The organism is Nostoc sp. CHAB 5836 (assembly GCF_020829445.1).
Lineage (GTDB): Bacteria > Cyanobacteriota > Cyanobacteriia > Cyanobacteriales > Nostocaceae > Nostoc.
In genome coordinates this window covers 1-50,557 of the sequence record NZ_JAIVFV010000034.1, presented here as the reverse complement: position 1 = coordinate 50,557, position 50,557 = coordinate 1, and the positions used below count along the sequence as shown (strand labels likewise).

General features: G+C 40.0%; 22 protein-coding genes and 2 pseudogenes. 16 read left to right on the top strand and 8 right to left on the bottom strand.

The genetic code is table 11. From position 1 onward, the window contains the following. The first annotated feature begins 5 nt into the window (after window positions 1-5). The 9 genes from LC605_RS09775 (at window position 6) to LC605_RS09735 (ending at window position 40,011) form a co-directional block, all read left to right on the top strand. On the top strand, window positions 6-5,648 hold the full coding sequence (locus LC605_RS09775) for a type I polyketide synthase (protein ID WP_229547361.1): 5,643 nt from the start codon (window positions 6-8) through the stop codon (window positions 5,646-5,648). 80 nt (window positions 5,649-5,728) lie between these two features. Next, window positions 5,729-6,658 carry a class I SAM-dependent methyltransferase gene (locus LC605_RS09770; RefSeq protein ID WP_229547360.1) on the top strand — a complete coding sequence of 310 codons (930 nt, stop codon included), beginning with the start codon at window positions 5,729-5,731 and terminating at the stop codon, window positions 6,656-6,658. 35 nt (window positions 6,659-6,693) lie between these two features. After that, window positions 6,694-17,133, top strand: coding sequence for a non-ribosomal peptide synthetase/type I polyketide synthase (locus LC605_RS09765; protein WP_229547359.1), 10,440 nt, complete (start codon window positions 6,694-6,696; stop codon window positions 17,131-17,133). A 30-nt stretch (window positions 17,134-17,163) separates the two neighbouring features. After that, window positions 17,164-17,874 carry an aspartate/glutamate racemase family protein gene (locus LC605_RS09760; protein WP_229547358.1) on the top strand — a complete coding sequence of 237 codons (711 nt, stop codon included), beginning with the start codon at window positions 17,164-17,166 and terminating at the stop codon, window positions 17,872-17,874. A 334-nt stretch (window positions 17,875-18,208) separates the two neighbouring features. Beyond that, on the top strand, window positions 18,209-19,234 hold the full coding sequence (locus tag LC605_RS09755) for a hydroxyacid dehydrogenase (RefSeq protein WP_229547357.1): 1,026 nt from the start codon (window positions 18,209-18,211) through the stop codon (window positions 19,232-19,234). A gap of 24 nt (window positions 19,235-19,258) precedes the next feature. After that, a complete protein-coding gene (locus LC605_RS09750; RefSeq protein WP_229547356.1) occupies window positions 19,259-21,043 on the top strand; it encodes an ABC transporter ATP-binding protein/permease in 1,785 nt (594 codons plus the stop codon). 218 nt (window positions 21,044-21,261) lie between these two features. Continuing rightward, entirely contained in the window at window positions 21,262-29,706 is an 8,445-nt protein-coding gene (locus LC605_RS09745; RefSeq protein WP_229547355.1) for a non-ribosomal peptide synthetase, read from the top strand. 16 nt (window positions 29,707-29,722) lie between these two features. Beyond that, window positions 29,723-36,136 carry a non-ribosomal peptide synthetase gene (locus LC605_RS09740; RefSeq protein WP_229547354.1) on the top strand — a complete coding sequence of 2,138 codons (6,414 nt, stop codon included), beginning with the start codon at window positions 29,723-29,725 and terminating at the stop codon, window positions 36,134-36,136. Continuing rightward, window positions 36,133-40,011, top strand: coding sequence for a non-ribosomal peptide synthetase (locus LC605_RS09735; RefSeq protein ID WP_229547353.1), 3,879 nt, complete (start codon window positions 36,133-36,135; stop codon window positions 40,009-40,011). Before LC605_RS09740 ends, LC605_RS09735 begins: the two co-directional genes overlap by 4 nt. Window positions 40,012-40,145: 134 nt before the next feature. Here the strand turns inward: LC605_RS09735 and LC605_RS09730 are convergent. Then, window positions 40,146-40,253: pseudogene (locus tag LC605_RS09730) on the bottom strand (IS5/IS1182 family transposase); the annotation flags it as partial. Window positions 40,254-40,849: 596 nt separating this feature from the next. Here LC605_RS09730 and LC605_RS09725 point away from each other — a divergent pair. Both LC605_RS09725 and LC605_RS09720 read left to right on the top strand, forming a co-directional pair. Next, window positions 40,850-41,092, top strand: coding sequence for a type II toxin-antitoxin system Phd/YefM family antitoxin (locus LC605_RS09725; protein WP_267868486.1), 243 nt, complete (start codon window positions 40,850-40,852; stop codon window positions 41,090-41,092). After that, window positions 41,089-41,274: a hypothetical protein gene (locus LC605_RS09720; protein ID WP_229547351.1), complete on the top strand. Its 186-nt coding sequence runs from the start codon at window positions 41,089-41,091 to the stop codon at window positions 41,272-41,274. Before LC605_RS09725 ends, LC605_RS09720 begins: the two co-directional genes overlap by 4 nt. Here the strand turns inward: LC605_RS09720 and tnpA are convergent. Continuing rightward, complete coding sequence (gene tnpA, locus LC605_RS09715) at window positions 41,271-41,669, bottom strand: IS200/IS605 family transposase (protein WP_229547350.1); 399 nt, start codon at window positions 41,667-41,669, stop codon at window positions 41,271-41,273. The two genes, LC605_RS09720 and tnpA, sit on opposite strands and share 4 nt — an antisense overlap. Before the next feature lie 51 nt (window positions 41,670-41,720). Here tnpA and LC605_RS09710 point away from each other — a divergent pair, with 51 nt between their 5' ends. Next, the gene (locus LC605_RS09710) at window positions 41,721-42,170 is read left to right on the top strand and encodes a helix-turn-helix domain-containing protein (RefSeq protein ID WP_229547349.1); all 450 of its coding nucleotides are present in this window, start codon (window positions 41,721-41,723) and stop codon (window positions 42,168-42,170) included. Here the strand turns inward: LC605_RS09710 and LC605_RS09705 are convergent. Beyond that, window positions 42,126-42,482: a hypothetical protein gene (locus LC605_RS09705; protein WP_229547348.1), complete on the bottom strand. Its 357-nt coding sequence runs from the start codon at window positions 42,480-42,482 to the stop codon at window positions 42,126-42,128. The two genes, LC605_RS09710 and LC605_RS09705, sit on opposite strands and share 45 nt — an antisense overlap. A gap of 275 nt (window positions 42,483-42,757) precedes the next feature. Between LC605_RS09705 and LC605_RS09700 the strand changes: the two are divergent. From LC605_RS09700 to LC605_RS09690, 3 genes and pseudogenes are all read left to right on the top strand, one after another. After that, window positions 42,758-43,039 (top strand): annotated as a pseudogene (locus LC605_RS09700) (transposase); the annotation flags it as partial. 302 nt (window positions 43,040-43,341) lie between these two features. Next, window positions 43,342-44,940, top strand: coding sequence for an Hsp70 family protein (locus tag LC605_RS09695; RefSeq protein ID WP_229547347.1), 1,599 nt, complete (start codon window positions 43,342-43,344; stop codon window positions 44,938-44,940). 51 nt (window positions 44,941-44,991) lie between these two features. Further along, on the top strand, window positions 44,992-45,348 hold the full coding sequence (locus LC605_RS09690) for a type II toxin-antitoxin system HigA family antitoxin (protein ID WP_229547346.1): 357 nt from the start codon (window positions 44,992-44,994) through the stop codon (window positions 45,346-45,348). A 55-nt stretch (window positions 45,349-45,403) separates the two neighbouring features. Here the strand turns inward: LC605_RS09690 and LC605_RS09685 are convergent, their stop codons facing one another. From LC605_RS09685 to LC605_RS09670, 4 genes are all read right to left on the bottom strand, one after another. Next, window positions 45,404-45,967, bottom strand: coding sequence for a Uma2 family endonuclease (locus tag LC605_RS09685; protein ID WP_229547345.1), 564 nt, complete (start codon window positions 45,965-45,967; stop codon window positions 45,404-45,406). Window positions 45,968-46,175: 208 nt separating this feature from the next. Further along, entirely contained in the window at window positions 46,176-46,709 is a 534-nt protein-coding gene (locus tag LC605_RS09680; protein ID WP_229547344.1) for a L,D-transpeptidase, read from the bottom strand. Between the two features lie 586 nt (window positions 46,710-47,295). Continuing rightward, window positions 47,296-47,811, bottom strand: coding sequence for a L,D-transpeptidase (locus tag LC605_RS09675; RefSeq protein ID WP_229547343.1), 516 nt, complete (start codon window positions 47,809-47,811; stop codon window positions 47,296-47,298). Window positions 47,812-47,924: 113 nt separating this feature from the next. Continuing rightward, on the bottom strand, window positions 47,925-48,557 hold the full coding sequence (locus tag LC605_RS09670; RefSeq protein WP_229547342.1) for a bifunctional 4-hydroxy-2-oxoglutarate aldolase/2-dehydro-3-deoxy-phosphogluconate aldolase: 633 nt from the start codon (window positions 48,555-48,557) through the stop codon (window positions 47,925-47,927). 289 nt (window positions 48,558-48,846) lie between these two features. Here LC605_RS09670 and LC605_RS09665 point away from each other — a divergent pair, with 289 nt between their 5' ends. Continuing rightward, window positions 48,847-49,119, top strand: a complete 273-nt coding sequence (locus LC605_RS09665) for a GlsB/YeaQ/YmgE family stress response membrane protein (RefSeq protein ID WP_229547341.1) — start codon at window positions 48,847-48,849, stop codon at window positions 49,117-49,119. Between the two features lie 368 nt (window positions 49,120-49,487). On the opposite strand, the gene nadC is transcribed toward LC605_RS09665, so the two are convergent. After that, window positions 49,488-50,354 (bottom strand): carboxylating nicotinate-nucleotide diphosphorylase, encoded by an 867-nt coding sequence (nadC, locus tag LC605_RS09660; RefSeq protein ID WP_229547340.1) that lies wholly within the window; start codon window positions 50,352-50,354, stop codon window positions 49,488-49,490. Window positions 50,355-50,557 lie beyond the last annotated feature (203 nt).

Genomic DNA, 50,557 nt, shown 5'->3' with positions numbered 1-50,557 from the left:
TAAGTTTGCGCGTCTCCACTGTATTAGGACTATCAAAAAATGAAGTAGTATCTCCCCAACAAGGCTTTTTTGATATGGGGATGGACTCTCTCACCTCTACAGAACTTCGTAATCTTATCCAAACAGATTTTAATTGTTCTTTACCCACAACAATTACCTTTCGTTTCCCCAATGTCGAAACGTTAGCAGATTATCTCCTGGGAGAAGTTTTAAATATCTCTGACGTGCATCAACTTAACACCCAATTTAAAGCCTCTCTCCCTGTGGGGGAGAGGTTTGGAGAGGGGTTATTCGGGAAACTATCAGAAAAACCACAACCAGAAGAAGATCCAATTGTCATTGTCGGGATGGCTTGCAGATTTCCTGGTGGTGCAGATGATCTCAAATCATTCTGGCAACTTTTAGAGCAGGGTAAAGATGCGGTGAGAGAAATTCCCGGCGATCGCTGGGATATAAAAGCGTGGTATCATCCCGATCCAGATGCACCAGGAAAAATATATTCTCCTTACGGCGCATTTTTAGAAAAAATAGATCAATTTGATGCCGAATTTTTCAGCATTCTCCCCCGCGAAGCTGTCGCTATAGATCCGCAACAGCGCCTACTATTAGAAACAACTTGGCAAGCTTTAGAATCTGCCGGTCAAAATCCCCAACAGTTACGCAACAGTCAAACTGGCGTTTTTGTGGGGGCAATGACTCAAGACTATGCACAATTGAGTTATGCTCCAGAAGCAATCAACGCCTATACTGGTTCTGGAACTTCTGTTAGTGTAGCCGCCGGTCGTCTTTCTTATGTACTAGGCTTGCAAGGGCCATCAATGACAGTTGATACTGCTTGTTCTTCTTCATTAGTCGCAGTACATTTGGCTTGTAATGCCTTGCGTAATGGTGAGTGTGACGTTGCCTTAGCGGGTGGTGTCAACGTAATTTTAACCCCGATAATTTCCTTAATTGAAAGTCGCGCCCAGATGCTTGCACCTGATGGACGTTGCAAGACTTTTGATGCAAGTGCCAATGGCATGGTGCGGGGCGAAGGTTGTGGGATGATTGTTCTCAAGCGGTTGAGTCAAGCAGTTAAAAATGGCGATCGCATTTTAGCTAAAGTTTACAGTACAGCCGTGAATCACGATGGCCCCAGTAGTGGGTTGACCGTACCTAATGGTGATGCTCAAGAAAAATTATTACATCAAGCACTGAATACAGCGAAACTAAAACCAGAGCAGATAGATTTTATTGAAGCTCATGGTACCGGTACTGCGATCGGCGATCCGATTGAATTAGAAAGTATGGCTGCGGTGTTTGGAAACCGCCCCCAAAATCGCCCTTTAATTATTGGTTCTGTCAAAACTAATTTAGGGCATTTAGAAGGAGCAGCCGGAATTGCTGGGTTAATCAAAACTGTTTTAGCCTTGCAACATCATAAAATTCCACCGCATCTTCACTTTGAAAAACCCAATCCCCGTTTTGATTGGAGTTCTCATATTTTTGAAGTTCCAGTACATGGTAAAAACTGGCATCCTAGTGAACGAGAACGAATTGCGGGTGTGAGTTCCTTTGGATTTAGTGGTACCAATGCCCATATTATTGTGGGAGAAATTGCATCTAATTCCTCACAAAAATCTGAGCATCAGCTTTACCTTTTACCTCTTTCAGCTCGTTCTGAAAAATCTCTCCAAGAGTTAGCAAAAAATTATCAATCAGTTTTAAATGAATCTGTAAATTTAGCCGATGCTTGTTTTACCGCTAGTACAGGACGGGCTAATTTCCGCCATCGATTGTGTATTCTAGCCGACTCAATCACCACAGCCGAAAAAGCGCTTACTGATTTCCAGAAAGGTGAGGATTCTGATCAGATAATTACGCCAATTGCATCAGAAACTCAATCAAACGTAGCTTTTCTATTTTCCGGACAAGGTTCTCAATATTCAGGGATGGGACAAACTCTTTATCAAAAAGAACCTGTCTTTAAAAATACTCTAGATATTTGTGACAAAATTCTGCAACCTATTTTAGGAACATCGCTGTTAGATTTAATATTTGAATTGCCAAATAGCGATTTGCTCGAACAGACTCAAATCACACAGCCAGCGTTGTTTTCCCTGGAATACGCACTTGCTAAATTATGGCAATCTTGGGGAATACAACCCTCGGCACTTTTAGGACATAGCATTGGTGAATATGTCGCAGCTTGTTTAGCTGGAGTCTTTTCTTTAGAAGATGCTCTGCAATTAGTTAGCCAACGCGGCCGCTTAATGGGAGAACTACCGCATAATGGAGCTATGACAGCAATTTACGCTGATTATGAAACAGTAACAGCTTATATTGCTCCATATCGCAATCAAGTTAATATTGCCGCAGCTAATGGGGCAATTACTGTAATTTCTGGCTTGAATGAAATTGTTGAGCAACTAGAAAAACTTTTTATAGAACAAAGTTATAAAACTAGACGTTTAGCTGTATCTCACGCTTTTCACTCTGCTTTAATGGAGCCAATTATTGATGAGTTTGCTGAGGTTTTGCATAGAGTTTCTTTCTATGAACCAAGCTTGACTATTATTAGCAATGTCACGGGTAAACCAATTGGTAAAGAAATTGCTACTCCCGATTATTGGCTACAACATATTCGCAGCACTGTGCATTTTGGTCAAGGATTTCAATTCTTAATTGACAGTGGTTATCGCTGTTTTCTGGAGTTGGGAGCGAAGCCTGTCTTACTGGGTATGGCGAGACTTAGTTCTCAACTCAAAGAAGTATTATATCTACCTAGTATCGTCCCTGGAAAAGATGAGCAAGCGCAGATGTACAGAAGTTTGGCGACACTTTTTGTTAATGGTTATTCTCTAGAATGGGCGGAGGTATTTAAGCAAGGAAAGCGGATTGATTTACCTACTTATCCGTTTCAACGAGAACGCTATTGGTTGTCAAGTTCACAATTTTCTGTAGCTGATATTAAAACTAAGCTGCATCCTTTTATTAGTGATTTCAAAAAGTTAGCTACAGGAGAAATTATTTTTGAGGGAGATATAAGTTCTGATCATCCAGGTTATCTTGAGGGACATCAGGTATTTGGAAAAATCTTATTTCCGGCGACGGGTTTTATTGAAGCGATTTTAGCAGCTAGTCAGAAAATATTTACTGATGGGTTGACTATACAAAATGTTTCGATTCATCAGGGGTTGTTATTATCTCAATCTCAAACTACATTGCAAATAATTTTTAAACCGAAAAAATCATCTGGCTATGCTTTTGAGATATTTAGTAGTGATTCATCACAAGATAAGTGGGTTCTTCATGTTAGTGGTGAGATTAAAGCTAAAAATGAATATGAAAATCTCACGCACAGACGCAGAGACGCAGAGGAAAGCGGAGGGGAATCTGTTGCTATCTCTCGATTTTATGAGCTTTATGAGCAGATGGGGATTAGCTATGGAAAGGGATTTCGAGCTATTGAAGAATTACGTTATTTAGGGAATGGTTCTCAGGCTAAGATTAGTATCGATCGCAGTTTAGTAGATGAGCGTTATTGTCTTCATCCTGTGCTTTTAGATGCTTGTTTCCAAAGTATTGGCGCGGCTTTCCCAGAAATTCACGGTAAGGAGTTGCATTTACCTTATGGTTTCTCTTCGTTGGAATTTTTTGGAAATCCTGGTTCTCAAGCTGGGACACGCGTTTATATTAAGTCTGATACTAATGGCGAAATGACTGTAGATGTCGATGTTTATGATGAACAAGAACGGCTTTGCGCTCGGTTTACAGATTTAGTTGCACGGCGGACTAATCCGATGGCTTTGCAGCGTTTATGGCAAGAAAATACAAAAAATTGGTTTTACCAAGTTGAATGGCAAAAGCTGAATTCAATTTCAAAAGTTACAGCCAATGCTAACAATTCTTGGTTAGTATTTGGACATCATGTTCCAATTTTTAATCAGTTGATAGCGTTATTGAAACAATCTGGAGAGCAAGTCATTACCGTGGAAATGGGTGATGATTATCAACGCCGTTCTCAAAACAATTTTGTCATCAATCCATCTCAAAAATCTGATTTTGAGCGTTTGTATCAAGAAGCATATCCATCGGGAGAATTTCCGACAGGGGTGATTTTTACTGTGGAAGCAGATACAGTTTACAAAAGTTGTAATACAGCATTGCACTTAATTCAAACCATCACCGCTAAGTGGCAGAAGTTACCTAATTTATGGTTACTAACTCGCGCTGCAAATCAAGTGTTAGCTGATAATTATGTACAACCTGAACAGTCTGGACTATGGGGATTAGGAGCAGTCATTAATAACGAATATCCCCAAATGCGTTGTGTATGTTTGGATTTATCACCCACAGTAGAACCTGATGAAGCTGAATTTTTGTTCAACGAATTACACACTTCAAGCAGTGAGTCGCGCCTAGCTTTACGTCAAGGAAACCGCTATGGTGCAAGGTTAGTATCTGCGACAATTCCCACAGCACAAAAACAGCAGTTAGTGAGCAAAGAAGGAGCTTATTTAATTACTGGTGGTTTGGGTAAACTTGGCTTGTTAATGGCTGAGTGGTTATCAAAAATGGGTGCTAGTCATATAGTTTTGTGTAGCCGGAATGTTAAATCTCAACCAGAAGCGATCGCCTCATTAACCAAAAATGGTATACAACAGGTTACAATTATCGGCGCTGATATTACCTCCCCAGCAGATATAGAACAAATATTCTCTCGTTTTGGCACAGATTTACCTTCTTTACGCGGGGTAATTCACGCGGCTGGTGTCTTAGATGATGGTCTTTTAGTCAATCAAAATTGGGAAAGATATCAAAATGTTATGCGTCCCAAAGTAGAAGGCACTTTATTATTAGACCGCTACACCCGCAATCTATCTTTAGACTTTTTTATAGTCTTTTCTTCTGCTGCTGTAATCCTCGGTTCACCCGGTCAAAGTAGTTACGCTGCTGCTAATGCTTTTATGGATGCTTTAATGCAGCAACGCCGAAATTTAGGCTTACCAGGTATCAGCATTAATTGGGGAGCATGGGATACAGGTAATGAAATGCACAAACAACGTTTTGCTAGTTGGGGTATTCAAAGTATGTCTTCTGATACTGCTCTAGAATATCTCAGTCAATTGATTTTAGGCAACGTTTCTCAAGGAGCAATTATCGATATTGATTGGTCTACTTTTAATCAAGCTTTTAAGATTAATCAACCATTCTTTAAAGAAGTAATCACACCAACAAAAAATAGTCAAAATGCCAAATTATTAGAAAAATTAAAATCTGTATCTATAGATGAGAGAGCAACAACTTTATCTCAAGGGATTGAGCAAGTATTACGGCAGGTAACTGGATTAAGTGCAACTAGCGTGATTCCTCAACAAACTTCTTTCTTAGAGTTAGGTTTAAACTCGTTAATGGTACTAGAATTTAAAAATAGGTTAGAAAGTAATTTAGCTTGCACTTTATCTTCATCTGTGATATTTGACTATCCTAATATCACAAGTCTGAGTAATTATTTAAGAGAAGAAGTATTAGCTGATAGGATTGAATTTGAGGTAAAAATTAACTCCCAAACAGATGTTCTAAATCCTTATGACAGTCTTGATGAAGCTGAACTGGCAATACTACTTAATCAAAAATTAGCAGAGCTTGACCAATATGGTGAATGAATATTCAGGCTAACTATTTATCAGATAGCAAAACTTCAGCAGAGCGAAATTTTTTATTTAAAAAATAGGAGAATATAACTGTGGAAAATGTTGGCAAAATTCCTTTCAACTATGAATGGCGAAATCGTTGGATAATCATCAAAGAATTTATCCAGAATCCAGTTAAAGAAATATGGTTTTTACGAGACAAATTTAAGGTGTCTGAACTTTACACAGGTTTAGCCAAACGAGATCGGGATCTTAACAATCCCAATATTCCCCAATGGCTCAATTTTGGCTATTGGCAAGAAGAAACAACTTACAATGGAGCTTGTGCCGCCTTAGCCCGTAAATTAGGAGAAATTGCCGAACTTAGCCCTGGAGACCAAGTTTTGGATGTTGGCTTCGGTTTTGCTGAACAAGATATGCTGTGGATACGTGAAAACAACGTGGGCGCAATTGCTGGTATAAATACTACAGAGATCCAAGTAGAAATTGCTAAAGAACGAGTAGCTAGGGCAGGACTAGCGGAACGAATAAATCTTCAGGTAGGTTCGGCAACGGAAATGCCTTTTACAGAGAATTCTTTTGATAAAGTGACAGCTTTAGAATGTGCTTTTCATTTCAATACCCGTGAGGATTTTTTTGCGGAAGCATTTCGAGTTTTGCGTCCTGGTGGGAAACTAGCATTAGCAGATTGTTTGCCTAGAGTCGGACGAGACATTAACTTTTGGCTGCGCGTCAATAGCAATAAAATGTGTATTCCTTTTGCCAACCAATATGACCAACATATTTATGTCGAAAAACTCAAAAAACATGGATTTGTAAATATTCAAGCCATCCCAATTAGCGAATATGTTTTTCCGGCAGCTGTTCATTACTTTACCCAGGTAGGTCAACAGATTAGTAAACACGATATAGTGATCAATCTCCAGAAAGATAATCCAGGAATTGAAGCTTGGTCGAGAGATAGGGGTTGGTTTATGGCATTTGATGATTATGTTTTATTTTCCGGCGAAAAACCCAATTAGATATTTCCAGAGAATAAAAAATCGCAAACAGAAGAATGACTCAAAATATAGATCATAAAAAACTAATAGCCGCAACCTTGAAAAAAATGGAGGCAATGCAAGCTCGCATTACCGAATTAGAAACGATACAAAGTGAGCCAATTGCTGTTGTTGGAATGGGATGTCGTTTCCCCGGAGGCATAAATTCTCCTGAAGCTTATTGGAATTATTGTCAAGCCGGACTTGATGCAATTGTAGAAGTTCCTCAAAGCCGTTGGGATATCTCCAAATTTTATGCTCAAGAACCCACTCCCGGTAAAATGAATACTCGTTATGGAGGATTTCTCCAAGAGGAGATTAACGAATTTGATGCCCGTTTCTTTTCTATATCTTCCCGCGAAGCCACCTCAATGGACCCTCAACAAAGGTTACTACTTAAAGTGACGTGGGAAGCTTTAGAAAATGCCAATATACCACCGACTAATTTAGTCGGCGATCGCGTGGGTGTGTTTATTGGAATTACCAGTGTTGACCACGCCATGACGGTCTACAAAAGCAATTATGACGAAATCGATTCTTTTTTTGGCACAGGAAATGCCCTGAGTGCCGCCGCAGGTAGGTTATCTTATTTTCTCAACCTCCGCGGCCCTTGTATGTCTATTGATGCGGCTTGTGCTTCTTCACTAGTTGCTATTCACCAAGGTATTCGCAGCTTAAGAAATAATGAATGCGAATTAGCTTTGGTTGGTGGGGTAAATCTCATCTTAAATCCCGCAATTACAATTAACCTTTCCCAGTCGGGGATGATGTCTCCAGATGGTCGCTGTAAGACCTTTGATGCGGCTGCAAATGGTTATGTGCGGGGAGAAGGCTGTGGGGTTTTAGTGTTGAAACGCTTGTCTGTAGCTGAGAAAAAGAGCGATCGCATCCTCGCTATCTTACGAGGCTCTGCGGTCAATCATAACGGTGCAGCCGCCGGTTTAACAGTTCCCAGTGGCCCCGCGCAACAAGATTTACTCCGTCAAGCCTTAGCTGATGCCAGAGTATCTCCCCAAGAAATTGGGTATATAGAAGCACATGGGACTGGAACACCTTTAGGAGATCCCATAGAAATGAATGCGATCGCGGCTGTTTATGGAGAGCGATCGCAACCTCTTTACGTCGGTTCAGTTAAAACCAATATCGGACATCTTGAAGCAGCCGCAGGTATAGCGGGAACCATCAAAACGATTCTCGCCCTCCAACATGGCGAAATTCCGCCTCATCTCCACTTCCAAGACCCTAATCCCCTAATTAATTGGCAAGGATATCCGATCAAAATTCCTAGTCAAACAACACCCTGGTCTAACAATAACGAAGTCCGCATCGCTGGAGTGAGTTCCTTCGGTTTTTCTGGAACCAATGCTCATGTAATTGTCGAACAAGCACCCGTTACAAAAACAATAGAAATCAAGCTACAACGTCCGAGCCATTTGTTAACAATTTCTGCCCATAATGAAACTGCTCTGAAAGAATTAGCGCAACGTTTTTACACTCATCTAGAATCTCATCCAGAAATTGGAGATATCTGCCACAGTGCAGCCATAGGTAGATCGCCCTTACCCGAACGATTGGCGATCGTTGCAGATACATTACCAGAATTGCAACAAAAATTATCAGCTTTTATTGACGAAAAAACTCTTGAGAATTTGACTTATTATCAACGTTTTCCAGGAGAAAAACAGACAAAAATAGTCTTTCTTTTCACTGGTCAAGGAGCTTGCTATGCAGGTATGGGTCATCAACTCTACCAAAGCCAACCGACATTTCGCAAATATATTGATAAATGTGCCGAAATTTTAGCGAATCATTTAGAGCATTCATTACAAGATATATTATTTGGTAATCAAACAGATTTACTCAATCAAACTGCATACGCTCAACCAGCTATATTTGCTCTAGAATATTCTCTTGCCATGCTGTGGCAATCTTGGGGAATCGAACCCAGCTTATTAATTGGGCATAGCGTTGGCGAATATGTAGCAGCTTGTATTGCCGGAGTATTTAGCTTAGAATCAGGCCTACAATTAGTTGTTAAACGTGGGCAATTAATGCAAACTGTGCCTACAGGAAAAATGGCTTCAGTTTTTGCAGATGAAGCAACGGTACTGTCTCTTATGAAAAATTACAGTGATACAGTTTCCATTGCAGCCATTAATCATCCTCAACAAATTGTAATTTCTGGAGAAAGTAATAGCATTAATGAGATTGTAGCCAACTGCAAAAACCAAAAAATTTCTGTTCAATTACTATCAGTGAGCGGTGCTTTTCATTCTCCATTAATCGAGCCAATTTTAGATGAATTTGAAACTGCTGCTCAGACGATTTTTTATCATCATCCCAAAAATCTGCTAATTTCAGGAATTGACGGACAACCTATAGAAAATGTACCCGATGCAAGTTACTGGAGACAACAATGCCGTCAACCTGTGCAATTTTTGCAAAGTCTAGTTACTGCTTTAAATAAAGGATATAACCTGTTTTTAGAAGTTGGCCCAAGACCAATCCTAGCCGAACAAGGTCGTCGTTATAACGATGAAGCTATCTGGTTGAGTTCTCTAAATAGAGATTTGGATAACTGGCATACAATGCTGGCAACACTAGCCAAACTCTACATTAATGGAGTTAGTTTTCATGCTGAAAAATTTAATGAAGATTACGGCTACAGAAATGTACAATTACCGACCTATCCCTTTCAAAGAAAACGCTTCCAATTTCAGTCGGCTATTTTAGTTGAACCTAACCAAATTAACGAAGTTTATATAGAAAGAGGACAAACTGAAATGACCATAGCAAAAGTTTCAAACAACCAAAAATATCAGCAAGAGATTCGCAATAAGTTAAAGTCTATTTTAGCTATCCTGCTCAAAGAAAATGAAAATGATATTAGAGATGATGAAACTTTATTAAATCTCGGAGCAGATTCTATTATTTTGACTGACTTTGCTCGCAAAATTGAAGAAAAATTTAGCGTCAAGGTCAAAATAGACCAATTATTCACCGATTTACAAACAATTGTTGATATAGCTAATTATCTGTCTGATTCTATTGAACAGGAACCATTAGAGATATCTGATGAAATATCAGTAGCCAATACATTAAATCCTACCTCAGAATTAAATAATTACCTGTGGGTAATTTCCCAATTACAACCAATTGCTGTTGCCTATATTCTCAAAGCTTTGGGAGCATTAGGTAAGAAACTAAATAAGGCAGAAACTTGGACAACAGAAGACTTATTTCAAACTTTGCCCATAGCCTCAAAATATCATATTTTAGTTACTCGTTATTTAAAAACTCTAGAGCAAGCGGGAATTATTCAAAATCAAGGTAATCTCTGGACGGCAAAAAACCTACCTACACCTTTTTCTTTACCAGAAGCTATAGAAAATCTGCAAAAAACTTGTTCAGCAGCCAAACCTGAGTTAGAAATGCTGCAACGCTGTGGAGAAAATCTAGCAGAAGTTCTCAAAGGTAATATAGATCCTTTAGAGTTAATTTTTCCAGCAGGTTCAGTAATTCATGCAGAAAGTATATATGGCAATTCTCCTGTATCTCGTTTAATGAATCAACGAGTAGCCCAAGAAATTAATCGAATTTTAAACAGTTTTGCTAGTAGCGATCGCCCCTACCAAATTATCGAAGTCGGAGGTGGTACAGGTGCGACTTCTGAAGCAATTCTTAATGGGCTAAATCTCAATGACGTAAATTATTCTTTTACCGAACTATCTCCTGTTTTATTAAATAAAGCACGTCAAAAGTTTCAGAATACAGATAATCTCAACTTCCACCAATTAGATATTGAAAAATCACCCGTTTCTCAAGGGCTACCAGCACATTCTTATCATATAGTTGTTGCCGCTAATGTGCTTCACAGTACCCGAAATATTACAGAAACCCTAAATCATATCCGGGAATTACTACTTCCCGGTGGTTTCTTAATAGTACTAGAAACAGTAGAAAATAATTCTTGGCTAGATTTAACCTTTGGACTTACACCAGGATGGTGGCGCTTTCAAGATAAAGAGTTACGTTTAGATACTCCATTGTTGAGTGCAGAAACTTGGTGTTCTGTTTTAAAACGCTGTGGTTTTGCCACTGCGAATAGTTTTTCTCAACAAAACAATCTCAGCATCTACAATGGGCAAGAGTTAATTATTGCTTCCACCTCTGCTGAAAGTGCTATTCTCAGCCAACCGAAAACACTACCTATATCAATACAAACTTCTGGGAAAGAAGCTTTGATGATGGCTCAATTACAATCTTTGAAAGACCTCAAAGATATACATGAAAAAACCATTATCAAGCAATTAGAAATACTCCAATCTGCATCCGTTGCATCAAGCCCTACGTCAGAAGTTTTAATTAGACAGACAGAAACGTCGCCTCCTCAACAAGCCAAAATAGAAATTGCACCTCACCCCCACAAAGTTAAAACTGATTTACCTAAAACAACTAGTTCTCCAAGCTTAAACCCATTAGCCTTAAAGCTGAATGAAAACAAATCTTTAACGGAAAAGCAACAAGCTTTTATCAACAATTTAGAGATTACTTATAATCAAAGAACAGCAAAATCTAAGGCATATTCACAAAATAGCCGTAAAACAATGGTTGATGTCAAACCTACCATTGACTTCCGTATGACTTTAAAAGAATTTCAATATCCCATTGTCTCAGAATCAGCCCAAGGTGCATATTTTCGGGATATTGACGGCAATGATTACATCGACTTAGCAATGGGATTTGGTGTAAACTTTTTTGGTCACAGTCCTGATTTCGTGATTGAAGCAGTTCAGCAGCAAATGCAACACGGAATCGGATTAGGAATGCAATCTAATATTGCAGCAGAAACGGCTGCTTTAATTAGTGAAATAACTGGTGTAGAACGGGTTGCTTTTAGTAATACGGGAACAGAAGCAATTATGGCAGCAGTTCGCATTGCTCGTTCTCGAACAAAACGCCAAAAAGTTGTGCTATTTTCTGGTTCGTATCATGGTACTTTTGATGGTATTTTAGCACGAGTTGGAGAGGAGCCAGAAACATCTCAACCATTGAGTCTTGGTACACCAGTAGGAATGGTTGAAGACATCATAATTCTTACTTATGGAGCCGAAGAAAGTCTAGAAATAATTGCTGCTCAAGCTGAGAATTTAGCAGCAGTCTTGGTTGAACCTGTGCAAAGTCGTAAACCCGATTTACAGCCTAAAGAATTTCTCCAAAAATTACGTAAATTGACTCATGAAAAAGAGATTGCATTAATTTTTGATGAAATTATTACTGGATTTCGCATGGCTCTAGGAGGAGCGCAGGAATTGTTTGAAGTTGAGGCAGATATAGTAGTTTATGGTAAGGCAATCGGTGGTGGTTTACCTATTAGTATGATCTGTGGCAAAGCAGATTTATTAGATACAATTGATGGCGGTTTTTGGAGTTATGGAGATAATTCTCATCCGCAAACAGAATTAACTGCTTATGGTGGGACTTTCTGTCGCCATCCTTTAGCTCTGGCTGCTTGTCGTGCAGTGTTGCTACATTTACGCGAACAAGGTGGAACACTTCAGAAACGAGTAAATCAATTAACTAATCGATTAGCAACAGAAGTTAATGAATTCTTTCAAGAAATCGGAATTCCTATTCGCATCGTTAATTTTGGTTCTCTGTTTCGCTTTGAACCCTTTGGAGCTTATAGTCTTTTTCTGCAACCAATCGAATTGCCGCTCTTTTATTACTTGCTAAATCTCAAAGGCGTTTATACATGGGAAAAACGAGTTTGTTTTCTCTCCACATATCATACTAATGAAGATATAGATAAAGTAGTAATTGCTGTCAAAGAAGCTATTAGAGAACTGCGACAAGCGGGTTTTTTTGAAAATGCCAAACCACCCCAACCAAAGAAAAGAGAAGAAAGCGATCGCTCTGACGATGAAGATGGTAGGGATAATGTAAAGCAGACATTTCCGACTAGTGAAGCCCAACGTCAGCTTTGGCTATTGGCAGAATTAGACGCAACAGCTTCTGCATCATATAACGTTACTACTTCCTTAGAATTGCGTGGTTACATAGATATTTCATCTTTACAGCAAGCTATTAATGAAGTAGTAAATCGTCATGAAGCTTTGCGAACTAAAATCTTAGAGCAAGGCGAACTCCAAGAAGTTATCAAGAGTGTCAAAATTGACCTCCCGTTAATTAATTTAATAGATGCAGAAAATCCCGAAGCAGCTGCTTTAACATTAAGAACTCATCTATCTCAAAAGCCTTTTGACTTGGGTATAGCTCCATTATTTGCGGCTCTGTTGATGCGTTTAGCACCTGAACATTATTTGCTATCTTTAAAAACCCATCATATCGTTGCTGATGGTTGGTCACTAGGGCTAATTTTAAATGAAATCGGTAAACTTTATTCAGCCAAAATTGGTGCTGCTACAGACAATTTAGCGCCACCAATGCAGTTTTCCCAATATTTAGCTTTGCGACAGCAAGAAGCGCAAAGTCCACAGATGCAAGAGCATCGTGATTTTTGGTTGAAAATCTATGAGGGAGAAATTCCCGTATTTGAGCTTCCGACTGACTTTTCCCGTCCGGCTGTCAAAACTTACACAGGAGGTAGAGAAAGTAAAATTATTGCTCCTCAACTGTGGCGAAATTTGCAAACTGTAGGCCGCAAAAACCAAGCAACATTATTTATGACGATGTTCGCCGCTTACACAGCTTTTCTGTGTCGAATTTCTGGTCATGATGATTTAGTAATTGGTATTCCCATTTCTGGACGACAATTTGAGGGAAGTGATGAGTTAGTTGGCTTTTGTTCGCAATTTTTACCAGTTCGTATTCAGACAAATATCACTGCTTCATTTGTTGAACATCTTCGTCATACTAAAGAAACCCTCATAGCCGCTTTTAAGCATCAAAGTCACGCTTTAGAAGAATTATTGGCAGCTTTACAATTACAACGGGATTTTTCCCGTTCTCCCTTGATATCCGTATCTTTCAATATGGACCCTAGTTTAACTCTACCTCAGTTTGAGGGATTAAAAGTATCGCTGCCACCAGAGCCAATTGGATATACTCCTTTTGATTTGGGCTTTAATTTCATCGAAATAAATGACGCGCTCATTGTCTACTGCAACTACAATACAGAACTGTTTAAATCAGAAACTATTAAACAGTTTTTAGCAAGTTTTGAAATTTTGATGGAAGGCGTAATTAATAATGGCAATAGTTCACTTTCTCAGTTGCCTTTATTAACACAGTTGCAAGAAGAAAAATTACTGTCGGAGTTAGCAGGCGAAACAATAGATTGGCCCAAAAATGCAACAATTATTGATGATTTCATTGCTAAAGTTAACTCTACACCAAATGCACCAGCATTAGTTGTTGGGGAAACCACTCTCAGTTATCGAGAATTGAATGAAAAAGTAAATCGATTAACGAATTGCTTACATGAGAAATATCAGCTTGGTTCAGGAAAAGCGATCGCCCTAATTCTAGAACGTAACCAAAACTTAATTATCGGCATCCTTGCTGCTTTTAAATCTGGAGCAACCTATGTTCCGATAGATCCAGAATATCCTCAGAAGCGCATCGATTTTATCTTAAATGATAGCGGTTCTCAAATATGTCTGACTGAAAGTAATTTCGGTTCTCAATTACCTCAAGACATAGAAGCAATTTGTTTAGATAAAATCGATGATATTCTGGCAGAATACGACAATAATGAACCTAAAATTAAACCAGACTCTAGCCAAACTGCCTATATTTTATATACTTCTGGCTCAACAGGGAACCCTAAAGGAGTCATGGGTTGTCACATCTCTATTTTGAATGTAATTCGGAGTTTACGACTTACCTTTGACTTAGATAAACATCCGGAATGGCGCTATATTTTCACCGCACCTGTTACCCACGATCCATCTTTGCGGAATATTTTTCTGCCGTTGACAATTGGTGCTGCTTTATATATGTACGAAGTCAAACATATAGGGCATTTAGTTTCCTTTTTACAGGAAAACCAAATTAATGCACTGCACACAACGCCATCTATTTATCGGGAAATTTTGGCTGTACTCGACAATAAAGAAACTATCCCCAGCTTAAAATATATCTCTTCAGGGGGAGAAAAATTAGACAGAGAAACTGCGATCGCTTTAAGAAAACGTTTCCAAGCTGATATCGTCAGCAATGTCTACGGTTCCACAGAAACTTGTGTAGGAGTAGCTCAATATACAATAGACGAAAATTTAAATACAGATGTACCCCTTGGTCGCGTTTTCCATAACAATCGCTTATTTGTGCTTGATGAATTCAATAACACTGTACCTCTTCATGTAGTAGGTGAAATTTGTGTAGAAGGTGTAGCATTAGCAGCCGGTTATCACAATCTCCCGCAAATCACCACAGAAAAATTTCAACCCAGCTTTATAAATAAGGGAAAAACTCTCTTTAGAACGGGAGATTTAGGTAAACAAATCGCCGCAGGTGTGATTGAATTTATTGGTCGTAAAGATAATCAAGTGAAAGTAAATGGTTATCGGATAGATCCAGGAGAAATTGAATACCAACTTAGCCGCCATTCTCAAATTGAGAGAGCAATTGTATTGTCTTTTAATGTAGATAATCAAACCCAGCTATCTGCCTATTGTCAAACTGATAAAGACATAGAAGTTTCCGAAATTAGGGAATTTCTATCTAACTCTTTACCAGTTTACATGATTCCTACTTCCTTGATATTTTTAAAGCAATTTCCTCTAACCAGACATGGCAAAATTGACTGGCGATCGCTTGCTGAACTCAACAAGATAAGTAAGCTAACCCTGGCAATTTATACTGCACCGCGCAATAATTTAGAGTCTAAGCTAGTAAATATTTGGGAAAAAATTCTTACCAAACAACCCATTGGCATTTTTGATAACTTCTTTGAAATTGGTGGACACTCACTACTGCTTTCGAGAGTGGTAACTCACGTTCATAAAGAATTAAATGTGTTGGTAAAATTAGCTGACTTTTTTAAAGTTCCCACCATCGCCGCATTAGCAGCTTTAATAGCGAACACCGAATATGACTATCAAGAACCCATACCAGCAATAACTCAGCAAAAATCTTATCCTATGTCTCATGGGCAACGCCGCCTTTGGGCTTTAGAATTCCTCGATCGCAATCATACTGCTTACGGAATGCCCAGTGCTTATGAATTTCATGGTGATTTAAATATTGCTGCCTTTGAAAATGCCTTTCAAAATTTGATCCAACGCCACGAAATCTTACGTACTAACTTTACATTAATAGATAATGAACCGCGTCAAATTGTCCATGAAAAAATAGATTTTGCAGTCAAGCAAATAGATTTGATGGAGTCCGATAAAAAAGCAGAAATCATTTCTGAAGCAATTCATAATAATGCCAAAACTACTTTTAATTTAGAAACAGGGTCTTTACTCAAAGTTAACTTATTAAAAGTCAGCCAACAGAGCTATATAGTTCTCTTTAATATGCACCATATCATTTCAGATGGTTGGTCAGCAGGTGTTTTAATTAAAGATTTTCTCGCTTTTTATCATGCTTACGGACAAGAGAATGTAGAACTACCACCACCTTTAAGGATTCATTATAAAGATTATACTTACTGGCAAGAAAAGCTTTTAGCAACGTCTAAGTTACAAGTACAAGGTGATTACTGGCTGCTGAAATTGACTCCTACTCCTACACGGATTAACTTACCTTTAGATTATGCCCGTCCATTGGTTCAAAATTTTCAAGGCTCTGCGGTTATCTGGAAGCCAAAACAAGAATTAATCAAGCATTTTAGGGAATTAGTCAAAAATCAAGAATCTAGTTTGTTTATGGGGTTAGTAACTTTAGTCAAGAGTTTTCTGTTTCGCTACACTGAACAAAATGAGATTACAGTAGGCTCTCCTATAGCTGGCAGAAATCATCCTGATTTAGAAGAACAAATTGGTTTTTATGTTAATACCTTAGTCTTAAGGGATCAAATAGCAGCAGAGGATAGTTTTGCTACTTTACTTGCCAAAGTAAGAACAACCACACTAGAAGCTTATGACAATCAAGAATATCCTTTCGACAAATTAGTATCAGATTTAAATTTCCAGCGCGATTCTAGTCGTAATCCTCTATTTGATACTGTTGTTGTTTTGCAAAATAATCAAAATGTACAGCTAGTAATAGATGGAATTACTGTTAACTCTTTTGACCAAAAAGTTGTGAGTGCTAAATTCGATCTAGAATTTATTTTTGTGGAAGAGGCAGAACTATATCTGAAGCTAATCTATAATACAGATATATTTGCCGAGGAACGTATCTCATTGATCCTAAAATTGTTAAAAGGTCTGCTAGAAGAAATAGTAGAATCTCCGAAAATACCATTGTTCAAGCTGTCTTTTAACAGAGAAAATTTTGACAAAGAAGATAGCAATCTTTTTTCAACAAATTTTAATTTTTAGTAACCCATACAGTTAAAGTAGGAGAAAATTATGAGTAAAAAGCCACCAATTCTTGGAGTTTTAGGCGGAATGGGACCTGTAGTTACCGCCGAATTTCTCAAATCTATTTACGAATATAACCAGTTTATTCATCAAGAACAAGAAACACCTAATGTTATTGTTTTCTCACTGCCATCTATACCAGATCGCAACAATTCCATTAATACTGGGAATGAAAAAGAATTTATTGATTTTATCCAATTGCATCTGGAAAATCTCAATCAACTTGTTGACCATATAGTGATTGGCTGTTGTCTAGCTCATTATGCTTTACCTCAGATTCCAGAACATCTGACGCGGAAAGTAATTTCTCTAATTAAAATCGCCGATCAACAACTTCAAGAACATGATGAACCTGCCCTTTTATTGGCAAGCACAGGAACTTATACAAAAAAATTGTTTCAGGAAAATTGTATTGCTACTGAACGCATTATTTCTCTGTCAAAAGCAGAGCAACAATTGATTGATGATATGATATTTAAAATACTCAAGCGAGGACAAGATCCATTCAAAATTCTTGCAGATATCAAAGACTTATTAGAGAAATATAATACTCATTCTTATATTTCTGGTTGTACAGAATTCCATTTGTTAACAAAATATCTCAAGGCAAATGGAATTGATTCGATCAAAGCGATTGATCCTTTAAGTACTATTGCCCAAAACTTTTTTCAGCTATTAGATTCTAATTCGCTTCCATAAAAAAAATTGCTGAAGACGGATGCCTGAAAATAAGCCCTGGCAAATAGAAGTCAGATTTTGAAACCCTTGATTTATTTGACATTAGAGGATGTTTGAAAAGAAAAGTATTGGGCGAATAGAATTCGCTACTACACAAACAAAGTCCACCTCCGTGGACTAAGAAAAAATCAAGGGTTTTAACCTGCGGAGGCAGGTTTTGTCTCGTGTAGCCGCGATTTATAATCGCCCAAGCAAGTAACAATTTAGACTTTTCAAACAACCTCTTAGTCTGTTCAGGTTGACTTTGCTTGTGAAATAGTGATTTGTGTAAAAAATTTAGTTGAGGATAAATTTGATGACAGCTATCTTCCGCCAAACTTCCACAGTAGATACTAAAAATCAGAAGGTTCTTTTAATTGGGAAAATGTACCATGAGACAGGTGAACAACTGCTTGAAGAACATACTAATGTCGAAATTTTAAAGGAACCAACAAAAAATCAAATCAATAACGCTATTCAAGAAGCATCCGGCGTATTTGTTCGTTATCCTACTCAATTAGATGCCCAAGCGATCGCATTCGCCAAAAATTTAAAAGTCATCAGTACATCTGGATTTGGCACTGATGCAATTGACATTGCTGCGGCAACAAAACATGGGATTGTTGTAGTTAACAATCCTGGTTTGTCAACAACTGCTGTCGCCGAACACACGATTTGCATGATTTTAGCTCTGGCAAAAAAGCTGACTTTTCTTAATCAGTGTGTAAAAACAGGAAATTACTTAATTCGGAATCAAGTACAACCAATGCAACTGGAAGGAAAAACACTTGGTATTGTTGGACTAGGAAGGATTGGTAGTGCTGTTGCCAGTATGTGCAGTACAGCATTCCAGATGCGAATTTTAGCTTACGATCCTTACGTTCCATCCACCAAGGCAGAAGCAGTGGGTGGAACCTTGGTAAAAAACTTAGACTCCCTTTTGGCGGAATCTGACTTTGTATCTTTGCATCCTGAACTAACCGATGAAACTCATGAAATGTTTGCTTTAGAAGCTTTCCAAAAAATGAAACCCACTGCTTTTTTAATTAATACATCTCGTGGGAAGATAGTTCGTGAGCAAGATTTGGTTGTAGCCATAGGTGAAAAATGGATAGCAGGAGCAGCAATAGATGTGTTTGAGCCAGAACCCCCATCTCAGGAGAATCCTTTATATGACTTTGACAATGTAATTTTGTCACCGCACCTGGCTGGAGTTACACCAGAAGCGGCTATAGCTGCTACACTTTCGGCAGCTAATCAAATACTGCAAGTGCTTCAGGGTAAAAAGCCGCCTCATATTGTGAATCCAGAAGTTTGGCCCAATTTTCCAAACCTGCAATGAGAACCATTATATTTATTATTGAATATGCAAACTCAAGTTGTTCGCGATCGCCCCTTAACAAATACGCCTCCTATTTCGGGTTTTACTCGATTTTGGAATAATTTTCAAGCGATCGCTAAACCTTACTGGTATCCAACAGATCCCCAGGGAAGGCCATTTTCAGAGGTGATTGGCTCATGGGGAATCCTCGCTCTTCTCATCTTATTAATCATCGGGCTTGTGGGCGTAACTGCTATTAATAGCTTTGTTGATCGCTATTTAATTGATGTCATTATTCAAGATAAAGATACTTCTAAGTTTTTCAAGACCTTATCGATTTACGCCATTGGACTGCTCTCAATCACCCTCTTGACAGCATTTAGTAAATTTGTCAGAAAAAAAGTTGCACTTGATTGGTATCAATCGATCAATAAGGAGATTTTAGAAAAATATTTTAGGAATCGCGCCTACTATAAAATAAATTTTATATCAGATCTTGATAACCCAGATCAACGTCTATCCCAAGAAATCGAACCTATTACCAGGATTGCTCTCAATTTTGCAGCTACTTTTTTAGAAAAAGTCCTGGAAATGACGACTTTTTTAATAATTCTTTGGTCAATTTCTCAAATTGCCGCAGTTATTCTGCTTATTTATACGATTATAGGTAATTTGATTGCTGTTTACTTGAGTCAAGAATTAGAGAAAATTACTCAAAATGAACTTGAATTTAAAGCCGACTATACTTATAGCCTAACTCATGTTCGGAATCATGCCGAATCGATAGCTTTTTTTCAGGGAGAAAACCAAGAATTAAATATAATTTTGCGCCGATTTAATCATCTTCTAAAAAACTCTGCCAGCAAGATTGACTGGGAGAGAAATAAAGACATTTTTAACAGAGGATATCGGTCTGTTATTCAAATATTTCCGTTTTTAATATTTGCACCTGCATATATTCGCGGTGAAATTGATTTCGGGCAAGTTAATCAAGCAATTATCGCTTGCAGTATGTTTGCTAATGGTATTGCCACATTAATAGATGAATTTGGGAGTTCTGGACGATTTTCTAGTTACGTTGAGCGTTTAGTTGAGTTTTCCGATGCTTTAGAAGCTGTCACCAAAAAACCAGAGAACGTCAGTAGCATTAAAACAATCGAAGAAAACCATATTGCTTTCGAGAATATCACCTTACAAACACCGAATTATGCTCAGGTAATCGTCGAAAACTTATCACTATCTGTTCAACCAGGAGAAGGTTTATTAATTGTTGGGCCTAGTGGTAGAGGTAAAAGTTCTCTGTTAAGAGCGATCGCTGGTTTGTGGGATGCCGGATCTGGTCGTCTCGTGCGCCCCCCCCTGGAAGAAGTTTTATTTTTGCCTCAACGTCCTTATATAATTTTGGGAACATTACGCGAACAGTTACTCTATCCGAGAACAAATCGTCAAATGACTAATACAGAACTCCAAGCAGTTTTGCAACAAGTTAATCTCCAAAACGTGGTAACAAAAGTTGATAGCTTTGATACAGAAGTTCCTTGGGAAAATATATTATCGCTAGGAGAACAACAACGCCTTGCTTTCGCGCGACTCTTAGTTACTCGTCCTAGTTTTACTATATTAGATGAAGCAACGAGTGCTTTAGATTTGAAAAATGAAGGAAGTTTATATCAACAGTTACAAGATACTAAAACAACCTTTATCAGTGTTGGGCATCGGGAAAGCCTGTTTAATTATCATCAATGGGTTTTGGAGCTTTCACAAGATTCCAGTTGGCAACTTTTAACCGTGCAGGATTATCAGCTTCAAAAAGCTAAGTTAAATGTATAAAACTCTATTTAATGTAAGCATTTCGGCTATTATCCTGAGCAGGAGAGTAAAACATAAATGAATTTTTTTCTTAATGAATTATTGTTTCCAAAGCAGTTATACCAATTTTTTATGAAGCTGCATAGAATTCGATCCCCCCTAGCCCACGCCAGAGTCAAGCAGTTAAAAATTGAACAAAATCAATCACCACAACAAGATTAATACTACATATGGAAGTGATGGAAGCAAATTTGGTTGCCATAGATTACCAAATTCGACAACTTCGAGACATTCAGCCAGTTACACCCTTATTTAATAGTGTAAGTCGAAATCAAATAGAGCATAAAGATAAAATAGTTGGTGTTATATCGGAAAAAATCCGGGATATAGTATATAGTCTAACTGCCAACTATCCGGCTAATAAACTAGCTTTATATCTTTCAGTTATTCAAGTTTTAATATTTAAATATACGGCTCAAGAAGAATTTGTTGTAGCCACGGGAGCTTTAAACCAAGACAAATCTGATAGCCTGATCTTCTCCCGATTTAACCCCCAAAAACTCATCACCTTTAAAGATTTACTCAAAATAACCCGCAGTCATCTTCAAGAGGGATACCGATACCAAAGCTATGATGTAGAGGCTCTGATTGAAACCTTTCTCGCTAGAGATGGGAATCCAGCCACAATTTTTGATATTGCTTTGATCCAAGAGGGATTTTGCAGCCGCAGTTCTTTATTAAACAACTTTCAATTAGTTTTTGCAATTGATATTCAAGATACTTCTGTTTCTGTAACTTTCCCAAACAATAATTTTCATCGAGATTTTGTCGAGAGAATGTTGGGGCATTTTCGGCAAATCTTGGAAACTGTGACGGCAAATCCTGACTGTGAATTGTCAGAAATTGATATCCTCACAACAGCAGAACGTTACCAATTACTTACACAATGGAATGACACTCAAGCTGACTATCCCCAAGACAAATGCCTTCATCAGTTATTTGAAGAGCAAGTAGAGCGCAACCCTGATGCAGTGGCGGTGAGATTTGAAAATCAGCAATTAACCTATCAACAACTTAATCAAAAAGCTAATCAACTGGCTCACTATTTGCAAACAAACGGTGTCAAACCAGAAACACTAGTTGGCATTTGCATTGAGCGTTCCTTAGAGATGGTGGTAGGACTGTTAGGAATTCTCAAAGCTGGGGGAGCATATCTACCATTAGACCCCAAATATCCCAAAGAACGGCTGAATTATATCCTCCAAGATACAGGAGTTACAGTATTACTCACCCAGCGATCGCTCACTGAATTGTTACCAGAGCATCAGGTAATTGTGCTGTGTTTAGATGCAGATTGGCCAATTATTGCTCAACACAGTCAACAAAATACCACAAGTGGGGTAGCGGGAGAGAATTTAGCTTATGTAATTTATACTTCTGGCTCTACAGGCAAGCCCAAGGGAGCAATGAATACCCACAAAGGTATTAGTAATCGCTTGCTGTGGATGCAGGATACTTATCAGTTAACACCAAGCGATCGCATTCTCCAAAAAACTCCCTTCAGTTTCGATGTCTCAGTGTGGGAATTCTTTTGGCCGTTATTAGCAGGTGCAACTCTGGTAGTCGCCAAACCGGAAGGGCATAAAGATAGTGCTTACTTAATCAAGCTGATACAGCAGCAGCAAATTACCACCATCCATTTTGTGCCTTCAATGCTGCGAGTGTTTTTGCAAGAACCAAACCTCGAAGATTGCAGTTGCTTAAAGCGAGTAATTTGTAGTGGAGAAGCACTACCTTATGATCTGAAACAACATTTCTTTGAGCGGTTAAACTGCGAACTACACAATCTTTACGGGCCAACAGAAGCAGCAATTGATGTCACATACTGGCAGTGTTTACCACAAATTCAGCAGCAGATAGTTCCCATTGGTCGTCCCATTGCCAACACCCAGATTTACATCCTAGATCAATATCTGCAACCAGTTCCTATTGGCATCACCGGAGAATTACATATCGGTGGTGTTGGTTTAGCCCGTGGCTACCTCAATCGCCCCGAATTAACTGCCGAGAAATTTATTTCTTATCCGTTTAGTGATGGCAAACTATATCAGGACTTACACACAGGTAACGGAAAATCGAACCACAGAGGACACAGAGGACACGGAGGAATAAGAGTTTCAGAGAGTTCTTGCGTAAGTCCTATATATAAAACAGGCGATTTAGCTCGCTATTTACCGGATGGCAATATTGAATATCTTGGTCGCATCGATCACCAAGTTAAGATTCGCGGCTTCCGTATAGAACTAGGAGAAATTGAGACTGTACTCAGCCACCACCCAGCAGTAGAACAGGCTGTAGTCATAGCTTATGAGGAAAAAACTGGAAATCAAAGCCTGATTGGTTACATCGTTGCCAATTCTCAAAGGAGCGATCGCCCTGAGAATAACCAATTTGACGAACAAGTAGAGCAATGGCAGATGCTCTACAACCAAACTTACAGCCAAACTAATATCGAGCCAGACTCAACCTTTAATATAGTTGGCTGGAATAGCAGCTACACAGGTCAATCCATTCCCGCAGACCAAATGCGCGAGTGGCTCAACGACAAAGTAAAAATAATTCTCAGCCAGCAACCAAATCGAGTCCTGGAAATTGGTTGCGGCACAGGACTAATACTATTCCAAATTGCTCCGCACTGCCGCCATTATTGGGCTACAGACATCTCACCAGTGGCACTAGAATACATCCAGCAGCAATTGAGCCAACTAGAGCCAAACTTAGATCATGTGCATCTATTGCAGCGTGCAGCAGATAATTTTGAGAATTTAGAGGCACAAAGATTTGACACGATCATTCTCAACTCAGTCGTGCAGTACTTCCCCAATATTGATTATTTGTTGCAGGTTTTAGAAGGTGCAGTGAATGCAGTTGCCCCTGGAGGCTGTATTTTCTTGGGAGATGTGCGGAATCTCCAATTACAGGAAGCTTTTCACGCCTCTGTGGAACTGCATAAAGCTTTGCCTGATCTATCTGTAACCCAGTGGCAACAGCGTGTCCAGAGGCAAATTGACCAAGAGAATGAACTGCTGATTGATCCAGCCTTCTTTGCAGCTATTGGGCAGCGTTTTCCCCAAATTACTCATGTAGAGATTCATTTACAGCGAGGACAGCACCACAACGAATTAACTCAATTTCGTTACAACGTCCTACTGTATGTGGGAGATGCGGTGGATGTCCCCCAGGATGTTCAGTGGATAGATTGGCAAAAACAACAACTCACATTATCTGCACTGCAACATCTGCTAGAGGAGACACAACCTGAGATATTGGGGGTTACACGGATACCGAACGCACGATTAGTAAGACCTTTAAAAAGCGGAGAATTACTGAAAAATCCCCAGGAACTCCAGACAGTCAGCCAATTACGTGCAGTCATAAATGCGATCGCTCCAGAGATAGGAGTAGAACCCGATGAATTTTCTGCTCTAGCTGAGGCTTTGTCTTATTCTTTAGTTATTACTTGGTCAGATACAAGTGTTTGCGACTACTACGATGTGATTTTTATACAACGCCCAAGTCAGGGGCGAATCCCTAAGAGAGTGTTTACTCCCACTCAAAAACAAACTCAGCGTGACTGGCGATTATATGCCAACCAACCTTTACAGCCAAAGTTGAAACGTCAACTTATACCCCAACTGCGGAGTTATCTAGAAACACATCTACCAGAGTACATGATGCCAAATGCTTTCGTCATGTTGGATGCTATACCACTGACAGCCAATGGCAAAATTGACCGTCGGGCCTTACCGTCTCCAGAACAAATCCGTCTAGAGTTGGCAAATACCTTTGTCCCCCCATGTACTCCCATAGAGGAAATCCTGGCTCTGATCTGGGCTGAAGTTTTGGGCATCGAACAGGTGGGTATCCACGACAACTTCTTTGAACTAGGAGGAGACTCAATTCGGGGTATCCAGGCGATCGCCAAAGCTAGGCAAATGGGTTGCGATTTTTCCCTACCGCAGCTATTCCAACATCAAACAATTCAAGAATTGGCAAGTTTAGTTAGCCAAGAATTAAGTTCTTTACCCACACAAAAGACAGAGGCATTCAGCCTCATCTCTGAAGAACAGCGTCTAAATTTACCAGAAGGTGTAGAGGATGCCTATCCACTCGCAGCTCTACAAGCAGGGATGGTCTTTCACAGTGAGTATAGTACTAACGTCCCAATCTACCACGATGTCTTTACTTACCACATTCGAGCTACTCTCAACATCGAGGCTTTACACAGTGTCATCAAACAGGTAGTCAATCGTCATCCAGTGCTACGTACCAGCTTCGCCTTCACTAACTACCAACAGCCACTACAACTGGTTTATCAGCAAGTCGATGTTCCTTTAAACTTAGATGATCTGAGTCATTTATCGACCACTGAACAAGAATTAGCCCTAGATACTTGGATTGAACAAGAGAAAACACGGCATTTTGATTGGAATGTTCCGCCATTACTGCGCTTTCATCTACATCGCCGCAGTTCTGAAACATTTAATTTGACCTTGAGCTTCCACCACTCTATTCTTGACGGTTGGAGTGTGGCCTCGCTGCTGACTGAATTGTTGCAACAATACTTATATATTCTCAGCAAAAATGTTCTGCCTCTGCCAGCACCACCGACAATTACCTTTCGAGATTTCGTGGCATTAGAGCAAATAACCTTGAAATCTCAAGAATGCCAAGAATATTGGCAACAGCAACTCAGCGACATGACAATTACCAAACTACCACGGTGGTCAAAGTCGAACCGCGACATTAAAAATTGGGATTCGTCAGTTTTTATATCTTCAAGAGTTTCTCAGGGTTTAAAACAACTCAGTAAAGCGACGGGAGTTCCCCTCAAAAGTGTTTTGTTAGCCGCTCATTTAAGGGTGTTGAGCTTCTTAACTAACCAGACAGATATTCTCACAGGTTTAGTATCTAATGGCAGACTAGAAGATACTGATGGAGAAAGGGTACTAGGATTATTTCTGAATACTTTGCCATTTCGTTTAAAACTCCTTGGTGGCACTTGGACAGACTTAGTGCGGCAAACCTTCGATACTGAACGGGAATGCTTGTCTTTTCGACGATATCCTCTGGCTGAATTGCAACGGAATTTTGGTGGAGAGCCTTTGTTCGAGACTGCGTTTAACTTCATTCATTTCCACGTTTACCAGGACATCATAGGTGTTAAAGATTTAGAAGTATTAGGTGGTAAGTTTTTTAATCAAACCAACTTCACTTTAGTAGCTAACTTTAGTCTGCATCCCATTTCTTCCCAAGTAGAGCTAATCCTGAAATACGATGGTAATCAGTTAGGTGAAGAACAGATAAAAATGATTGGCGGATACTATCAAGAAGCTCTAACAGCAATTGCCAGTCAAGGGCCAGAACGATATGAAAAGCATTGTTTACTATCAGATAGAGAACAACATCGGCTGTTGGTGGCATGGAATGACACTCATGCTGACTATGCTCAAGATAAATGCATTCATCAGTTATTTGCAGAGCAAGTAGAACGTAGTCCCGATGCTGTGGCGGTAGTATTTGAAAATCAGCAATTGACCTATCGACAGTTGAATGAGCGGGCTAATCAGTTAGCTCATTATTTACAAACACAAGGCGTAAAACCAGAAGTACTAGTAGGCATTTGCGTAGAGCGATCGCCAGAGATGATTATCGGAATGCTGGCTATTCTCAAAGCTGGTGGAGCATACTTGCCGCTCGATCCGGCATACCCTCAAGAACGCCTATCCGGGATTTTGACAGATGCCAAACCAGCAGTCCTATTGACCCAGAAGCAACTGATTGACAAGTTAGGAGAACACCAAGCCCATATAGTTTGTCTGGATAGCTATTGGCATCACACCCAAGAGAGCCAACAAGACCCGATCTGTGCTACTAGCATCGATAACTTGGTTTACGTAATTTATACTTCCGGCTCCACAGGCCGACCCAAAGGAGTCCAAATCACCCATGCAGGACTACTAAATCTGGTATGTTGGCATCAAGATAATTATCAAGTAACATCAGCTGACCGAGCAACCCAACTGGCTGGAGTAGCATTTGATGCAGCTGTTTGGGAAATTTGGCCTTACCTGACCTGTGGTGCAAGTGTGTATTTACCAAATGAAGAAATTCGGATTGCACCACTACAACTGCGAGATTGGCTAGTATCCCAAGCAATCACCATCAGTTTTCTGCCCACACCCTTGGCAGAGAGCATCTTGTTGTTGGATTGGCCAAAGAATGTCGCTTTACGCACCTTACTAACTGGTGGAGACAAACTGCATCATTATCCGGCTAATTCGCTACCATTCAACTTGGTCAATAATTACGGCCCAACGGAGAATACAGTGGTTGCAACTTCTGGGTTGGTTCCAGTCAAGGAGGAATTTGACAGCAGCCCAGCGATCGGGCGACCGATTGCTAATACGCAAATTTATCTTTTAGATGCCAATTTGCAACCTGTACCGATTGGTGCTCCAGGTGAGTTACATATCAGTGGTGCTGGTTTAGCTCGGAATTACCTCAACCGCCCAGATTTAACAAATGAGAAATTTATTGCCAATCCCTTTAGCCAAGAATCGGGTGCAAGGCTGTACAAAACTGGCGATTTAGCCCGCTATTTGGACAATGGAGAGATTGAATATCTCGGTCGGATCGATCACCAAGTTAAGATTCACGGCTTCCGCATTGAATTAGGAGAAATCGAGACTGTACTCAACTACCACCCAGCAGTAGAACAAGCAGTAGTCATACTGCCAGAAGACATCCCTGGTAACAAACGCCTGGTAGCTTATGTAGTTACACAAAACCAGTCTACAGATAGAAATGATCTGCGCCGTTTCTTACAGCAGAAATTGCCAGATTACATGATTCCTTCAGCTTTTGTGTTCTTAGAAGCTTTGCCATTAACCCCCAATGGTAAGGTAGACCGCAAAATGTTACCTTTACCAGAAGCAGAACTGACACGAGAACAAGAGTTTGTCCCCCCACAGACATCTATTGAGCAGATTTTAGCCACTATTTGGGAAGATGTCTTGAGACTCAAGCAAGTAAGTCGCTACGATAAATTCTTTGAAATTGGTGGTGACTCCATTCTCAGTATTCAAGTAGTCGGCCGCGCTCGTCAAGCAGGTATTAAAATTACCCCAAGACAGATATTCCAATATCCCACCCTTGCAGAACTCGCTGCTGTAGCCGATACTGCTACATCAATATTGGCTCAACAGGATTTAGTGACAGGAGTTGTACCGCTCACTCCGATTCAACATTGGTTCTTTGAGCAAAATCGCTCTGATTTGCACCATTTCAACCAATCAGTGTTGCTGCAAGTACCCTCTCACCTGAAACCGGAGTTATTGTCCCAAGCAATTAGCAAATTACTAGAGCATCACGATGCTTTGCGGCTGCGGTTTGTCTTTGAAGAAGGGAAATGGCAGCAAACAAGCGATCGCATTTCTGATACAATACCTTTCCAAGTCATCGACTTATCCCCAACTCCTCAGCCGCTACACGCACAAACCTTAGAGCAAATAGCAACTACCCAACAGGCTAGCTTGGATCTGTCAACAGGGCCGTTAATCAGAGTGGTACTGTTTCAATTAGGCAATAACTGTGATAGTCGATTACTGATCATCATCCATCACCTCGCTGTCGATGGAGTCTCCTGGCGGATTTTACTAGAAGATTTGTTCACAGCTTACCAGCAGCTAGAACAACAAGAGACTATCCAATTGCCACTTAAGACCTTGGCTTTTCAAGATTGGGCAATGCTTTTGCAAGAATATGGAAAAAGTGAAGTGGTGCGATCGCAGTTAAACTACTGGTTAAAGCAGCCTTGGTCGGAAGTAAATTCTTTACCAGTAGATCATCCAACAGGAAAACAAAACAATTCAGTAGCTAGTATTGCCGATATATCCGTTAATCTCAGCCAAGAACAAACTCGCGCCCTATTACAAAAAGTTCCCTCTGCCTACAATACCCAAATCAACGATGTCCTGCTCACAGCTCTAGTGCAGACTTTGGCAGAATGGACAGGAAAATCTACAGTATTACTTGACCTAGAAGGACATGGACGGGAAGATTTGTTTGTAGATGTGGATATATCTAGAACAGTAGGCTGGTTTACTAGCATATTTCCCGTAGTATTGCAACTACCAAATCAAAACCATCTAGGAGAAGCTCTCAAATCCATTAAAGAACAGTTACGAGCCATTCCCCAAAGAGGCATCGGCTACGGAATCTTACGTTATCTGAGTCAGGAGCAAGAAATTTCTGCTCAAATAGCAGCAATACCTTTGAGGGAAATCAGTTTTAACTATTTGGGTCAATTCGATCAGGGACAAGGACTCGAATTGGCTCCTGAGTCTAAAGGATCTAATCATAGTCTCAAAGGCGATCGCACTCATCTATTAGATATTACTGCCAGAGTCATAGAAGGGCAGTTGCAAGTTAACTGGAGCTACAGCCGTCATATCCATCAGAATTCCACAGTGGAATTACTAGCTCAGAAGTATCTCGAAGCTTTGCTCAAACTGATTGACCATTGTCTGTCTTCTGAAGTTGGGGGATACACTCCCTCTGATTTTCCAGTGGCAAACTTAAATCAACAGGAACTAGACGAAATTTTGGCAGAAATCGATTAAGGAGGATAAAAAGACAATGGTCGCTGAAAAATCTCAACAAAGCAAAAACGTAGAGTCAATTTATCCTCTTTCTCCCATGCAACAGGGGATGCTCTTTCATAGCATTTATGCTCCAGACTCAGGAGTTTATTGCACCCAAACACTGATTACCATCTGTGGGGCTATCAACGTTGTTGCTTTTAAGCGGGCTTGGGAAAAAGTCGTAGAGCGGCACTCAGTATTACGAACGCTTTTCCTCTGGGAGAAGCGTCAACAGCCTCTACAAGTAGTGCGAAAGCAGGTAGATTTACCTTGGTATGATCTAGATTGGCGCAACCTTTCCCTAAAAGAGCAACAAGAGCGTCTAGATTCATTGTTGCAAACAGAACGCCAAAAAGGGTTTCAACTCAACCAAGCCCCTTTGATGCGCTGTCATCTAATTCAGCTATCCGATGAAACCTATAAATTTCTCTGGAATCGCCATCACATTACATTAGATGGTTGGAGCTTACCCATCATTTACCAAGAAGTCTTAACCTTCTATACAGCCAACAATCAAGGTCAAAGCTGCTATCTTCCTCCTCCTCGTCCCTACCAAGACTACATTGTCTGGCTACAGCAGCAAGACTTATCTGTGGCTGAGATATTTTGGCGGCGAACCCTTGAGGGCTTTACTGCTCCTACCCCACTCATGGTAGACCAACCCCAGGTGCTTGATTCTGGAGTACAACCGACTTATCAAGAACAGGATCTCCATTTATCCCGTGCAACTACTCAAGGATTGCAATCCTTGGGGTTGCAGTATGGTCTGACTTTATCAACTTTGATCCAAGCAGCTTGGGCAATCCTACTCAGTCGCTACAGTGGAGAGCCAGAGGTTTTATTTGGTGTGACGGTTTCCGGCCGTCCTGCCAATTTGTCGGCGGTAGAAAATATGGTGGGGTTGTTTATTAACACTTTACCACTGCGAATATCCATCCCTAAGTCAGAATCAATTTTACCTTGGCTACAGCAGTTACAGCAAAAACAGGCAGAACTTCAGGAGTACTCTTACAGCACTTTGGCGGAAGTACAAAAGATGAGTGATGTGCCGCCAGGAGTCCCCTTATTTGAGAGTTTGGTGGTGTTTGAGAACTATCCTATGGATAGTTTATCAGAAGAGCCAGGTCAATTATTGCCAGTTAGCAAGGTGGAGAACTTTGAAGAGACAAACTATCCTTTAACTGTGGCAGCAATACCCAAAAAAGACTTTCTCATCAAATTTAATTACGACACTAACCGTTTTGCCACCGATACAATTGTACGCATGGCTGGTCATTTACAGACCTTGTTAGAAGCGATCGCAGCTAATCCCCAGCAGCAGGTAGGTCAATTGTCGCTGTTGACCAAAGTAGAACAGCATCAGCTATTGGTGGAGTGGAACGATACTCAAGTTGACTATCCTCAAGATAAATGTATTCATCAGCTATTTGAAGAACAAGTAAAACTTCACCCCGAAGCAGTAGCAGTCATATTTGAAGGTCAACAATTGACCTACCAACAGTTAAATGAACGAGCTAATCAGTTAGCTCACTATTTACAAGAAAAAGGGGTAGAGCGAGAAGTATTAGTAGGAATATTTGTAGAACGTTCCCTGGAGATGATAGTAGGAGTATTAGGAATTTTAAAGGCAGGAGGAGCTTATTTACCTTTAGACCCTAGTTATCCAGCAGACCGTTTAGTTTATATGCTCTCGGATGCGGCGGTATCAATATTGCTTACCCAGCAATCCTTAGTAGATTCTTTACCAGAAAATCAAGCTCAAGTGCTGTGTTTAGATAGTGATTGGCAGATAATTGCTCAGTATAGCCAGCAAAATCCCGTCAGCCAGGTGACATCAGAAAATTTGGCTTATGTCATTTATACCTCTGGCTCAACAGGTCAGCCCAAGGGAGTGATGAATATTCATCAGGGTATTTGCAATAATTTATTGCAGACAATTGATGCTTCCCCACTGACGATAAGCGATGCCGACAGCGAGCAAAACCAACGCATCCTGCAAATAGCTCCTTTTAATTTTGATGCTTCAGTCTTGGAAATTTTATTGCCCTTAACATCTGGAACAACTCTAGTAGTGGCTAAACCTGAAGGTCATAAAGATATTGCTTATTTAATTAATCTGATAGATCAACATAAAATTACTCAAATATTTTTTGTTCCCTCCATGTTGCGAGTTTTTTTGCAACAAATAAACTTAGAAAATTGCCGTTGTTTAAAACGAGTATTTTGTGGTGCAGAAGCACTATCCTATGATCTGAGTCAACGATTTTTTGAGCGATTAAACTGTGAATTACATAATCTTTATGGCCCCACGGAAGCATCTATTGATACCACTTTATGGCGGTGTACACCACAGTCTAATTATCAAGTAATTCCCATTGGTCGCCCCATTGCTAATACCCAAATTTATATCCTCGATTCTGAGCTACAACCACTTCCTATTGGCATTCCTGGAGAACTGCATATTGGGGGTGTTCCTTTAGCTAGAGGTTATCTCAACCAACCAGAATTAACTGCCAAAAAATTCATTGACAATCCCTTTGGCAATGGCAAATTGTATAAAACAGGGGATTTAGCTCGTTATTTACCAGATGGGAATATTGAATATCTTGGTCGCATTGATAATCAAGTCAAGCTACGAGGCTTACGTATTGAGTTAGGCGAAGTAGAATCGACTTTAGACACTCATCCCCAAGTAGTCCAAACAGTTGTGATTCTGCGAGAGGATACTGCTGAAAACCAACGATTAGTAGCTTATGTGGTGAGAAAAGACCAGTCGTTAATTCCTAGGGAATTACGCAGTTTCTTACAGCAGAAATTACCTAGTTATATGATACCTTCAGCTTTTGTGATGCTGTCAGAACTGCCATTAAATTTTAATGGCAAGATAGACTATAAACAATTACCCAAACCCGATGAAAGATCCATAATAGAATCACCCTATTTAGCCCCACGTAATGAAACAGAAAGCATACTAGTAAATATTTGGCAACAAGTTCTCAAGGTCTCGAACATAGGAGTCAATGATAACTTCCTTGATTTGGGGGGACACAGCCTAAAAGCAATTTCTCTAGTCAGCCAAATTCAAGAAAAACTAGGTCTTCCCTTTCAACTCAAACAAGTATTCCTGCACCCTACAATTGCAGAACAGGCAGAATTATTAATCGCTGGTGCGCCTATTGATGTCCCGATAATTCCCCATTTAGCTGAACAAGAAACATATCAAACATCTCATGCACAAAAACGCTTCTTTGTACTGCAACAGATGGATTTAAGCAATACGGCTTATCATATTGTTTCTACAATCAAGATAGCAGGAGTTTTTCAGCCTAGTGCTTTTGAAAAAGCGATGCAGGTTTTGATTAATCGCCATGAATCTTTACGGACATCATTTATATTAGTCAATGGTGAGCCGAGGCAAATAATACTTACAGATTATCATTTTTATATCGGATTTCAAGATTGGATTAATGAACCTGATGCCCAAAACCGCATACTAGAAATTATTCAAGAAAAGAAAGAACCTTTCAATTTAGAAAACAGCCCTCTGTTACGGGCTAATATTTATAAGTTGTCAGATAATGAATATATTTTATTCATGGAAATCCATCATATTATTTGTGATGGCTGGTCGATGGATTTATTAGCTCAAGAATGCTTAAAATATTACAATTACTTTGTCAAAGGCTTACAACCAAATCCAGATAGTCTGCCCATACAATACAAAGATTATGCAGCTTGGCAAGCCAATATTTTGCGAAGTGAGGGTAATAGGAAAAACTTAGATTACTGGCGGCAAAAACTGGATAATGGGCAAATACCCCGCGTTCACTTACCCACAGACTTTCTGCGACCTCCTATCAAGACTTACAATGGTTCTCATTTAAGCTGGACATTCAAACCAGAAATTGTCTCTGGGTTGCGAACGATTTGTAGACAAACAGAAAGCACTTTGTTTATCGGACTGGTAGCAGCAGTAAAAGTATTACTTTATCGCTACACTGGTCAGCATGACATTTCTATTGGTACAGAAATTGCCACTCGCAACCATCCACAACTGCAATCTTTAATCGGCTTATTTCTCAATACACTTGTAATCCGTGATGAATTAGACCCCAAACAAGGCTATAAAAATCTGCTCACAAAAGTTCGCCAAACCGTCACAGAAGCATTTGAGCATTCTAATTACCCATTTGATATTTTGGTAGAACAACTAACAATTTCAAGAGAAATTAACCGCACACCATTGTTTGATATTTTAGTGCTGTTGCAAAATTTTGGTCAAACTGTAGTAGAAGAAGTAAAAATAGAATCCCTGGATTTACTAACTCCTACAAGCAAATTTGACCTCTCTTTTATTTTTATCGAACAAAATGATGAACTCAGGTTAGATTTAATTTACAACACAGATATATTCCAAGCAGATAGGATGCAAAAAGCTCTGATTCATTTGGAGAAGTTGCTGACTGAGATGGTAGCAAATCCTAGTCAAGCAGTGTGTGAAATTTCTCTTTTATCAGCAGCAGAAACCTCTTTAATTGAAAGCTTTATTCAACCAATTCCTCGTTTAGAGACACAGACAGTCATTCATGACTTGAACGAACAGGTAAAAGCTACACCAGAAAAAGCATCAATTATTTATTTTGGGGGAGAATTGAGCTATCTGGAATTAGATATATTAACTAATTCTTGGGCTAATATCTTCAATGATTTAGGAACTCAAAAAGATACCATTTGCGGTGTAATTTTAGAAGGGGATTACCGTCAGGTAGTAGCGATGCTGGCTGTATTCAAAGCTGGGGGAATTTATTTACCTCTGCGTTTGGATGAACCGGAAGAACGCTATTCACGAATGATGTTAAAAACATCTCCCTCAATCGTGGTGACAGCAGCAGAATATTTAGATGTAGTGAAACCCAGATTAGCAGTATTACCAAAACCTCCATATATATTGGTGGTTACTACTAATAAAGTTCAGCAATACTATGAATGGAATGGTGCAAATTATCAATGCTTGAACGTAGTCAAAAGCGATAGTAAAAAAGCTCTATTAATGCCTGATGCTGATGATTCTAACTATATTATGTTCACTTCCGGCTCAACAGGTGAACCTAAAGCAATACTTGGTAGTCATGGAAGCTTGCGTCACTTCATAAATTGGGAAAAAATTGAATTCGGCATTAATCGGAACTGGCGCTGTTTACAAATTGCTCAAATTAACTTTGATGCTTATCTGAGAGAAACTCTTGTTACTTTATGTTCTGGAGGAACTCTCTATATTCCTGATAGTACAGACCGTGAAGATTCGGAGCGTTTGCTATTGCGGTTAGGAGAATGGCAGATTAATTTACTGCATACGGTACCTTCGGTGATGCGCTTGTTTTTAAACATCGGTCGCCATTTAGCCAATGCTGACCAAATACTGAAAAATTTGCAGATTTTGGTGTTGGGAGGAGAACCTTTATTTGTCAAAGAACTTTGTGAATGGCATCAAGTTTTTGGTAATCAAACAGAATTTGTCAACATTTATGGAGCTAGTGAAACAACTTTTGTCAAGCATTTTTACCGGATTACTGACCCTAATAAGATTTCTTATGCGCGAGTTCCGGCGGGAAAAACATTGTCAGATGCGGCGTTTGCAGTCATCGATGGCTCTCGTCCCTGCGCTGTCGGAGAAGTTGGGGAAATTTTTGTCAAATCGCCTTATTTAACAAAAGGTTATTACCAAGATGAAAACTTAACTAATTTGGTTTTTGTGCCAAATCCTTTGAATAATGGCAGTGATTTAGTTTATCGCACAGGTGATTTAGGACGACTGCTACCAGATATGAATTTGGAAGTAATAGGACGCAGCGATAACCAAGTTAAATTGAATGGGGTACGAATTGAATTAAGAGAAATTGAAGATGCAATTTCTGCTATTGATGGTGTAGAAAAAGTATTGGTAGTTGCGGATAAAAAGGAAGGATTGGTAACATTAACTGCATATTATCAGGGAAATGACACTGCAAACCATGAACACATCATAAGAAAAGTCAAACAAGTGTTACCCATTTATATGCAACCAACCTTTGTGATGCGGTTAGAGTATTTCCCTCTATTACCAAATGGGAAAATCAATCGCCTAGTGTTGCCAAAACTAGCAGAAAATATTGCACAAATAACCAATAAATTGACTAGTTTCAGCAAACAAGAAAGTTTATTAGCCTCGGTTTGGAATGAACTCTTAGAAGTGGAAGTGAGTGACATTCAACAATCATTCTTTGAACTAGGGGGAAATAGTCTCAAAGCGATGCGCTTGGTGTCGCAAATCCGCAACTGCTTTGGAATCTCACTACGATTGCGGGAAATTTTTACTAATAATACCTTAAAAGAACAAGCTGACTTAATTCAATCACGGCAGGCAAAATGATAACTTCAGAACGATGGGGCGCTATTAAAACACTACCACAGCAAAAATATTATGAAGTATCCCATGCTCAACGACGTATGTGGATTCTGCATCATATAGATGAATATTCCAGCGCTTATAATATTAGGCTGGCAATGAGAATAAATGGTTGTTTAGATATTTTTGCATTTGAGTCAGCTTTCCAACAACTTGTGAGCCGCCACGAGATTTTGCGAACTACTTTTACTAGTGTGGCTGGAAATATTCAGCAAATTGTTCATGAACAAGTAGCTCAAGAACAGCTACTATTTTTTAGAGATTTAAGAGGGAAAAGTGATGCTGAAATAGTAGCTGATACCTGGATTAAAGAGTCAGCAAATTCGCGCTTTGATTTAGAAAAATTATCCCTAATGCGAGTTTTACTAGTGCAGATCAAGTCAGATGAATTTTTATTTTGTTTGACTATACACCATATTATTGGTGATGCGCGATCGCTCGATATTATTTTCCAAGAATTTATCACTTTGTACTCTGCTTATACTCAACAAAAAAACGCTACCTTACCTCAACTACCATTGCAATATAAAGATTATGCTGCATGGCAAAATAAGTTGTTAGAAAGTGAGGAGGTAATAGAACAGCATGATTATTGGTGCGATCGCTTTGCACAACAACCACCTATACTTAACTTACCAACTGACTTTCCCCGACCTAAGTTTAAATCTTCTCAAGCAGCTCTATATACTTATCGTTTCAGTCCCAGTCTGAGCGATCAATTACGCACTTTGGCTGCTAAGAATCATACAACTCTATTTATTACTCTCTTAACTTTATTTAAAATATTACTCTACCGTTATACCGGACAGGGTGATTTAGTAATTGGTGTACCTATTTCTGGACGCAATCATCCAGATTTGGAAAACCAAATTGGATTTTATATCAATACCCTGGCATTAAGAACTTTACTCCCAGAAGAAGGAACTTTTAAACAAGCGCTGACAGAAGTGACAAATACTTGCCTCGACGCTTATGAATTTAGTGATTATCCTTTTGATAAATTAGTATCTACCCTCGATTTAGAACGTGATTTATCCCGAAATCCGTTGTTCGACGTGATGTTTTCACTGCTAAGTCAAGAAAGTAAAGCAGTGATGAAAATTCCCGGTATTGAGCATCAAGAATACCCTCTAGCACCACGCACTGCCCAATTTGATTTGAGTTGGAGTTTTTTTGAAGATGCTAATGATTTAAAATTGGTCATAGAATACGAACCGGATATTTTTAGAGATGAGGCGATCGCCAGAATGAGCGGTCACTTTTTACAAATAATTCAGGCTGTAGTTGATAATCCGGATTGCCAATTGTCACAAATTAATTTATTAACCACCGGAGAACGTGATCAGTTACTAATAGAATGGAACAACACAGCAGTTTCATATCCTCAAGAGAAATGTATTCATCAGCTATTTGAAGAACAAGTAAAACTTACTCCCGATGCAGTAGCAGTCATATTTGCAGGTCAACAATTGACCTACCAACAGTTAAATGAGCAAGCTAATCAGTTAGCTCACTATTTGCAAACAAAAGGTGTAGAACCAGAAGCATTGGTGGGAATTTTTGTTGAGCGATCGCTGGAAATGGTTGTAGGACTATTGGGGATTTTAAAAGCAGGGGGAGCATATCTCCCTTTAGATCCTAGTTATCCAGCAGCACGTTTGGCTTATATGCTCTCGGATTCGGCGGTATCAATATTGCTTACCCAGCAATCCTTAATAGCCTCTTTACCAGAAAATCAAGCTCAAGTGCTGTGTTTAGATAGTGATTGGCCGATAATTGCTAAATATAGTCAGCAGAATCCCATTACTCAGGTGACATGGGAAAATTTGGTTTATGTCATTTACACTTCTGGTTCTACAGGTCAGCCGAAGGGGGTGATGAATATCCATCGGGGTATTTGCAATAATTTGTTGCGGACGATCGCGGCTTATCCACTTACAACAAGCGATGCGGTTCTGCAAATAACTCCTTTCAGTTTTGATGTTGCAACATGGGAAATCTTCTGGCCTTTAATAGCCGGTGCTACTTTAATCTTAGCTAAACCTGAAGGTCATAAAGATACTGCTTACCTAATTAATTTAATAGCCCAACAACAAGTTACCCAAATCAATTTTGTTCCCTCAATACTGCGAGTTTTTATTCAGGAATTAAACTTAGAAGATTGTCGTTGCTTGCAGCGAGTGTTTTGTGGTGGAGAAGCCCTATCCTATGAACTGACTCAACGGTTTTTTGAGCGGTTTGATTGTGAATTGTACAATTTTTATGGCCCAACAGAAACAGCAGTTGATGCCACTTTCTGGCAGTGTACACCACAGTCTCATTATCAGATAATTCCCATTGGTCGCCCCATTGCCAATACCCAGATTTACATCCTCGATTCTGAGCTACAACCGCTTCCTATTGGCATTCCTGGAGAATTGCATATTGGAGGCGCTTCATTAGCTAGAGGTTATCTCAACCGACCAGAATTAACTGCTCAAAAATTTATTGACAATCCTTTTGGTAATGGCAAATTATATAAAACTGGCGATTTAGCTCGTTATTTACCAGATGGCAATATCGAATTTCTTGGTCGCATCGATAACCAAGTCAAGCTGCGGGGCTTACGTATCGAATTAGGAGAAATTGAATCAATTTTAGACAATCATCCCCAAGTAGCGCAAACAGTTGTGATTCTGCGAGAAGATACCACTGAACACCAACGGTTGGTAGCTTATGTAGTCAGAAAAGACCAGTCATTGACACCTAGCGATCTGCGCCGTTTCCTACAGCAGAAATTGCCAGCTTACATGATACCTTCAGCTTTTGTCATGCTGTCAGAACTGCCATTAAATCCTAATGGCAAGATAGATCACAAAAAATTGCCAAAACCTGATGAAACATCAATAGTAGAATCACCGTATTTAGCTCCACGTAATCAAACAGAAAACATCTTAGTAAACATTTGGGAAAAAGTCCTACAAGTGTCAAAAATAGGAGTGAATGATAACTTCTTCGATTTAGGTGGACATTCATTACAGGCAATGAATCTCATGACGGTAATTTATCAAGAGATGGAGATTGAAATTCCTTTGTCAATGATTTATGAAAAACCTACATTGGTAGAATTAAGTGAGTATATCATCTATGCCAAAGAGATGAATATCCAACCTAAAGAACGCCCCTACGTAGTTTTCAATAAACAGCAAGAAAAAGCGATATTTCTATTTCCTCCAGCCCTGGGTTTTGCCACAGCTTATGCAAAGCTAGCTGATTATTTAAAAGATTATGCTGTCTACACTTTTAGATATATTGCCGATGAACAAACTTTAGAAAAATATGCCGATTTGATAGACCACCTAGCACCAAATCAAGATATAAAATTGATGGGACACTCAGCAGGAGGTTTCTTAGCAATATTGATGGCTCAACAGCTAGAAAGGCGCGATCGCGTGGTTTCTGATGTGATTTTAATAGATACTTATCGAGGGGGTCGTGAAGCTAATCAAGCCGAGATGTCAGAAATTAAAGAAGGGGTTGATACTTTCTTATTAAATCCTAAACGTCAGGAATTGAGACGTTACTTTCTGGAGAACCAAAAGTTACGCGATCGCACATACAATCAAGTTTGGGAATACTTTAATTTTCTCTGGAATTCAGACCTCAAAAATCTACAGATTAATGGAACTATTCATCTCGTGCGTGCTGAGGAAAACTATGATTTAGAAGATGACTGGACACAAGCTACAAAAAGGCAAAAAATCAATCATTATGCCTATGGCGCTCATCGTCAGATGATCGATCCCCCCTATCTCAATCAAAACGCCACTATTATTAATGCGATTCTCAGTCAGAATTGAGAGTTCAGAATATCTATTGATTTTTAGATATAGTTTTAATCAAAAAGTCTGACTCTTGAATTCTATTTTAAAATGTATTGAAACAGCTTTCCTACTTCTAAAATTTAGGACTATATGACTAAAGAGCCTGCATATCCGCCATCATAGCCCTTAACTCCTCCTTTTTCAGTTGTTTTCACAGTTTGAGAGTCTATAATTCCAGCGGATGGTTCTATGTCTCGTCCTTCGAGTTGCCTGAGTTGCGATGGCGTAACCGCCCGCTGGAAGCGATCGCGCAATACGAGCAAGAAATTCAAATAGCCGATAATTCAGATGGATAAACCCGGATTTATCACAAACTCTGAAAACACAGAGTTTATAACTGCTAAAATGTATATATGGCAAGCATTTCAGCAGTTATAGACAATGACCAGACCAGCAGTGCGTAGTCAAAGCCCGCCGCAGGTATCGCTACCAAAACACTTCAAATTTGAACAGGGAAAGTCACCGGCTCCGGTGAATAGGAGTATTTACGGGAAGCCAAAGCAAAAAATCCCCTGGCTGAACTCTATAGGTAGCGCAAATTTTATCTAATACGCTGCCTGTGGGTATATAGCCGGGGTCATTGCATAGAGGATGAGCGGTATCTCTGCCAAGCATATAGCGGTTCTCAATTGCATGGAATACAGACCTAACCCCCAGCCCCTTCCCTTCTAGCGTTGGGGAGTAAGATTCAAAGCCTCTCTCCTCTTAGGAGAGAGGAATGGAAGTGAGGTCAAAACTGTACTGCACTCAAGGGAGAACCGCTATAAGTTCGCAGATCAGCTAGAGTAAAGTTACAGTGACTCAAAAAAGCATGATGTCTTTACTTCTGGTCAACGACGCTCAAAATAATTTACAAAAGCTAATCGACCAAGTTTCAGCGCAGGGTCAACCCATTATTATTCAGGGTGAGCGTGGTAATGCGATTCTGCTTGCCGAAAAAGACTGGTCTGCTATTCAGGAAACTCTTTACTTATTATCTGTCCCTGGAATGCGAGAATCTATAAAAGAAGGGTTAGCAACTCCTATTGAAGAATGTGATGGGGAGTTAGATTGGTGAGTTGGAAGTTAGTTTATACAAGACAAGCGCAAAAAGACGCTTATAAGTTAGCTTCTAGTAATTTGAAGGAAAAAGCGGAGGAATTACTTGCAGTTCTTGAAGAAAATCCTTTTCAAAATCCTCCGCCTTATGAAAAGCTGGTTGGTGACCGAAAAAATGGGATTCAAGCCCCGTCCTTCTAGGACGGCTTTTCTTGATTTCTAATATACTGCTTAAGAACTTCTAGCGGCGCTCCACCTACAGAAATCGCAAAATAGCTAGGACTCCATAAAGCTTCTTTGTGAGGTTTTTTGTATCCTTCTTGTCCGTAACGACGGCTGGAAACTCCTTTTAGTGCATTAACTATTTGAGACACAGACAGCTTGGGTGGATATTCAATCAGCGAGTGAACATGATTCCCTTCACCATTAAATTCGATCACTTGGAAATCCATTTTTTTGGCAACTTCTTGAAACGACTTTTCAATCAGATCAAGGCTTTCTAGCGTAAATATAGACCTCCGATATTTTGTCACACAGACCAAATGTATTTTTAAGTCTGTAACACTATGTCTTTCTCTTCTAAATATAGTTGTCATTGTATGCAGACCAATGTATAATCATTTTTTAGACCAATTATAGCATTAGCCATGAAAGCGAGGTATCAATACCGTTTCTACCCGACAGACCAACAGCGACAGCTTTTAGCTCAGTTGTTTGGTTGCGTCCGTGTGGTTTGGAATGATGCCTTGGCTATCTGCAAGCAGTCAGAAAAACTACCAAGCAACAATGACTTGCAAAAGTTGGTAATTACTCAAGCAAAGAAAACTATTGAACGACAATGGTTATCCGAGGTTTCTAATATCCCTTTGCAACAATCCGTAGCAGACTTAGGGGTAGCCTACAAAAACTTTTTCGATTCCCTTAAAGGTAAGCGTAAAGGTAAAAAAGTTGGTAAACCCAAGTTTAAAAAGAAAACTAATCAACAATCAGCACGATTTAGGATTGGTGGCTTTTCTTTTCAGAAAGAACAAGTCTATCTAGCTAAAATCGCATTACGAGTAAGTTTTAGAACGAGCGATCGCTACAGCTTGCTCTAACTTGTCGAGAGTTTTGACCTGGCGGACTAAGGAGCGAGTTTGAGAGGGTTTAGTGATTTTCACCCTCAGTTCCTCTGGCAGGGTATCAACTACTTTCTTCGCAGATAGCAAATCTCTGACGCGGCGATATCCCCCGTGTTTGGTCAACTCGCTTTCGCAATAAGCTTCAAAGCTAAGGTGTCCACCATCTTGGTAATAGCCTTTATCTCGCATAAGACGCAGTTCATCGGATGCTTGCCACTCAAAACGGTCGATGGCGGTGAAGGTTTCCTGGATGCTGGTGTTGAGGTTGCTGTAAGTAGAACAACGCAAATAAAGCTAACTGGCTAAGGCTGTCATTTGTCATTTGTCCTTCGTCATTTGTAAGGGTTTAAGGTGTATTTACGTTTCGTAACATAGGTTAGTTTATTCTTGCCTACTTACTTAGTCAATAGCTAAAGTTGTTTGGGAACAGTCTAGTGTCAGCATTGTTTCACCTTTATATGCTGCATATACACACAAAAAACAGCGCTTAATACTTTTAGTTTCTTTTAATATCATGTTCGGATAATCGCTTATGATAAAAGTAAAGAGTGCAACTATGAACTATGCCGAAACGGATCAGTATAGCCACACATTTAAACATTTCCGAGTTAGAACAGGTTTATCGTCAGGCAAAAGACGGAGTAGAAAGTCGCCAATGTCAGATTATATGGTTATTAGCACAAGGGAAAAAAACCGAAGAAGTTGAGGAAGTAACAGGCTATAGCAGAACATGGATCTACGGATTAGTTAAAAGGTATAACGAATCGGGCATTTCTGGAATAGGCGATCGCCGCAGTGAAAATCAGGGAGCAAATACCCTAATAGACGATATCCACCAAGCACGTGCTATGCGTTGCAGCTAACACTTCGCTGCAAAAGACTAGACCTCTTGCATAAGTCGAATAGACCCCCCTTAATCCCCTCGATATTTTGGTGGGAAACTTGAAATCTTGCCCCCTCCCCTTTATAAGGGGAGGGTCGCGGAGGGGTGATTCAAGGATTTTTGCAAGAGGTCTACTGAATCGATATCTGGGTTGGGATGCAAAGAAGCAAGCGTCTGGGCACATTTGCATTCTTGGTAGCTTATGGAGAATAATCACAGAGAAAGCAGCTTTAGCGTCTTTGTGCGAGAGAATAAATATAAAATATGGCGATCGCAATCGATTTTGGTACTAGCAACACAGTCATTGCTCGTTGGAACCCTGTCACCCAGCAGCCAGAAACCCTGAATCTCCCAGGTTTGTCAATTAAACAAAGTCTCAATCCGCCACTGATTCCCAGCTTGGTTTATGTTGAAGACGCAACCCAAAATCAAGTCTTAGTCGGGCAACAAGTACGCGATCGCGGTCTTGACCTCAAGGGCGAAACACGATTTTTCCGCAGTTTCAAACGCGGTATTGGTGCAGATATTCAAGGTTTCTTACCCGAATTAGATGGGCAAATCATCACCTTTGAACAAGTAGGGCAATGGTTCCTCACCCAGGTGATTGAACAACTAGCACCCCTGCAAGGTGGGTTAGATTCTCTCGTATTAACCGTACCCGTAGACAGTTTTGAAGCCTATCGTCACTGGTTGGGAAAAGTCTGTCAATCCCTTCCCGTCGAACAGGTGCGAATGTTGGATGAACCCACAGCCGCCGCCTTGGGTTATGGCTTGGCAGATCAAGAAATTCTCTTGGTGATTGACTTTGGTGGCGGTACTTTGGATTTGTCCCTTGTCCGGTTGGATCAAGGCGTACAAGCAACCACTAAACCCCTAGGATTTATCCTCAAGTGGGGTAATAAGTCCTTAGCTGAAGATTCAAAACAAAAAGTTAAAATAGCCCGTGTCCTGGCGAAAGCTGGGCAAAATCTGGGCGGTACTGATATTGATAATTGGTTAGTAGATTATTTTGCCAAAACTCAAGAGTTGGCGGTAAGTCCGTTGACAACACGATTGGCAGAACGGGTAAAAATTCAGCTATCAACCCAAAACCAAGCTAGTGAAGTTTATTTTGACGATGAGACATTTGAAAGTTATGAACTGGAACTAAACCGCGACACTTTTGAAGATATTCTCAAAGAACACGCATTTTTTGAGTTACTAGATGAGTCGATGACGACACTGTTGCAACAAGCAAGACGCCAAGGGATAGAACTTCCAGATATTAATGCAGTTTTGTTAGTTGGTGGGACAGTGCAATTGCCAGCAGTGCAGACATGGATCAAACAGTATTTTGAGTCAGAAAAAATCCGTTGTGAACGTCCCTTTGAAGCGATCGCTCAAGGTGCGTTACAGTTAGCTCAAGGGATACAAATCAAAGACTTCCTATATCATAGTTATGGTATCCGCTACTGGGATCGTCGCAATCAGCGTCACAAGTGGCATTCTTTAATAAAAGCTGGACAGGCATATCCCATGAGTCAGCCAGTGGAATTAGTCTTAGGCGCTTCTGTAGAAAATCAGCCCAGCATTGAATTAATTATGGGAGAATTGGGAGCAGATACAGGTAATACTGAAGTTTATTTTGATGGCGATCGCCTAATTACTCGTCGTCTAGATGGTAGTGAAACCAGCGTCAAACCGCTTAACGATCAAGAAGGCGCGAGAACAATTGCCCAACTGACCCCAGCCGGATATCCTGGAAGCGATCGCATCAAAATTCTCTTTCAAGTTGATGAACAACGCTTTTTGCGAATCACCGTTGAAGACTTGTTAACGAATGATACTCTTTTAGAGAATCAACTTGTGGCACAGTTGAGTTAGATATAATGCACATCATCAGTGGTAAAAAGCTGCGCGAATTTTGCCAAAAATATGCTGATTCTTGTGGTTATTAAAACAGATGAAGAAAATGAGCAAGCTATTGCACTAGCAGAGGAACTATCTCATCGAGTTAACCGAACTTTGGAAGAGTCAGCATTATTAGATTTGTTGCTCGCTCTGATAGAAAAGTATGAAGATAAGCATTATCCAATGGAAGAATCAACAGCACACTCAATGTTCCTCCATCTAATCGACGCTCAGAATATTAAGGAAGCTGAGTTGGTCGCAATTCTCGGTTCAAGAGAGGTTGTTTCTCAAGTTATGAGTGGAAAACAAGAAATTACCCAGGAGATGGCTAAGGCTTTAGGGAACTTTTTTCACGTTGATACTAGTTTGTTTGAGAATTAGGCGATGTTTACGACGGGCTACGTCTACGCTTTTTCTCATTCCAGCCGAGTTATTTCTAGCCACCCATCTTTAACCATCCAAAAACTTGATTGACGGTTAGTGCAAGTTCAATTTCTGGTAATACAGGCAAAAAATCTTCTCCCTGGAGTAGCACTGGCTGCTGCTCTGGTAGAAATACTAGAATACTAAGATCATCAGGATCAAGAAACCATCCAAGCCGACTACCATACTTTAGACAGTAGAGAATGTTCCCAATTACTTTGTTGGGTTTTTGTTCTGGCGAAAGAATCTCAATCGTCCAGTCTGGTGGAAGTTCAAAATTATCAGGTATTTCATTATCAACGGTGAACGGTATGCGTCCCCACTGAAATACAGCTACATCAGGTACAATTGAGCGATCGCCAAAGCTACACCGTAATTCGGGAAACGCATAGGCAATCTTCTGATTTTCCGTGACTTCATTGACAACAGCACCGAGTTTACCTTGTAAGCGGCTGTGTCTCCCTTTCGGCATTGGCTTAGGAATAATCTTACCGTTAATATATTCACTCGCAGGCTTTGTTTCTCGGAGCTTCAAAAACTCTTCCAATGTGAGAGATTGAGTTATTGTGACGCTCATAGCTCCTGAATCCCTTGAAGATGTGTTTTTAGTCTACCGTATATGTATGGACAGGTACGTTTACTCCGTGAACGCACCTGTTCATACATCAAGAGAAGAATTGCCGTAACGATCGATTCATCATCGCGATAATTCGTAATTGAAATTCTTAATTACGAATTACGTTGGCGTAGCAAAGCGTAGCCCATTACCAATTACGAACTACGAATTATTTCCGCACCACTACTAAAGTTCCTGTTGAAGTCCAGTTGTAAAGATTGCGAGCTTGCTTAACAGGCAAATTTACGCAACCGTGGCTGACTGGACTCCCAAAACGATTATGCCAGTAAGCACCGTGGATGGCATAGCCTCTGTAGAAATACATTGTGTAAGGAACGTCAGGAATATTGTAGTTTCTGCCTCGCATCCGGTGAGTACGATACTTAGAATTAATCCGAAATCTACCTATGGGTGTGGGGGTCGATCGCTTTCCTCCAGAAATGCGGTATGAATAAACAAGTTTATTACCCTCCCATGCACGTAACCGTTGCTCTGACAGGTCAATTTCAATCCAGCGAGGTTGGCTAATATTATTAGATACAGTGATGCTGTTTTCATCGACTGACGTGGCTGTTGCTGTAGTAGAGTTGGATGTACCTGTTAACGGTGATGACCAAGATAATAAAGTCACCACCATCAGCGCCACCCCTGTACAAAAAGTTCCTGAAGAACGAATTCCACCACTGCGAATCCAAGATTGCATTATGCCTTACCTTCTAAACTACGCAAAAATCATTAAGTGAAGTAATTTTTTGGAAAACTACAAATTTCCAGAGTGACTACTCGCTCTCTGTCAAGGATTTACGCAATTCATCCGCTAATGCTTCTCAAGAGAAGTCCTAAGCTAATCTGCATCCAATTTGCACATTAGTCATTTGTCCTTCATTAACCAATGACCAATGACCAATAGACATAGGAGTAAAATTAAATATGCGTTACCCAGAACCCTTGTTTTGACGTAGCAGTGCTACGTCAAAACAATTCTTTTTCACCAGATGACCAATGACCAATGACCAATGACAAGATTTACAAAGAATCTGTCATTTAAATGCCTAAATGCAAACTTTCCCTAAATTTATATTTGCATTTGTAATTTCGTACAGTAATTGTCAGGATTTACGCTTATTTTTGGGGCAAATCGTTGAATGCCCCCTTTTATATTTTACTTCAAGTTCAGTAATTCCGACTCCGAAAATTCCCAGCAAGATTTTATGCTGGGAATCAGTCAATTGTCTTGATTTATTGTTATTTGTAGTTTTGCTGAAATTGCCTTCTAGCTACTTCACCTACTATTTATGAATCACTATTGGTGTCCCTACTGATGCCCACCCGAATAGCCATTTTGCGTGTTTAGGTGCGATATTTACACAGCCGTGGCTCACTGGAGTGCCAAATCTCTTATGCCAGTAAGCTCCGTGAATAGCGTAATTACCTTGGTAAAACATTGCATAAGGAACATTGGGAACATTGTAATTTTCTCCCTGCATCCGCGTAGTTTTAAACTTGGATTGAACCTTAAAAGTACCAACAAGAGTAGGAGTAGATTTTTTGCCAGAGGAAATAGCGCTTCCATAAACCACTTTGTCACCTTGCCAAGCTATTAACCGTTGCTTGGAAAGATTAATTTGAATCCAGCGCTTTTCTGATTGTTGTAATGTCTGGATTGTTTGTGCAATCACTCGATTTTTGGAATTTGCCCAAACTTCACTGGTTCCAGTAGTAGTAAAAACACTTAGAGACAGTGCTGTAGCAGTGAGGATTATTTGTAAGCGACGCACCCAGTCAGGATAAATCAGTCTTTTCATTTTAGATACACTCACACTCAAATCATGGGGTCTTGAGAAACTGATCAGTTTTCACCTTTATTTCCATATCTATTACTTTAATAGACGTGAATGTTTGATGATTTGATTCTAAGTTAACCTAACTGTCGCATGAGGTTTTTTGCCTGAGTTGCGATCGCTGACCAATTTCTTTCTGTGACAAGCTTTTTGGGAAATAATTCACCGCTCAAACCGACAGCGATCGCCCCCGCTTGCAAAAATTCTTTCGCATTTTCCAGAGTGACACCACCAGTCGGAATTAAGGGAATCTCGCCCAGAGGCCCTTGCAAACTTTTGATATAATCAGCCCCTCCCACTGCTTGCACGGGAAACACTTTTACACAACTAGCGCCCTGACTCCAGGCGGTAACAATTTCTGTAGGAGTCATAGCTCCTGGTATAATAGGGACATTTTTTTCTTGTGCTGCTTGAATCATTGTCCGATCAACGTGGGGTGTGAAGAGGAATTGCGCCCCAGACGCGATCGCTTCTTGTAGCTGCTGAACATTGAATAGCGTACCAGTGCCAATGATACAGGCTGGTAATTCCGAACGTAGCTGACTGATTAATTCCCCAGCCCCATCGCTATTCCAGGTAATCTCAATTAGCTGCATTCCCCCAGATGCTACAGCCATTGCCATTTGCTGTCCCACTTCAATTTTAGGGGCGCGGATGACTGCGATCGCTCGATGTTTTTGCAACTCTGATAACCAAATTTTATTAGGCATTTTTTATATCGGCTTATATGGTCAAACTTGGGTTAATTTTCTAGAGAGATGTCAAGATTTAGTCACACATTTAACGTCATCAGCGCAAGTATTATCAACGTGAACTAAGGGCTATGGAGCTTATTTCATCTGCATCCTAGCCTTTTTTGTCCCATCGTCAGCAAAAACCTAGTTGCAATTAAACTATTCCTTATGGACAATAATGATTAATTCTGATGATAGATAGGACGAAAGATTAAGATTGTTAATATACACTCATGAGGACAAAACATTTACCAAATTAATAACAATGAATATTCTCGCTTGGATTGTTTTAGGTCTAATTGCTGGTGCGATCGCTAAAGCTATCTACCCTGGTCATCAAGGTGGAGGAATTCTGGGAACAATCTTGTTAGGAATTATCGGTGCTTTTGTTGGCGGTAGCTTAGGTATATTCTTCAGTACAGGAACTTTAACTCTAGCAGCTCCTAGTCTTAGCATTCCTGGTATTGCGGTAGCAGTTCTTGGTGCAATTGTTGCAGTTTTCTTGTGGAACTTATTAACCAACCGCAGTGCTGTATAAAAACAAGATTGCAGACAATGAGCGATGATAATTTAGGAAATTAATTATTTAACTATTGCGAATTAAATCAAAAAAATAGCGCTAGCGTGTTAAATGGCGCTATTTTTTGATTTCTTGATAAATTAAATAATAATTGGTGGCAATCTCTGTAGGACAATTCGCCTCATTGTATTTAAAGCAATACACTTGGGTTAAGCATTTCTTTCTTCTCTTTGCGTCCAACTCTTACGAGACGCACTCGCGTTGGCGTCCTTCTCCCAGGAGGAGACGCACTCGCGTTGGCGGTAGCCTGCGGCAAGCCGAAGCGTCTACGTTAAAAAAACTGACTTTTACTGAGAGTTTTAGCCTTAATCCAAACGTATTGGTATTTAAAGTATAATCCTCATACTCAAATCCAACCACTTCGACTGAGTAATCGGCCCACTGCTAGAGATATAATCAACACCCGTTTCCGCCACAGCGCGAATTGTTTCCAAGGTCACATTCCCCGAAGCTTCAATTTTCACCCGCCTATCTTCCTGGCGAATCAACTGTACCGCCTGACGCATCATATCCAAAGGCATATTGTCCAACATAATAATATCAGCCTTGTGCTTCAAAGCTTCTGTCACCTGCTCTAAACTTTCCGTCTCAACCTCTATTGTCAAAGGATAAGGAATCTGAGAACGAATACGGGTAACAGCTTCTCCAATTCCCCCAGTCGCCGCAATGTGATTATCCTTAATCATCACCGCATCATCCAACCCCATGCGATGATTAATTGCCCCGCCCAAAGCAGTCGCGTACTTTTCCAACAGTCTCAGCCCTGGCGTGGTTTTACGCGTATCCACCAACTGAGCAGGTAAATCAGCAATTTTCTCTACATATATATTAGTCAGCGTCGCAATCCCACTCAAGCGCATAGCCAAATTGAGCGCGACCCGTTCCCCCATCAGCAGCGCATCCAGCGAACCATGAATTTCAGCTACTACCTGTCCCCGCTCACACCATGCACCTTCAGCCGCAACCGCCACAAAGCTGACCTTCTCATTCAAAATCTGAAACACCCTAGCAGCAGCCGGTAAACCAGCAATTATCCCTGAAGCTTTAGCCATCCATTTAGCGGAGCCTAGCGTCACATCTTCAACTAGTAGCGTATTTGTTGTGCGATCGCCCCTGCCAATATCCTCCAACAACCAGCCACGCAAAAGAGGATCTAAAATCAGCCAAGGCGGTAAAACACCAGAACTGCTCACAAATGTATTGCTTCCTTAGTAACTTCCAGGAATACTATAGCCTAAAACCCTTACTATCCAAGGCTTTTATACTCAGAGAAAAGCATTTCCCAAGAAAAATGGAAAAAGTAGTTGACACAAAGAGTGAGGTTCGCTATATTGAATAAGTGCCTGAAGCGGAGCGAAAAAAGCAACGCTTAAGAAACACCGAACCTTGAAAATAT

Bases quoted from the DNA above. Each gene is read 5' to 3' on its own strand.
- LC605_RS09765 (WP_229547359.1), top strand. From the start codon at position 6,694: ATGACTCAAAATATAGATCATAAAAAACTAATAGCCGCAACCTTGAAA.
- LC605_RS09760 (WP_229547358.1), top strand. From the start codon at position 17,164: ATGAGTAAAAAGCCACCAATTCTTGGAGTTTTAGGCGGAATGGGACCT.
- LC605_RS09755 (WP_229547357.1), top strand. From the start codon at position 18,209: ATGACAGCTATCTTCCGCCAAACTTCCACAGTAGATACTAAAAATCAG.
- LC605_RS09750 (WP_229547356.1), top strand. From the start codon at position 19,259: ATGCAAACTCAAGTTGTTCGCGATCGCCCCTTAACAAATACGCCTCCT.
- LC605_RS09745 (WP_229547355.1), top strand. From the start codon at position 21,262: ATGGAAGCAAATTTGGTTGCCATAGATTACCAAATTCGACAACTTCGA.
- LC605_RS09740 (WP_229547354.1), top strand. From the start codon at position 29,723: ATGGTCGCTGAAAAATCTCAACAAAGCAAAAACGTAGAGTCAATTTAT.
- LC605_RS09735 (WP_229547353.1), top strand. From the start codon at position 36,133: ATGATAACTTCAGAACGATGGGGCGCTATTAAAACACTACCACAGCAA.
- LC605_RS09725 (WP_267868486.1), top strand. From the start codon at position 40,850: ATGTCTTTACTTCTGGTCAACGACGCTCAAAATAATTTACAAAAGCTA.
- tnpA (WP_229547350.1), bottom strand. From the start codon at position 41,669: ATGACAACTATATTTAGAAGAGAAAGACATAGTGTTACAGACTTAAAA.
- LC605_RS09710 (WP_229547349.1), top strand. From the start codon at position 41,721: ATGAAAGCGAGGTATCAATACCGTTTCTACCCGACAGACCAACAGCGA.
- LC605_RS09695 (WP_229547347.1), top strand. From the start codon at position 43,342: ATGGCGATCGCAATCGATTTTGGTACTAGCAACACAGTCATTGCTCGT.
- LC605_RS09690 (WP_229547346.1), top strand. From the start codon at position 44,992: ATGCTGATTCTTGTGGTTATTAAAACAGATGAAGAAAATGAGCAAGCT.
- LC605_RS09685 (WP_229547345.1), bottom strand. From the start codon at position 45,967: ATGAGCGTCACAATAACTCAATCTCTCACATTGGAAGAGTTTTTGAAG.
- LC605_RS09680 (WP_229547344.1), bottom strand. From the start codon at position 46,709: ATGCAATCTTGGATTCGCAGTGGTGGAATTCGTTCTTCAGGAACTTTT.
- LC605_RS09675 (WP_229547343.1), bottom strand. From the start codon at position 47,811: ATGAAAAGACTGATTTATCCTGACTGGGTGCGTCGCTTACAAATAATC.
- LC605_RS09670 (WP_229547342.1), bottom strand. From the start codon at position 48,557: ATGCCTAATAAAATTTGGTTATCAGAGTTGCAAAAACATCGAGCGATC.
- LC605_RS09665 (WP_229547341.1), top strand. From the start codon at position 48,847: ATGAATATTCTCGCTTGGATTGTTTTAGGTCTAATTGCTGGTGCGATC.